Source organism: Novosphingobium naphthalenivorans NBRC 102051 (genome assembly GCF_001590985.1).
In the GTDB taxonomy this organism is placed as follows: Bacteria; Pseudomonadota; Alphaproteobacteria; order Sphingomonadales; family Sphingomonadaceae; genus Novosphingobium; species Novosphingobium naphthalenivorans.
The window spans coordinates 1-46,558 of record NZ_BCTX01000038.1; the positions used below are offsets into that span (position 1 = coordinate 1).

The 46,558-nt window shown below is 63.7% G+C and carries 40 protein-coding genes, 1 tRNA gene and 1 pseudogene; 30 read left to right on the forward strand and 12 right to left on the reverse strand.

The features are described 5' to 3' along the window. Nucleotides 1-203: 203 nt before the first annotated feature. The 6 genes from NN5_RS13580 to NN5_RS13605 all read left to right on the forward strand — a co-directional run bounded on the left by NN5_RS13580 (nt 204) and on the right by NN5_RS13605 (nt 5,431). Entirely contained in the window at nt 204-1,340 is a 1,137-nt protein-coding gene (locus NN5_RS13580; protein ID WP_067734643.1) for an alpha/beta fold hydrolase, read from the forward strand. 113 nt (nt 1,341-1,453) lie between these two features. Next, nucleotides 1,454-2,299: an AAA family ATPase gene (locus tag NN5_RS13585; RefSeq protein ID WP_067734644.1), complete on the forward strand. Its 846-nt coding sequence runs from the start codon at nt 1,454-1,456 to the stop codon at nt 2,297-2,299. A 1-nt stretch (nt 2,300) separates the two neighbouring features. Beyond that, nucleotides 2,301-2,732, forward strand: a complete 432-nt coding sequence (locus NN5_RS13590) for a GFA family protein (RefSeq protein ID WP_067734645.1) — start codon at nt 2,301-2,303, stop codon at nt 2,730-2,732. A gap of 1 nt (nt 2,733) precedes the next feature. Next, nucleotides 2,734-3,162 (forward strand): GFA family protein, encoded by a 429-nt coding sequence (locus NN5_RS13595; protein WP_067734646.1) that lies wholly within the window; start codon nt 2,734-2,736, stop codon nt 3,160-3,162. A 59-nt stretch (nt 3,163-3,221) separates the two neighbouring features. Then, nucleotides 3,222-4,250 (forward strand): hypothetical protein, encoded by a 1,029-nt coding sequence (locus tag NN5_RS13600; protein ID WP_067734647.1) that lies wholly within the window; start codon nt 3,222-3,224, stop codon nt 4,248-4,250. Further along, nucleotides 4,250-5,431 (forward strand): vWA domain-containing protein, encoded by a 1,182-nt coding sequence (locus NN5_RS13605; RefSeq protein ID WP_067734648.1) that lies wholly within the window; start codon nt 4,250-4,252, stop codon nt 5,429-5,431. The genes NN5_RS13600 and NN5_RS13605 overlap by 1 nt, the downstream gene beginning before the upstream one ends. Before the next feature lie 7 nt (nt 5,432-5,438). On the opposite strand, the gene NN5_RS13610 is transcribed toward NN5_RS13605, so the two are convergent. Together NN5_RS13610 and NN5_RS13615 are read right to left on the reverse strand one after the other, a co-directional pair. After that, nucleotides 5,439-6,644 carry an exo-beta-N-acetylmuramidase NamZ family protein gene (locus NN5_RS13610; protein ID WP_067734649.1) on the reverse strand — a complete coding sequence of 402 codons (1,206 nt, stop codon included), beginning with the start codon at nt 6,642-6,644 and terminating at the stop codon, nt 5,439-5,441. Further along, a complete protein-coding gene (locus NN5_RS13615; protein WP_067734650.1) occupies nt 6,641-7,177 on the reverse strand; it encodes a DOMON-like domain-containing protein in 537 nt (178 codons plus the stop codon). Before NN5_RS13615 ends, NN5_RS13610 begins: the two co-directional genes overlap by 4 nt. A 168-nt stretch (nt 7,178-7,345) precedes the next feature. Here NN5_RS13615 and tyrS point away from each other — a divergent pair, with 168 nt between their 5' ends. The 6 genes from tyrS to NN5_RS13645 all read left to right on the forward strand — a co-directional run bounded on the left by tyrS (nt 7,346) and on the right by NN5_RS13645 (nt 14,212). Then, nucleotides 7,346-8,575: a tyrosine--tRNA ligase gene (gene tyrS, locus NN5_RS13620; protein WP_067734651.1), complete on the forward strand. Its 1,230-nt coding sequence runs from the start codon at nt 7,346-7,348 to the stop codon at nt 8,573-8,575. A gap of 106 nt (nt 8,576-8,681) precedes the next feature. Continuing rightward, entirely contained in the window at nt 8,682-9,020 is a 339-nt protein-coding gene (locus NN5_RS13625; RefSeq protein ID WP_067734652.1) for a PilZ domain-containing protein, read from the forward strand. A gap of 132 nt (nt 9,021-9,152) precedes the next feature. Further along, nucleotides 9,153-11,276, forward strand: a complete 2,124-nt coding sequence (locus NN5_RS13630) for a TonB-dependent receptor (RefSeq protein ID WP_067734653.1) — start codon at nt 9,153-9,155, stop codon at nt 11,274-11,276. A 55-nt stretch (nt 11,277-11,331) separates the two neighbouring features. After that, a complete protein-coding gene (locus NN5_RS13635) occupies nt 11,332-12,594 on the forward strand; it encodes an MFS transporter (RefSeq protein WP_245656482.1) in 1,263 nt (420 codons plus the stop codon). Next, a complete protein-coding gene (cysK, locus tag NN5_RS13640) occupies nt 12,591-13,508 on the forward strand; it encodes a cysteine synthase A (protein ID WP_067734655.1) in 918 nt (305 codons plus the stop codon). The genes NN5_RS13635 and cysK overlap by 4 nt, the downstream gene beginning before the upstream one ends. Further along, nucleotides 13,505-14,212: a dienelactone hydrolase family protein gene (locus NN5_RS13645; RefSeq protein WP_067734656.1), complete on the forward strand. Its 708-nt coding sequence runs from the start codon at nt 13,505-13,507 to the stop codon at nt 14,210-14,212. The genes cysK and NN5_RS13645 overlap by 4 nt, the downstream gene beginning before the upstream one ends. A gap of 3 nt (nt 14,213-14,215) precedes the next feature. Here NN5_RS13645 and hisI read toward each other — a convergent pair whose 3' ends face one another. Continuing rightward, the gene (gene hisI / locus NN5_RS13650; RefSeq protein ID WP_067734657.1) at nt 14,216-14,593 is read right to left on the reverse strand and encodes a phosphoribosyl-AMP cyclohydrolase; all 378 of its coding nucleotides are present in this window, start codon (nt 14,591-14,593) and stop codon (nt 14,216-14,218) included. 341 nt (nt 14,594-14,934) lie between these two features. Next, nucleotides 14,935-15,675 carry a ComF family protein gene (locus NN5_RS13655; protein WP_067734658.1) on the reverse strand — a complete coding sequence of 247 codons (741 nt, stop codon included), beginning with the start codon at nt 15,673-15,675 and terminating at the stop codon, nt 14,935-14,937. Between the two features lie 85 nt (nt 15,676-15,760). Here NN5_RS13655 and NN5_RS13660 point away from each other — a divergent pair, with 85 nt between their 5' ends. After that, a complete protein-coding gene (locus NN5_RS13660; protein ID WP_067734680.1) occupies nt 15,761-16,534 on the forward strand; it encodes a class I SAM-dependent methyltransferase in 774 nt (257 codons plus the stop codon). 25 nt (nt 16,535-16,559) lie between these two features. Here the strand turns inward: NN5_RS13660 and ppdK are convergent, their stop codons facing one another. The 3 genes from ppdK to NN5_RS13675 all read right to left on the reverse strand — a co-directional run bounded on the left by ppdK (nt 16,560) and on the right by NN5_RS13675 (nt 22,757). Beyond that, nucleotides 16,560-19,223: a pyruvate, phosphate dikinase gene (gene ppdK, locus NN5_RS13665; protein WP_067734659.1), complete on the reverse strand. Its 2,664-nt coding sequence runs from the start codon at nt 19,221-19,223 to the stop codon at nt 16,560-16,562. Between the two features lie 70 nt (nt 19,224-19,293). Continuing rightward, complete coding sequence (locus NN5_RS13670) at nt 19,294-21,843, reverse strand: glycine--tRNA ligase subunit beta (RefSeq protein ID WP_067734660.1); 2,550 nt, start codon at nt 21,841-21,843, stop codon at nt 19,294-19,296. After that, the gene (locus NN5_RS13675; protein WP_067734661.1) at nt 21,840-22,757 is read right to left on the reverse strand and encodes a glycine--tRNA ligase subunit alpha; all 918 of its coding nucleotides are present in this window, start codon (nt 22,755-22,757) and stop codon (nt 21,840-21,842) included. The genes NN5_RS13670 and NN5_RS13675 overlap by 4 nt, the downstream gene beginning before the upstream one ends. 133 nt (nt 22,758-22,890) lie before the next feature. On the opposite strand from NN5_RS13675, the gene NN5_RS13680 reads away from it, so the two are divergent. The 5 genes from NN5_RS13680 to NN5_RS13700 all read left to right on the forward strand — a co-directional run bounded on the left by NN5_RS13680 (nt 22,891) and on the right by NN5_RS13700 (nt 26,666). Continuing rightward, nucleotides 22,891-23,808: a TraB/GumN family protein gene (locus tag NN5_RS13680; RefSeq protein ID WP_157081139.1), complete on the forward strand. Its 918-nt coding sequence runs from the start codon at nt 22,891-22,893 to the stop codon at nt 23,806-23,808. Between the two features lie 6 nt (nt 23,809-23,814). Beyond that, nucleotides 23,815-24,666 carry a TraB/GumN family protein gene (locus NN5_RS13685; protein WP_067734663.1) on the forward strand — a complete coding sequence of 284 codons (852 nt, stop codon included), beginning with the start codon at nt 23,815-23,817 and terminating at the stop codon, nt 24,664-24,666. 152 nt (nt 24,667-24,818) lie between these two features. Continuing rightward, on the forward strand, nt 24,819-25,436 hold the full coding sequence (locus NN5_RS13690; RefSeq protein WP_067734664.1) for a 50S ribosomal protein L25/general stress protein Ctc: 618 nt from the start codon (nt 24,819-24,821) through the stop codon (nt 25,434-25,436). A gap of 90 nt (nt 25,437-25,526) precedes the next feature. Beyond that, on the forward strand, nt 25,527-26,096 hold the full coding sequence (pth, locus tag NN5_RS13695; protein ID WP_067734665.1) for an aminoacyl-tRNA hydrolase: 570 nt from the start codon (nt 25,527-25,529) through the stop codon (nt 26,094-26,096). Between the two features lie 210 nt (nt 26,097-26,306). Next, entirely contained in the window at nt 26,307-26,666 is a 360-nt protein-coding gene (locus NN5_RS13700) for a PEP-CTERM sorting domain-containing protein (RefSeq protein ID WP_067734666.1), read from the forward strand. A gap of 108 nt (nt 26,667-26,774) precedes the next feature. Here the strand turns inward: NN5_RS13700 and NN5_RS13705 are convergent, their stop codons facing one another. Next, the gene (locus NN5_RS13705; protein ID WP_067734667.1) at nt 26,775-28,298 is read right to left on the reverse strand and encodes a tetratricopeptide repeat protein; all 1,524 of its coding nucleotides are present in this window, start codon (nt 28,296-28,298) and stop codon (nt 26,775-26,777) included. Nucleotides 28,299-28,420: 122 nt separating this feature from the next. On the opposite strand from NN5_RS13705, the gene ychF reads away from it, so the two are divergent. From ychF to NN5_RS13720, 3 genes are all read left to right on the forward strand, one after another. Continuing rightward, nucleotides 28,421-29,521 (forward strand): redox-regulated ATPase YchF, encoded by a 1,101-nt coding sequence (gene ychF / locus NN5_RS13710; protein WP_067734668.1) that lies wholly within the window; start codon nt 28,421-28,423, stop codon nt 29,519-29,521. Between the two features lie 134 nt (nt 29,522-29,655). Continuing rightward, entirely contained in the window at nt 29,656-30,414 is a 759-nt protein-coding gene (locus NN5_RS13715; protein WP_067734669.1) for a glutaredoxin family protein, read from the forward strand. 49 nt (nt 30,415-30,463) lie between these two features. After that, nucleotides 30,464-31,675 (forward strand): alkaline phosphatase family protein, encoded by a 1,212-nt coding sequence (locus NN5_RS13720; RefSeq protein ID WP_067734670.1) that lies wholly within the window; start codon nt 30,464-30,466, stop codon nt 31,673-31,675. A 43-nt stretch (nt 31,676-31,718) separates the two neighbouring features. Here the strand turns inward: NN5_RS13720 and mutL are convergent, their stop codons facing one another. Next, the gene (gene mutL, locus NN5_RS13725; protein ID WP_067734671.1) at nt 31,719-33,542 is read right to left on the reverse strand and encodes a DNA mismatch repair endonuclease MutL; all 1,824 of its coding nucleotides are present in this window, start codon (nt 33,540-33,542) and stop codon (nt 31,719-31,721) included. Between the two features lie 185 nt (nt 33,543-33,727). Here mutL and NN5_RS13730 point away from each other — a divergent pair, with 185 nt between their 5' ends. The 7 genes from NN5_RS13730 (at nt 33,728) to NN5_RS26620 (ending at nt 40,187) form a co-directional block, all read left to right on the forward strand. Then, a complete protein-coding gene (locus NN5_RS13730; RefSeq protein WP_067734672.1) occupies nt 33,728-34,774 on the forward strand; it encodes a rod shape-determining protein in 1,047 nt (348 codons plus the stop codon). Nucleotides 34,775-34,854: 80 nt separating this feature from the next. After that, nucleotides 34,855-35,739 (forward strand): rod shape-determining protein MreC, encoded by an 885-nt coding sequence (locus NN5_RS13735; protein WP_067734673.1) that lies wholly within the window; start codon nt 34,855-34,857, stop codon nt 35,737-35,739. A gap of 2 nt (nt 35,740-35,741) precedes the next feature. Then, on the forward strand, nt 35,742-36,290 hold the full coding sequence (locus NN5_RS13740; RefSeq protein ID WP_067734674.1) for a rod shape-determining protein MreD: 549 nt from the start codon (nt 35,742-35,744) through the stop codon (nt 36,288-36,290). After that, entirely contained in the window at nt 36,287-38,407 is a 2,121-nt protein-coding gene (gene mrdA, locus NN5_RS13745; protein ID WP_067734675.1) for a penicillin-binding protein 2, read from the forward strand. Before NN5_RS13740 ends, mrdA begins: the two co-directional genes overlap by 4 nt. After that, nucleotides 38,404-39,516 (forward strand): rod shape-determining protein RodA, encoded by a 1,113-nt coding sequence (gene rodA, locus NN5_RS13750; RefSeq protein WP_067734676.1) that lies wholly within the window; start codon nt 38,404-38,406, stop codon nt 39,514-39,516. The genes mrdA and rodA overlap by 4 nt, the downstream gene beginning before the upstream one ends. A gap of 103 nt (nt 39,517-39,619) precedes the next feature. Next, nucleotides 39,620-39,695 (forward strand) — tRNA-Lys (locus NN5_RS13755). 264 nt (nt 39,696-39,959) lie between these two features. Further along, nucleotides 39,960-40,187 (forward strand): hypothetical protein, encoded by a 228-nt coding sequence (locus NN5_RS26620; RefSeq protein WP_120107266.1) that lies wholly within the window; start codon nt 39,960-39,962, stop codon nt 40,185-40,187. 8 nt (nt 40,188-40,195) lie between these two features. Here the strand turns inward: NN5_RS26620 and NN5_RS13760 are convergent, their stop codons facing one another. From NN5_RS13760 to NN5_RS13770, 3 genes are all read right to left on the reverse strand, one after another. Then, entirely contained in the window at nt 40,196-41,068 is an 873-nt protein-coding gene (locus tag NN5_RS13760) for an undecaprenyl-diphosphate phosphatase (RefSeq protein WP_067734677.1), read from the reverse strand. Nucleotides 41,069-41,123: 55 nt separating this feature from the next. Then, complete coding sequence (locus NN5_RS13765; RefSeq protein WP_067734678.1) at nt 41,124-43,190, reverse strand: heavy metal translocating P-type ATPase; 2,067 nt, start codon at nt 43,188-43,190, stop codon at nt 41,124-41,126. A gap of 132 nt (nt 43,191-43,322) precedes the next feature. Next, a complete protein-coding gene (locus NN5_RS13770) occupies nt 43,323-45,299 on the reverse strand; it encodes an FTR1 family protein (protein ID WP_084384931.1) in 1,977 nt (658 codons plus the stop codon). Between the two features lie 76 nt (nt 45,300-45,375). Between NN5_RS13770 and NN5_RS13775 the strand changes: the two genes are divergently transcribed. Together NN5_RS13775 and NN5_RS26935 are read left to right on the forward strand one after the other, a co-directional pair. Beyond that, nucleotides 45,376-45,801, forward strand: a complete 426-nt coding sequence (locus NN5_RS13775; protein WP_067734681.1) for a MerR family transcriptional regulator — start codon at nt 45,376-45,378, stop codon at nt 45,799-45,801. A gap of 26 nt (nt 45,802-45,827) precedes the next feature. Further along, nucleotides 45,828-45,947: pseudogene (locus NN5_RS26935) on the forward strand (IS110 family transposase); the annotation flags it as partial. Between the last annotated feature and the right edge of the window lie 611 nt (nt 45,948-46,558).

Here is a 46,558-nt window from a genome sequence, read left to right on the forward strand (position 1 = left end):
TCGACATTCGGCCCATGACGGTCTCCGAACGGCAGTTTTCCAAGCTTCCGGTGCGCACGTACAAGGAAGTGCTCGGCTCCGCCTGACCTAAATCCCCACAGGCCCTATACCACCTTGGCAGAATTTCATTTCGGAGCTGTCACAGTCCCGTGATACCGGGCCCGTGACACCGGGGCGGCGGGCAAGCGCGAGGCAATATGGGTATGAACAGGTTTGCATGGGTCCTGCTGCCCCTCTCCTGCCTTCTGGCATCGTGCGGCGGGCTGAAACTGCCCAATCCGAACCTCTACACGCAAGCCTGCCCAGCCATGCATGACGGCGGCCCGGCCATGGATGGCGAAGCCTTGTTCTTCGTGTCGACCGCCTTGCGCGATTGCCGCAAGGGCGGGCTCGATTACGCCGGCTTCCGCGAGCGCGACACGACTTATGGGCAGGCGGTCCATCAGGCCGCGGTGGTCCGGGGATCGCGCGAATTCGCATCGGAGCAGTACAAGCACAAGGCCTGGCTGGACTTGCTTTCACAGCGCGTGAACGCGCCGGCGAACGGCGGCCGCCTGCTCGTTTTCATCCACGGCTACAACAATGATTTCGACGAGGCGCTGGAGGCGGCCTGGAAGGTTTCGCGGCTCTATTACGCCGGCGTTCCCGCCGTGGTGCTGCGCTGGCCGTCGCGCGCCAAAGTGGCAGGCTACATCAATGACGAGGACAGCGTCACCTGGGCCCAGGCCGACATGAACCGCGCCCTGGTGGAGCTTGCCAGTCTCAGCCCGGATGTCACGATCGTCGCGCACAGCATGGGCAGCCGCGCCGCGATTGCCGCGGTAGAGCATCTCGATCAGGCCTTTCCCAGCCTGGCCGGGCATGTCCGGCGCATTGCCCTTGCCTCGCCGGATTTCGACCGGGACACGGCGATGCGCGAAGGCGGCGCGCTGGACAAGCTGCTCGCATTCGACCGGAAAGTCCTGGTCTATGCGTCGCGCAAGGACAACCCGCTGAAACTCTCGCGCGTGGCCCATGGCTATGCCCGTCTGGGCAGCAGCAATTGTGCCTACGATGTCAGTTACGAACACCAGCAACTGGGCGACACCGGCTGGTGCCACCTCACCCGGCCGGCCGCGAATCTCGCCATGGTGGAAACCTCGCTGGTTGCGTCCGATGGCCTGCGCCATTCCGATTATGTCGATTCCTGCGCGGTCCGGCTCGATCTCGCGATGTTCCTGCGCGGTGACGATTCCGGGAAGTTCCGCCGCAAGCTCACGCGCGGCGACGGAACGGTGGGATACCAGATCGACCCCGCACTCGTTGCCGCGTCTGGCCTGTGCCCTGACAGCGCCGAATAGGGACTCTCCCCCTCTCCCGGACAATGTTCCTCAAGGCCGCGCCAGCAATATTGCCTTGCTGCGGCGCACAACATAGGGCTTGATGGAACAGATAGTACGGACAGGATCAGTCGATGCAGCGTTTCGAAGGCACCAGCAATTACGTCGCCACCGAGGATCTCAAGGTCGCGGTCAACGCCGCCGTTCTGCTGCGCCGCCCGCTGCTGATCAAGGGAGAGCCCGGCACCGGCAAGACCGTGCTGGCCGAGGAAATCGCCCAGGCCATCGACGCGCCGCTGATTACCTGGAACGTGAAATCCACCACCAAGGCGCATCAGGGGCTCTATGAATACGATGCAGTGGCCCGCCTGCGCGACGGCCAGCTTGGCGACGAGCGCGTGCACGACATCTCCAACTACATCCGCAAGGGCAAGCTGTGGGAGGCCTTTACCGCGCCCAGGCTGCCGGTGCTGCTGATCGACGAGATCGACAAGGCCGACATCGAGTTTCCCAACGACCTTCTGGCCGAACTCGACCGCATGGCCTTCGACGTTTACGAGACGGGCGAGCATATTGCCGCTGTCGAGCGCCCGATCGTGGTCATCACCTCGAACAACGAGAAAGACCTGCCCGACGCTTTCCTGCGCCGCTGCTTCTTCCACTACATCAAGTTCCCCGATCGCGAGACGATGGAAGCGATCATCGACGTGCACTTCCCCGGCATCCAGAAGACACTGGTAACGAAGGCCATGGAAGTGTTCTACGAACTGCGCGAAGTGCCCGGCCTCAAGAAGAAGCCCTCCACCAGCGAACTGCTCGACTGGCTCAAGCTGCTGATGAACGAGGACATGCCGCTCGACGTGCTGCAGAACCGGGACCCGTCCAAGGCGATCCCGCCGCTGCACGGTGCCCTCCTCAAGAACGAGCAGGACGTGATGATGTTCGAACGCCTCGCCTTCATGGCGCGCCGGGGGAGCTGACGTGCCGCACACCGGACAATGCCTGTGCGGTCAGGTGCGTCTCACTGTCGATGGCGAGCCGCTGGGCGCACGGTCTTGCTGGTGCCGAGACTGTCAGCGCATCGCCAGCGGCTCGGCGACCGTCAACGTGCTCTTTCCCGAAGAGGCCGTACACTACGAAGGTGAGATCAGCACGATCCGCATGACCGCGGACAGCGGCAATACCGTCGAACGCGGCTTCTGCCCCCAATGTGGTGCGCAACTGTACAGCAAGACGATCGAACCTGCCGGAATGCCGATGCGCGTGCGGGCTGGCACGCTCGACGATCCGGAACTGATGGCGCCCAGTGCCACCATTTTCGTGGACAGCGCGCCCGCTTGGGCGGTGATGGACACCACCTTGCCCCGGTATTCCCGCGGTCTGGACAGCCCGTTGCTTGAGGAGAGTGCCTGACATGACAGCCCCCTATTCCGGCAGCTGCAATTGCGGTGCCGTCACCGTCACGATTTCGGCTGAACCCGTGTGGGTCCGGCAGTGCTGGTGCGGCCAGTGCCAGAAGGCCGCTGCCGGTTCGGCCACGAACAACGCGCTGTTCGCCACCGATGCGATGACGGTCAACGGCGATGTCGCGTGGAAAGGCTATACCGCAGCCAGTGGCAACACCGTGGAGCAAGGCTTCTGCCCGTCCTGCGGCACGCCGATCTTCGGCCGCAACTCCTCGCGGCCGAGTTCGTGGGTGGTTCGCCTGGGCTTTCTCGACGGCGATCATGACCTGAAGCCGACCACAGCGATCTGGCTTGAAGAGGCCCCGGAATGGGCCATGATCGACCCGGCGCTGGAACAGTTCACGCGCCAGCCTCCACCGCCGCCACAGGCTCCCTGATGCAAGGTTCGCGCAGCATACGCCTCTTGCTGGCCGCAGCGGTATCCGTTTCCGGAGGGATGATTGCGATTCCGGATGCGCGGGCCAATGGCACCCCGATCATTGCCGATGTTCGGGCACCTTGGGAGCACGACCAAACGGGATATGTGTTTCCGCCCGTCGTTACCGGATTCGAGCGAACCTCAATTCAGGATTTCGGCAAAGGTGAGTTCGACCTGTCGGCAGCCTATTCCGATCCAGCCACCCACACCGAAACGACGCTGTACCTGTTCCATGCGGGACTTGCAGATCCGTCTGTCTGGCATGATCGGATTCTTGTCGCAATGTCCAGCGGGGCACTGGGCACGCTCGGCGACACAACCACGACCGTATTCACACCGCCGACCCGGCAGGCAGGGGCCGGAATCCGCAGCGTGGCGCCATTGGAAGGCAAGTCCAGCAAAGCAACGGGTGTTGCGATCTATCCGTTCGCTGACTGGCTGATAGCAGTAAGGATGACTTCGCGGACGCTGGAACCTTCCGCTCTCGACGCGCGTCTCGCCGCGTTTGTTCAAGACCTGTCAGCGCCGGCGGTGCCAACCAAGAGTGCGCCACCAGCTTATCTGATTGCACCATGCGAAGATGCACTGCCTGAGAAGCAAGCGAAAATTTTTCGCCCCACGATGATGGATGCAATGATTGGCGCTGCGGCAGATCTGCCGAACAAAGACCTGCCGTATGACGAAGCAGCGTTAGCGCCGATGGGTGTAGTCTGGTGCAGAGACAGCGCTTCTACGAATGACTATGGCGTCTATCGTGCCGATGGAACGAAAAAGAGATACATCGTTGCGGTTGGTGATGCCGGGATGACTGCATTTGTCGGGGCGGACAAACTCGGCGCCCAGCTTAGTGGAGCAGCCAACATGTACCAGATGCTGGTACGCACGGTTGACCACACTTACGTTTATCCGCGCTTCTCTCGGCTTCCGGCCGTAAATCAAGTGATCGGTCAAATTTCCAGGGGATCGCCAATTTCTTCGGCCACGCGTGGGAAGACGGACAAAACCATTACCCTTCCGAGCCCATCCGAAGGCAAGGAAGCCCACTGATGCTGCTGAACTTCGTCGACGAACTGCGCGCCGCGGGCATTCCGGCTTCGCTCAAGGAGCACCTCGTGCTGCTCGAAGCGCTCGACAAGGACGTGATCGAGCAGACGCCCGAGGCGTTCTACTACCTCTCGCGTGCGACTTTCGTGAAGGACGAAGGGCTGCTCGACCGTTTCGATCAGGTGTTCCAGAAGGTCTTCAAGGGCGTGCTCACCGATTACGGCCAGCAGCCGGTCGATATCCCCGAAGACTGGCTGAAGAAGCTGGCCGAGCGCTATTTCTCCGAAGAGGAGATGGAAAAGGTCAAGTCGCTGGGTGACTGGGACGAGATCATGGAGACGCTGAAGAAGCGCCTCGAAGAGCAGGAAAAGCGCCATCAGGGCGGCAACAAGTGGATCGGCACGGGCGGCACCTCGCCTTTCGGCCACTCGGGCTACAATCCGGAAGGCATCCGCATCGGCGGCGAAGGCCGGCACGGGCGCGCGATCAAGGTCTGGGAAAAGCGCGAGTTCGCCAATCTCGACAATTCCAAGGAACTGGGCACCCGCAATATCAAGGTCGCCCTGCGCCGCCTGCGCCGCTTTGCCCGCGAAGGTGCGGCCGAGGAACTGGACCTCGACGAAACGATCCGCGGCACCGCCAAGCAGGGCTGGCTCGATGTGGTGATGCGGCCCGAACGGCACAATGCCGTGAAGGTCCTGCTGTTCCTTGATGTGGGCGGTTCGATGGACCCGTTCGTCAAGCTGGTGGAAGACCTGTTCAGCGCGGCCACCGCGGAATTCAAGAACATGGAGTTCTTCTACTTCCACAATTGCCTTTACGAAGGGGTGTGGAAGGACAATCACCGCCGCTGGTCGCAGCGCACGCCGACCTGGGACATCCTTCACAAGTACGGCCACGACTACAAGGTGATCTTCGTCGGCGATGCGGCAATGAGCCCCTATGAGATCAGCCATCCCGGCGGCTCGGTCGAGCACATGAACGACGAGGCCGGCGCGGTCTGGCTGCAGCGCGTGACGCAGACCTATCCGGGCACTGTCTGGCTCAATCCTTCACCGGAACGGTATTGGCAGTATTCCGGTTCGACCAAGATGATCCGCGACCTGATGGGCGGCGCGATGTTCCCCCTCTCGCTCGACGGGCTCGATGCAGCAATGAAGGAACTGACGCGCAAGAAGAGTTGAACGGGCCTTAGCTGCGGTAGATCAGCAGGTCCGCCACACTCTCCCGCCACGCCGCCTCGTCACGTGCGGCCAGGGCATCCAGATCGCCGGGCAGCGCGGCCCGGTCGTCGACCCATTCGCGCAAGGCCGGGCCGCCGTTGATGACGTCGATGGCCAGACGCTCGAACTCGTATTCGTATGGGAAATCGCGCCAGATCGGGTAGTCGGGCCAGAGGTTGCGGATCGCCTTGAACGCCAGGGCCTGCAGCCGCCAGGGGCGGAACGCCGCGTGATCGTAGAACGGCCCTTCGGCATGGATCATCAGGGCGCTGCACAAGGTCTTCTGGTGCTTGTGAAAGGTCGGCTCGAACCAGCATTCGCGCAAGGCGCATCCGGCCAGCCAATCGGGCGCAAGCCGCGCCATTTCGGCCAGAACGGCCCTGGCATCCACATCCGGCGCACCGAACAGCACTTCGAGCGGGCGCGTGGTGCCGCGCCCTTCCGAAAGCGTGGTGCCTTCCAGCATGACCGTGCCGGCATAAGCGCGGGCCATGTTGAGGTTGGCGGCATTGGGGCTCGGGTTGATCCAGATACGGTTTTCCGGCCAGCCGAAACCCGGCGCGCTGCCAGGCTGCCAGCCTTCCATGGCGACCACCCGGTAATCGACGTCGAGATGGAAATGGCGCACGAACCAGTGCCCCATCTCTCCCAGCGTCAGCCCATGGCGCATCGGCATCGGCCCGGCGCCGACGAAGCTTTCCTGCCCGGGCAGCAGCGTGGTGCCTTCCACCGGACGTCCGGCGGGATTGGGCCGGTCCAGAACCCAGACGCTCTTGCCCTGCGCTGAGGCTGCTTCGAGCAGGTAGAGCAGCGTCGTCACGAAAGTGTAGATGCGGCAGCCGAGATCCTGCAGGTCGAACAGGAAGACGTCCGCCGTCTCCATCATCGCCGCGCTGGGGCGGCGCACTTCGCCATAGAGGCTGAAAATCGGGATGCCGTAGGCGGGATCGGTGTCGTCCGCCGTCTCAACCATGTTGTCCTGCTTGTCGCCCTTGAGCCCGTGCTGCGGCCCGAACGCGCTGGTCACGTTGATCCCGGCCGCGATCAGTGCGTCGAGCGAATGGACCAGCCCCTCCGTAACCGAGGCGGGGTGCGCGACGAGTGCCACGCGCTTGCCTTCAAGCGGCTTGCGCAGTGCGGGGTCCGCCAGCAGGCGGTCGATACCGAATTTCATGCGGCGCTGGGTGCCGCAACCTCTTCGAGGAAGCAAGACGGGTCGTGAAAATCGGGCGCCTCGGACGCATGGGACAATGCCCAATAGCTATTGATGCCCCCTTCCTCTGCGATCACCGCCGTGGCTCCATAGCGCCATGGTGGCGCGGGCAGACCCGCTGCCGGGATGGCCGCATCGAAGATCGCCATGTCTGTGCCGAGGCGCATCGTGCATTCCGGCTCGTGCGGCATCGGCCGCTCCGCCATGCCCTCGCGCTTTGCGGAGAAGTCATAGACGTTCCAGCGCTCGGACGGCGAAAGGTTGATCTCGGTATAGGCCGGACTGCCGGGCTGTTGCAGGAAGAGCTCGAAACAGGTCGTTTGCCACAGTCCGTCGGCACGGCCCTTCCCTGCGAAGGGCGGCACCACGAGCTTTCCGCAGCCCAGGATCTTCCAGCGTGCCCGCAGCCAGTTGGCGTCGAAGCCGATGATCCGGAATTCCACGCTGCGGACAAGAGCGGGCGGATGGGCGGGATGACGGATCAGTTCGGCCATGACCAGATGCTATATGGCCGGTCATCGTACGGGCAATGCGGATTCGTCAGGATGCCATGCGTGGAGCGGCCAATCGTTGACCGGCGTTGCCCGGCAGACACAGGTCTGGCTTTGTTTCGCGCCCGCAGCGTGCTAGGCGCGCCGCTCCCGAACAAGCCGAAAAGACCCATGACCTACACTTCTTCCCTGCTCCGCCTGCTCGACGAACGCGGCTACATCCACCAGATGACCGACGCAGAGGGCCTCGATGCCCTTGCTGCCAAGCAGATCGTGCCGGGATATGTCGGCTTCGACGCGACCGCGCCTTCGCTGCATGTCGGCAATCTCGTGTCGATCATGCTCCTGCGCCGCCTGCAGCAGGCCGGGCACAAGCCGGTGGTCCTGATGGGCGGCGGCACGACGCGGATCGGCGACCCGACGGGCAAGGACGAAGTTCGCAAGATGCTGACGGACGAGGCGATCGAATCCAACATCGCCTCGATCCGCACCGCCTTCGAACGCTTCCTGACGTTCGGCGATGGCCCGACCGACGCGGTGATGGTCAACAACCACGACTGGCTGGGCAAGCTCGGCTACATCGAGATGCTGCAACTGGTCGGCACCCACTTCACCGTCAACCGGATGCTGAGCTTCGATTCGGTCAAGCTGCGGCTCGAACGCGAGCAGCCGATGACGTTCCTCGAATTCAACTACATGATCCTGCAGGGCTACGACTTCCGCCACTTGTGCAGTACGCAGGGCGTGCGCTTGCAGATGGGCGGTTCGGACCAGTGGGGTAACATCGTCAACGGTGTCGAACTGACCCGGCGCATGGACGCCACCGAGGTTTTCGGTCTGACCACGCCGCTGATCACCAAGGCCGACGGCACCAAGATGGGCAAGTCGGTCTCGGGCGCGGTCTGGCTCAATGAAGAGTCCCTGCCGTCCTACGACTACTGGCAGTTCTGGCGCAATTGCGACGACCGCGACGTCGGCAAGTTCCTGCGCCTGTTCACAGACCTTCCGCTGGACGAGATCACCCGGCTCGAAGCTCTCGAAGGCAGCGAGATCAACGATGCCAAGGTCGTGCTGGCCAACGAGGCGACCCGGCTGTGCCGCGGCGCCGAAGCGGCTGCCGCAGCCGAAGCCACCGCACGCGATACTTTCGCTGGCGGCGGGCTTGGCGAGGATCTGCCGACCATCGAAGTGGGCAGCGAAGGCATTCGCCTGGGGGCGGCCTGCACGGCGCTCGGCTTCACGGGCTCCAATGGCGAAGCGAAACGCAAGATCGCGGAAGGCGCGGTGAAGCTGGACGATCAGACAATGGACGATCCGGGCCTGCTGATCACGACAGGGGCGGGTGAGACCCGCAAGCTGAGCCTCGGAAAGAAGAAGCACGGCATCATTAAAGGCATTTAACCGGCAAAAATGCACCGCTCGTCCGGCACGAAACTGCCGGGTTTACCGAATGTTCGTGAATTGCGTTCATTGTCGCATCCTAAGGTCACGAACAAGGGCAACGACAATGAGTGCAGGAGCGCAGCTTTCTGTAACCGACAAGCGTCGGGCAGCGCGCCATCCGGTGGATTATTCCGTGATAGCCGAGCATCGCCAGCTGGGCGATCTGAACCTGCACATCGTCAACGTCTCGGCCCAGGGTTTCATGGTCCAGGGCGATCTCGGCCTCGAACGCGGTGAGCGGGTGGTCATGCGCCTGCCCGTCGTCGGCCGCATCGAAGCCCATCTGATCTGGGCGCATGAAGGCCGCGCCGGCTTTCAGTTCGAACGCATCATCCGCGTCGACGATTTCCTCAAGCTGGTCGATACCCTGCAGCCCAATCCCCGCCTGCGCCCTCGCCGCTGATCCAGTCCGATCGTCCGCCAGCTAATGGCTGACAACCGTCCATGCCCTTGATATGTTGCGATGCCGCATCAATTTTGCCGCATCTGCAAATTCCATCTTGATATAGTATAACATCACAATTACGCGAACGGGATGATCACACGCCCCCCCCGAATCGCCCTGCTGGCTTGTGCCAGTTCCCTCGCAACCCTGACTCTCCTCGCCATGCCCGGCGCGGCGCTGGCGCAGTCCGGTGCGCCGGACGACGCTGACTCTGGGAAGACGTCCTCCCATGCGCAGGAAAGCGGGCCGGAAATCATCGTCACCGGCCGCGTCATTTCCGGCAATGCCGATCCCATCGCCGCCCCGGTCGTCCTTCAGGGGGACAGTCTGACCCGCAACCTGAAGCCGCAGATCGGCGAAATGCTGGCCAGCCTGCCCGGCGTTTCGAGCAGCGGCTTTGCGCCGGGCGTTTCCCGTCCGATCCTGCGCGGCTTCGATGGCCCGCGTGTGCAGGTCCTGCTGGACGGCATCGGGGCGCTGGATGCTTCGTCAGTTTCCGCCGACCATGCCGTTTCGCTGGACACGCTCAATGTCGAACGCGTCGAAGTGCTCCACGGGCCGCGTGTCCTGCTCTATGCCAGCGATCCGGCCGGCGGTGCCGTCAATGCCATCGACAAGCGCATTCCCCGGCGCGTGCCGGACCAGACGATCACGGTGGATGTGCTGGCCTCTTACGGAACCGCGGCGAACCTCTTCAATGGCGGCGTCGCCAGCGACGTGAAACTGGCCGACAGGCTCGTTGCCCATGTTGACGCCTCCTATTTCCACAGCGACAATCTCAAAGTCGGCGGCCATGTGCTGTCGCCGGAATTGCGGGCCCAAACGCTTGCGCAAGCCGACGATCTCCTGGCGGCCGGCGATACGGCGGGAGCGGCCTCGCTGACCGAACAGGCCAACCGTACCGGCTCCATTCCCAATAGCTGGACCAAGGGCTGGTCCGTGGGCGGCGGCCTGGCGTTCATCGACGAGGGCGGGGACATCGGCATTTCGGTGCAGCGGCTTTCCACCGACTACGGCATCCCGCCCCGCCCTTCGGTCGATCCCGGTTCGACCAGCATTTCGCTGCGCCAGACGCGCGTCGATCTGCGCGCAGGCCTCAATCTCGACGGCTTTTTCAAGCGGGTCGAGTTCCGCGGTGCCTTCGGCGACTACGAACACGCCGAGATGGATGGCGGCACGGTGGGGACGCAGTTCCACAACAAGGCCGTCAAGGTTCGCCTCCAGGCCGATCAGGCGCGCCACGGCATCTGGACCGGTTCGAGCGGAGTCCAGTATTCGACCGCCCGCCTCGACATCAGTGGCGACGAACTGCTGCTGCCCGACAACCAGACCGATCAGTTCGCGGTATTCACCCTGCAGCAGATCGAAGTCGGACAGTTCGATCTCGAAGGCGCGCTGCGCTACGAAAACACGCGCATTCGCACGATTCCTGCTGCCGAACGCCGCAATTTCTCTCAGTATTCGGCGGTTGCCGGGCTGGCCTGGCACCCGATCGATCATCTGACCTTCTCGGTGAACTATTCGCATGGCGAGCGCGCGCCTTCCGCGGAAGAACTCTTCGTCGACGGCATGCATGATGCCACTCAGTCCTATGAACGCGGCGATCCCTCTTTCACGGTCGAACGCAGCAACGGCATCGAAGCCGGCATCCGCTACAACGATGCCGATTTCGCCGGGTCCGTGACCGCCTATGGCACCAACTTCGCAAACTTCATCACCGGTGTGCCCACCGGCGAAGTGATCGAGGACTTCCCGGTCTATCAGTACATCCAGGCCCCTGCCCGCTTCCGCGGTGTGGAAGCCGAAGGTGCGCTGACATTCATGCGCTGGGATAATGGCGGCTCGCTGAAGGCCGATACCGGTATCGACTATACCCATGCCCGCCTGGTCAACATCGGGCCGGTGCCCCGGATTCCGCCGCTGCGCCTGCGCGGCGGGCTGGAATTCGATTCGTCCAGCATCGACCTGCGCGGGGAAGTCGAATGGAACGCCAGCCAGAACCGCGTGGCGGACAACGAAATCCCGACCAGCGCCTTCACGCTGGTGAACCTGAGCGCCACCTGGCGTCCGATGGGGGAACAGAGCCCTGTCACCCTGATCCTGTCGGCGGACAACCTGCTCGACGTGACGGGCAGGCTCGCCGCCTCGGAAACGCGGGATTTCGTACCGATTGCCGGACGTGACGTGAGATTGACGGCAAAGCTTTCCTTCTGACGGCCCAATCGGGTATCTCTTGGCAAGGGCGGGAGGTGCTGCCATGCAGCACCGCGTGAGCACTCCCACCTCCCCCCTGCAAATTGCCAACTACCGCAAATTCTGGCTGGCCCGGTTCGCTGCCGTGCTGGCATCGACGGGGATGGTGGTCATCATTGGCTACCAGCTCTACGACGTTGCCCGCAGCGAATACGGCATGTCGATCACGCAGGCCTCGTTCCAGCTCGGCCTGCTCGGGTTCGTTCAGTTCCTGCCGGTCTTCCTGCTGACTCCCGTCGCCGGGGTGGTGGCCGATCGTATCGACCGCCGCAAAGTCGCCGCCGTGGGCGCTCTGTTCGACGTTCTGGTCGCCCTCGGGCTCGGCATTACGACCGAGCTGGAAATCCGCAGCCTGCCCGTCCTGTTCGGCTTCGCGATGATGCACGGTGTCGTGCGCGTCTTCATCGGCCCTGCCATGAGCGCGATCGCGCCCAATACAGTGCCCCCCGGCCTGATCCCGCGTGCCATCGGCTTCAATTCGATCGCGATGCAGGCCGGCGTGATCATTGGCCCCGCGGCCTACGGCTTCCTGTTCGCAGCCGGCCGCCCGTTGCCGTACTGGACGACAGCGGTGTTTCAGGTGATTGCCGCGCTTTCGATCGTATCGATCACCAACCTGCCGGCGGTCGCGCACGATGCGCGAAAGGCCCATCCGGTCCGTCAGATCATCGATGGTTTCAAGTTCGTCTGGCACCAACGGTTCCTGCTCGGGTGTATCACGCTCGATCTCTTTGCCGTCCTGCTGGGCGGCGCGACTGCCCTCATGCCGGTCTTTGCCCGCGATATTCTGCATGTCGGGCCCGAGGGGCTCGGCTGGATGCGGGCGGCAACTGCCGCCGGGGCGGCAATCGTGGCTTTTTGGCTCTCGTTCCGGCCGCTGGAGAAAAACGTCGGCGTGAAGATGCTGCTGGCGGTCGTCGCCTACGGGGCCATGACCGTAGCCTTCGGTGTTTCGAAGATCTTCGCGCTCTCGCTGCTGTTCCTGGCCCTGCTGGGCGCGGCGGACATGATCTCGGTCTTCATCCGCAATTCGCTGGTGCAGTTGCGCACGCCGGACGAAGTGCGCGGCCGCGTTTCGGCGATTTCGGGGCTCGCGATTTCGGCATCCAACGAACTCGGCGAGATGCAATCGGGTATCGCCGCAGCTTTACTGGGCGCAACCGGAGCGGTTGTTTTCGGCGGCACCGGTGCCATAGTTATTACACTTATCTGGGCGTGGATCTTTCCGGAAATCCGCCATGCCCGCACATTCTCAGCACGTTGGGAGCAAGAGCCATGAAGGCAGACAGCATTCTCGCCACTATCGGCAATACGCCGCACATCCGTTTGTCGCGTCTGTTTCCGGATCACGAAGTGTGGGTGAAAGCCGAGCGCGCCAATCCCGGCGGCTCGATCAAGGACCGCATCGGTCTCGCCATGATCGAGGCGGCCGAAGCCGATGGCAGCCTGAAACCCGGCGGTACGATCATCGAACCGACCTCGGGCAACACCGGCATCGGCCTCGCCATGGCGGCGGCGGTCAAGGGTTACAAGCTGATCCTCGTCATGCCCGAATCGATGTCGATCGAACGCCGCCGGCTGATGCTCGCCTACGGCGCCGAGTTCGACCTGACGCCGCGTGAAAAGGGCATGAAAGGCGCGATCGAGCGGGCGAAGGAACTGATCGAGGCCACACCCGGCTCGTGGATGCCCCAGCAGTTCGACAATCCCGCGAACATCGCGATCCATGTGAAGACCACCGCGCAGGAAATCCTCGCCGATTTCGCCGATACCCCGATCGACGCGCTGATCTCCGGCGTGGGCACGGGCGGGCACCTGACCGGCTGCGCGGAAACGCTCAAGCAGACCTGGCCTGACATGAAGGCTTTCGCCGTGGAGCCGACGCTTTCCCCGGTGATCTCCGGCGGGCAACCCGGCCCGCACCCGATCCAGGGCATCGGCGCCGGGTTCATCCCGGCGAACCTGCACACGCAGGCCATTGATGGCGCCATTCAGGTCGATCCGGCCGATGCCAAGGAAATGGCGCGCCTGTGCGCGACCAAGGAAGGTATGCTGGTCGGGATCAGCTCGGGCGCGACGCTGGCGGCTATCGCTCAGAAGCTGCAGGAACTGCCCGCAGGCAGCCGCGTGCTCGGTTTCAACTACGATACCGGTGAGCGCTACCTCTCAGTGCCGGATTTCCTGCCGGAATGACCATGCTCGAAGCCATCGCCTACAGCCATGCCGGTCAGGATCTGACTGGCTGGCTGGCCCGTCCGGAAGGAACGCCGCGCGCCGCCGTGGTGGTCTTTCCCACCATCGTCAATTTCAACGCGCCGATGGAACGCCGCGCGCGGATGCTGGCGGACCTCGGGTATCTGGCGATGGTCGCCGATTTCTACGGCGAAACCGCCGAAAGCTTTGAGGCCTTCCGCCCACTGGCGGACAAGCTGCGGGCAGATACGGCGCATTATCGCGGGCGGCTTGCCGCCGCGATCGAGACTCTAAAGGCGCTGCCGGACGCGGCCGGATTGCCCCTGCTGGCAACCGGATACTGCATGGGCGGCCAAGCCGCGCTTGAGGCTGCCCGCGACGGGCAGGAGCTGCTCGCAACCGTCAGCTTCCACGGTATCCTGGCGACCGGCAAGGCCGCCGAACCCGGCGCCGTCAAGGCGCGGCTGCTGGTCTGCCACGGCGATGCCGATCCGCTCGTCCCGCGCCAGCAGGTCATCGCCTTCTGGGAGGAAATGGATCGTGCCGGGGCTGACTGGCACTTCCATGCCTATAGCCAGGTGCGCCATGGCTTTACAGATCCGGGCAGCGATGCCCGTGGAGTGGACGCCATCCGGTACAACGCCAGCGCGGACCGTCAGTCCTGGGCGGCGATGGTCAGCCTGTTCGACGAAGTGCTCGGCTGACCGTTACGGTTCGATGCGGGACAGCGTTTCGCCTTCGAGCCGGCGGTAAAAGCAGCTGCGCGCGCCGGTGTGGCAGGCAGGCCCTTCCGGTGTGACGACGAGCTCCAGCGCATCCTGATCGCAATCCACACGGATTTCCTGCACGCGCAGGAAATGGCCGGAGGTTTCCCCTTTCAGCCAGAGCTTGCCGCGCGAACGCGAGTGGAAATGCGCAAGACCGGTTTCGCGTGTCTTCTCCAGCGCTTCCGCGTCCATATAGGCGACCATCAGGATGTCCCTCGTCGCTGCATCGACGGCAATCGCGATGAGCAGCCCCTGGGCATCGAAGCGCGGCAGGAAGGCGGTGCCGAGTTCGCGGTCGGCGGCGGAGACATCGGTCATTCCAGAGATTTCCTCGATCAGGCTTTCAGAATTTTAATGTTGCACGATAACCACAGCTGATGGGTAAAATCCACGCTTTCACGCGAATCCCCTTTTCAATCGCGCCGATTCATCGGAATTTGCCGTTGCAGCTGGGGGGCTGCTTCTGACCCATAGGTCGCTGTTAAACAAGCGCCACGGTTCAGGGAATAACGATCGGCTTGTGGTAGGGCCACACCGGTCGTTGCGATGAGGGATCGGCCAGACGGCATTCAGGGGTGCCGTCGAACTGCTTCGCAGGGCCTTACAGTTTCGTCACGAGGACGCCCGGAGCCACTGGTTCCGGGCGTTTTCTTTTGCCTTCACGCCAGATCCAGCGCTTCATCCAGAACCCGGGCGAAGCAGGCCACCACAACTTTTTGCGCGCCTGCCCGCTTGAGCGCCGATACACAGGCATCGCTGGTCGCGCCGCTCGTGAGCACATCGTCGACAAGGACCACCTGTGCGCCTTTCAGCCGGGCGGCCCACCGGCGATTCACACCGATCGCACCTGATAGCGCCCGCTTCCGGGCCTTCTTCCCCAGACCACCGAGCGAAGGCGTCGCCTTGCGCCGCACCAGAGCATCTACCGCAAGCCCCGCGCCGGTGCGCCGAGCAATCGCCCGCGCCAGTTCGGCAGCCTGATTGTAGCCCCGTTTCCACAAGCGCCAGCGATGAAGCGGCACCGGCACGACGATATAGCCGGCGTCCACCGACGTCAGCCTGGCCGCCATCAGTCCCGCCATCATCGGCGCCAGCGAAATGCGGTTGCCGTGCTTGAGCGAGAGCACCAGCTTGCGCGAGGCATCGTTGTAGAGCGTGGCCGCCGCAATTCCGTCGTGACGGGGTGGGGATTCCAGACAAGGCGCGCAAATCGCGCCTTCGGGCACACCGTCGCCGAACGGCCGTCCGCACGTCACGCAGGCCGGTTCGCCCGGGATCGCCAGTTCTCCCCAACATGCGGCACACAGGCCTGTCTGACCGCCAATGCCCTCTCCGCACAAAGGGCAACGGGGTGGAAAGACCAGATCCACGACCGGGGCCAGGGCTTGAACGATGCGCATGAACCGATGCTATCGGTGCCTGGCCGTGCGACAAGCCATCGCAACAACCATTGCAAGGATTTCATCGACACGGCAGGGGATGGCCATGGCCAGCAAAGCACCCCCCCGCATCTTTTCCCCTGCCCGCCGCATCGCCGCCCGCCGGCGTATGCTCGCGCTGCAGGCCCAGCCCGACGCCCCGCGCTATCTGATCGACGACATGGTCGAGGATGTGCTCGAACGCCTTGCCTTCCTGCGCTTCGATCCGGAAACCGCCCTGATCGTCGGAGACTACAGCGGCGAGCTGGCGGGCGCGCTTTCGGCGCGCGGCGTCCGCGTTACCGAGGCCGAACCGGCGAAGGGATTCGCGGAGGAACAGCCCTATCCTTTCGAAGGCTTCGATCTCATCGCCAGCCTTGGCACGCTCGACACCGTGAACGACGTACCCGGCGCGCTGCTGCACATGCGCAGGGCACTGGCGCCCGGCGGGATGGTGATCGCCAGCTTCGTATCCTCGGGGAGCCTCCCGGTCCTGCGCGATGTCATGCTCTCGGCCGATGGCGACCGCCCTTCGCCGCGCCTGCACCCCGCGATCGACGTGCGCGCCGGGGCGCAGCTTCTCCAGCGCGCCCTGTTCGCCGACCCGGTGACGGACCACCGCCCGCTCGACGTGGCCTTCCGCAGCTTCGATCGCCTTGTCGGAGACTTGCGTGCGCTAGGCCTTAGCAATGTCCTGGCCGACCCCGGTCCGCCGCTCGGCAAGGCCGGTCGGGCCCGCGCGCGCGAAGCGTTTGCGGCCGCCGGTGAGGGCGGCCGCACAGTGGAACGGTTCGAAATCCTGACCCTGTCGGGCTGGAAGCCTTCGACAGGCTCAGGCTGAGCGGAAGGCCCAGCCCAAGGATTTGTCAGGCCAGCGCGGCCTGCGCCGCGGCCAGCCTTGCGATTGGCACGCGGAAAGGCGAGGCGCTGACGTAATCGAGCCCGACCTTCTCGCAGAACGCGATCGAAGCCGGATCACCGCCATGCTCGCCGCAGATGCCGAGCTTGATGTCGGGGCGGGTAACGCGGCCCCGCTCGACCGCGAGGTCGACGAGCTGGCCGACGCCCTCGACATCAAGGCTGACGAAGGGATCACGCGCGAAGATGCCCTGCTGCACATAGACGGGCAGGAACTTGCCCGCATCGTCGCGCGAAAGGCCCAGCGTCGTCTGCGTCAGGTCGTTGGTGCCGAACGAGAAGAACTCGCCCACTTCGGCGATCTCGCCCGCCATCAGCGCAGCGCGCGGCAGCTCGATCATGGTGCCGACCATGTATTCGAGCGTCGAGCCCTTCTCCTCGAAGACCTGCGTGGCCGCGCGGGCCACCAGCGCCTTGAGAATTTCGAGCTCCTTCTTCGTCGCCACCAGCGGGATCATGATCTCGGGCACGATCGCTTCGCCATGCGCCTTGGCCACGTCGCAAGCGGCCTCGAAGATGGCGCGGGCCTGCATCTCGTAGATCTCGGGGAACGTGATGCCGAGACGGCAACCGCGATGGCCCAGCATCGGGTTGAACTCATGCAGTTCGTTGGCGCGGCGCTTGAGCGTATCGACGCCGATGCCGATTTCGTCGGAAAGCTCCGCGAATTCCTCGTCCGCGTGCGGCAGGAATTCGTGCAGCGGCGGGTCGAGCAGGCGGATCGTCACCGGCAGCCCGCGCATGATCTCGAAGATCGCGGCGAAGTCGGCGCGCTGTTCGGGCAGCAGCTTTTCGAGCGCGGCGCGGCGGCCGGCCTCGTCTTCGGCCAGGATCATCTGGCGCACGGCGCTGATGCGGCCCGCGTCGAAGAACATGTGCTCGGTGCGGCACAGGCCGATGCCTTCGGCGCCGAACTGGCGGGCCATCTTGCAGTCGGCGGGGGTTTCCGCGTTGGTGCGCACTTTCATGCGGCGGTGCTTGTCGGCCCAGACCATCAGCGTGGCGAAGTCACCGGCGAGTTCGGGTTCGATGGTCGGCACTTCACCGGCCATGATGTCGCCAGAGGCGCCGTCGAGCGTGAGGATCTCGCCTTCCTTCAGCTCGCGCTTGCCGATCTTCATCGTGCGGGTCTTCATGTCGATCGACAGGCCCGATGCGCCCGAGACGCAGGGACGGCCCATGCCGCGCGCCACCACGGCCGCGTGGCTGGTCATGCCGCCGCGCGCGGTGAGGATGCCCTTGGCCGCGTGCATACCGTGGATGTCTTCCGGAGAGGTTTCCACGCGCACGAGGATCACCGCCTCGCCCATTTCGGCGCGCTTTTCAGCGGTATCGGCATCGAACACGATCGCCCCCGAAGCCGCGCCCGGCGAGGCCGGCAGGCCCTTGCCGAGAATGTCGCGCGGCGCCTTGGGATCGAGCGTCGGGTGCAGAAGCTGGTCGAGCGCCATCGGATCGACGCGCTTGATCGCAGTCGCCTCGTCGATCAGGCCTTCATCGACCATGTCGACGGCCATCTTCAGCGCGGCCTTGGCGGTGCGCTTGCCCGAGCGGGTCTGCAGCATCCACAGCTTACCCTGCTGCACCGTGAACTCGATGTCCTGCATGTCGGTGTAGTGCTTTTCGAGCAGCTCGAAGACGGCGGCTAGTTCGCCGTAGGCGGCGGGCATCGCCTCTTCCATCGACAGCGGCTTGGCCCCGGCCCGTTCGCGCGCGGCCTTGGTCAGGTACTGCGGGGTGCGGATGCCGGCAACGACGTCCTCGCCCTGCGCATTGACCAGCCATTCGCCGTAATAGGCCTTCTCGCCGGTCGCCGGGTCGCGGGTGAAAGCAACGCCGGTGGCGGACGTATCGCCCATGTTGCCGAAGACCATGGCCTGCACGTTGACGGCCGTGCCCCAGTCGCCCGGAATGTCGTTCAGGCGGCGATAGACCTTGGCGCGGTCCGAATCCCAGGAATCGAACACCGCGCGGATCGCGCCCCAGAGCTGCTCGGTCACGTCCTGCGGGAACGCATGGCCCAGTTCGGCCTCGACGATACCCTTGTATTCCTTGACGATCTTGCGCCAGTCATCGGCGGTCATCTCAACGTCGTTGAGGTAGCCGCTGTCTTCCTTGGCGATTTCCAGCGCTTCCTCGAACAGATGGTGTTCGACGCCGAGCACGACGTCCGAATACATCTGGATGAAGCGGCGGTAGCTGTCCCAGGCAAAGCGGTCATCGCCCGAGGCCGAGGCGAGCCCTTCGACGGTCGCATCGTTGAGGCCGAGGTTGAGCACGGTATCCATCATGCCCGGCATCGACACGCGCGCGCCCGAACGGACCGAGACCAGCAGCGGATCGGCGGCATCGCCGAAGCTCTTGCCCACGGTCTTCTCGATGTGGGTCAGCGCCTGCGCCACGTCGGCGCGCAGCGCATCGGAGAAGTCGCCGCCTTCGGCCAGATAGGCCACGCACTGTTCGGTGGTGATAGTAAAGCCCGGAGGCACCGGAAGCCCGATCCCCGCCATTTCGGCAAGGTTCGCGCCCTTGCCGCCGGTGATGACCTTGTCCTTCGCCCGCGGATCGTCATGCTTGACCCCGCCGCCGAACGTATAGACCTGCGTGCTCATCTATCCCCTGACTTTCTTGCCTAAGTTGACATGGTTGACACGGTTGACACTGTCCAGAGAGGAAACAGGCCTACCCTTCGATGCGTGAGAAATCCGCAACATTGTGCACTGCAGCACGGAACCGATCAAGCAATGCGAGACGTGACGTTCTCTTGCCGGGATCGGAATCGTTCACCGTGACCTCTTCAAAAAACGCGTCGATCGGCTGCCGGAGCGAAGCCAGCGCGGCCATGGCACCGGCGAAATCTTCCTTCGCCACGGCACCGGCCGCCTGCGGTGCGGCGCTGTCGAGGGCATCGATAAGCGCCTTTTCCGCCGGTTCGGGCGTGTAGGAAAGCGTTTTCTGCGCCGCGATCTCGGCAGCGTAGATACCGCGCATGTCGGGATCGTCGACGTTTTCGAGCGGGTCTTCGTCCCCAGTGCGCTCGATCGCCGTGCCGTTGCTGGCGGGAGCGCCCTGCCAGTCTTCCTTCTTGAGGATATTCGCCGCGCGCTTGTAGCCCGCGAGCAGGTTCGCGCCGTCCTCAGTCGCGACGAAAGCCTGCAGCGCATGGACGCGGGCAAGCAGGCGGACGAGGTCGTCCTCGCCGCCAAGCGCGAAGACCGCGTCGATCAGGTCGTGGCGGACGCCGGCTTCCTTTTGCTGGACCTTGAGGCGGTCGGCAAAGAAGTCGAGAACAAAGCCAACATAGGATTGAAACGCGCCCAGCGCCAAGCGTTCAAAGCCTTCACTATCAGCAATTTCATCCCTGATATTGTTCAGCTCTCGAATACGAGAAAAGTCTGGCGCGTCTGTCTTGTAGGCATCTAGCGCCATATCTCGGAAAGTCCGATCCATCTCCGCAATTCGTGATGCGATTAGCGGTGAACCGGCCTCCATAACGGCAGGAAGGAGCCTTGCGCGGATTCCTAAAGTTGTAACTGTGGTTAAGATCGCGATTGCAGCGCGTCGCAGGGCAAACGGATCCCGTGAACCACTTGGCCTTTCTTGGATAAAGAAGAAACCAACCAGCGTATCCAGCTTATCCGCCAGCGACACCGCCACCGTCACCGGCGCAGTCGGCACCTCGTCGCCTTGCCCGACCGGCTTGTAGTGATCGCGGATGGCATCGGCCACGGCATCGGGCAGGCCCTCGGCGCGGGCGTAGTAGCCGCCCATGAGGCCTTGCAGTTCGGGGAACTCGCCGACCATCTCGGTTACGAGATCGGCCTTGCACAAGCGCGCCGCGAGTTCGGCCTGATCGGCCAGTTCTTCCTTCGTCGCCCCCGCGAAGGCGGGGGCCCCGCTTGTTGCGGCGGTACTAGAAGAAGAAGCGGGATCCCCGCTTTCGCGGGGATGACGGGGAGTGGTGGCTTCCCGAGTAGGATTCGAACCTACGATTCCTTCTTCCACCAGCCAGCGCGCCAGCTTGGCCACGCGCTCGACCTTGTCGGCGACCGTGCCCAGCTTTTCGTGGAAGGTGATGCGGCCCAGCTTTTCGGCGTGGACCGAAAGCGGCGTCTTCTTGTCCTGCTCCCAGAAGAAGCGTGCGTCGGAGAGGCGCGCGGCGAGCACCTTGCGGTTGCCCGCGACAATCGCCTCGCCGCCATCGGTCGCGTCGATATTGGCAGTGCAGACGAAGGCATTGGCCAGCTTGGGTTCCTCCCCGAGCTTGCTCGGGGAGGTGGCAGCCGCGCCAGCGGCTGACGGAGGGGCCGTGTCGCCTTCCCCCTCCACCACCGCTTCGCGGCGGTCCCCCTCCCCGAGCGAGCTCGGGGAGGAATGGCACACGAAATACTTCTGGTTCACGCGCGCGGTGAGCTGGATCACTTCGGGCGGCACTTCGAGGAAAGCCTCGTCGAAGCGGCCGAGCAGCGGCACCGGCCATTCGGTCAGGCCCGCGTTCTCGATCACCAGACCTTCGTCCTCGACCAGCGTGAGCCCGGCGGCAGCCGCAGCTTCGCGCGCCTTTTCGCGCACGATGTCCTGACGCTCCTCGTGGTTCACCAGAACGTGGCAGGCGCGCAGCTTGTCGGCATAATCGTGGGCCGATCCGATGGTGATTTCATCGGGATGGTGGAAGCGGTGGCCCTTGGTGACATAGCCCGAGGCAATGCTGCCCACTTCGCATTCGACCAGATCCTCGCCCAAAATGGCGACGATGCCTGAAAGCGGGCGCACCCAGCGCAGCGATTCCGTGCTGATCGAGGCCTTGCCCCAGCGCTGCGACTTCGGCCAGGGGAACGCGCGCACGATGGCGGGGATCGCCTCGGCCAGAACGTCTTTCACCGCCCGGCCCGGCTTTTCGACGACCGCGAAGTACGTCTCCTTGCCCTTGAGGTCGCGGACTTCGAGCTGGTCCCTGGTCAGCCCCGTCTTGCGCAGGAAGCCTTCGAGCGCTTGCTCGGGCGCGCTGGTGGCAGGTCCCTTGGTTTCCTCGCTGACGGCTTCGGTGGTTTCCGGCAAGCCGCTGGCGATCAGCGCGAGACGGCGCGGGGTCGACCACACGGTGATGGCGCCCGGCACAACGCCCGCGGCTTCCATTTCCTTGCGGAACAGCTTTTCCAGATCGGCACGCGCGCCCGCCTGCATACGGGCGGGAATTTCCTCGGAGCGCAGTTCGAGAAGGAAGTCGGTCATACGGTCCACCCCGGGAACTTGGCTTCCCACTGTTCCTTGTTCTTTTCGATCCAGGCCTGGCACGATCCCTTGGCGAGATCGCGCACCCGGCCGATATAGCTGGCGCGTTCCTGCACCGAGATCACACCGCGCGCCTGCAGCAGGTTGAAGAGGTGCGAAGCCTCGATCGCCTGATCGTAGGCCGCGAGCGGAATTTCCGCCTCGATGCAGCGCATACACTCGGCCTCGGCCGCCTTGAAGCCGGCGAAGAGCGAGTCCGTGTCGGCAATCTCGAAATTGTACTTCGACTGCTGCTGCTCGTTGGCGAGGAACACGTCGCCGTAGCTCACGCCTTCGTTGTTGAAGCGCAGGTCATAGACCCAGTCGACGCCCTGGATGTACATCGCGAGGCGTTCGAGGCCATACGTCAGCTCGCCCGCCACCGGCTTGCAGTCGAACCCGCCGATCTGCTGGAAATAGGTGAACTGCGTCACTTCCATGCCGTCGCACCAGACTTCCCAGCCCAGCCCCCAGGCGCCGAGCGTCGGGCTTTCCCAGTCGTCCTCGACGAAGCGGATGTCGTGCGCCAGCGGATCGATGCCGATCGCGGCGAGGCTCTGGAGATAGAGTTCCTGCAGGTTTTCCGGGTTCGGCTTCAGGATCACCTGATACTGGTAATAGTGCTGCAGCCGGTTCGGGTTCTCGCCATAGCGGCCGTCGGTCGGGCGGCGCGAGGGCTGGACATAGGCGGCTTTCCAGGGCTCCGGCCCCAGCGCACGCAAGGTGGTGGACGGGTGAAACGTGCCCGCGCCCATGCGCATGTCGTAAGGCTGGAGGATCAGACATCCTTGCGCGCTCCAGAAATTATGGAGCGTCAGGATCATGTCCTGGAAACTGAGCGGCTGACTGTCGGCCTTTGGGGCTGCGGTTGGCATGGAATTTCCGTAGAGGTCTTGGTTGCGCGGCCTTTGGCGGATCGGGCCGTTCAAATCAACCGCGCAGCGTGGGTTTGACGATGTCTGCTTGCATTAAGCTTGCGTTTGGCCTTTGTCCCGCATGGCTATGTCCATGACCACGATGAAGACTCTGCTGCGCGGTGCCGCCTGTGCACTTGCCCTGTTCTCCACTCTCCCCGCGATCGCGGACGATGCCGTGCCCGCGGCCCCGGCCGTGGAATCGGCGGCGCCCGCCAGCCCGGCGCTTTGGAAAGTGGCCGACGACGACACCACCATCTGGCTGTTCGGCACGATCCACATCCTGCCCCAGAATGTCGCCTGGTATGCCGGGCCGATCGCCAAGGCCTTCGATGCATCGAGCGAACTCGTTACCGAAATCCCCATCGACAAGGCGCAGGATTCGCAGGCGGCCATCATGCAGAAAAGCCTGCGCGAAGACGGCAAGGCCCTGCGCGATACGCTCGATGACAAGGAGCGCACGGCATACGATGCAGGGATGACTTCGATCGGCCTGCCGCCACAGGCCTTCGACAAGAACGACGCCTGGTTCGCTGCCCTGATGCTCACGCTGATCCCGCTCAAGGTGTCGGGCTACAATCTGGAAAGCGGTGTCGACACCCAGATCGGCGCCATGGCCAAGGCGCGCCAGATGGAGAATACGGCGCTGGAAACCCCGGAATACCAGATCTCGCTGTTCGACGACCTGCCGCAGGCCACCCAGCGCCGATATCTCGATGAAGTTCTGGAGGCCCTGCCCACTGTCAAAACCGATATCGACGCCATGGTCACGGCATGGAAGGCCGGGAAGGCCGATGACCTGGCCCGCCTGCTCAATGCACAGGAAGACGATCCGGACTTGCGCAAGGTTCTGCTGACCAACCGCAATGCCCATTGGGCAAAGTGGATCGAGCAGCGCCTGAAACAGCCGGGAACCGTGTTCATCGCCGTCGGCGCCGGGCATCTGGCGGGACAGGGCAGCGTGCAGGACCAACTGGCGCAGGACGGCATTGCGTCCGAACGGGTGCAGTAACCGGCCATGCGCCCCTGGGTCCTTGTCCTCTCGGCCTTCGCACTGCTGGGCTGCGCGCCGCAGCCGCAGAAGGCCGATCCGGCGCTGTGGCGCATCGAAAGCCCCGATGGGCACGAAGGCTGGCTGTTCGGCACGATCCACAGCGCGCAGCGTCCGCTGGAATGGGAAACGGCAACCGTTCACGAAGCGTTGAACGATGCCGGCACGATCATGGTCGAAGTCGCCAACATTGCCGACGAAGCGGCGATCGGGGCCACTTTCGCGAAGCTGGCGAAAAGCGAAGGGCAACCGCCGCTTTCACAGCGCATCGCTCCTGCGGAGCGCCCTGCCCTTGCCGCCCTGCTCAAGCGCAACGGCTTTCACGACGGCGATTTCGCCGCGACCGACACCTGGGCCGCCGCGCTCATGATCGTGCGGCAGGACAAGGACGGAAGCGATCCGCGCTATGGCGTGGACCGCGCCGTCATTGCGCAGGCTGATGGCCGGCCGGTTGTCGAACTGGAAGGCGCGGCCAGGCAGCTCGGGATCTTCGATGCCCTGCCCGAAAAGGACCAGCGCGACCTGCTCAGTGTCGTGGTCCGGGAAGCGGACAAGCCGGACATGGACCTGCCCGCCGCCTGGCGCGAGGGCGACATGACCGCCATCGAAAAGGAAACGCGCACAGGCCTGCTGGCAGACCCCGAATTGCGCGCTGCCCTCTTCGTCGGGCGGAACCGGCGCTGGGCGGCCAGCATTGTCCAGGCGGTGCGCGCGGGCAGCAAGCCGTTCGTGGCCGTCGGCGCCGCGCATATGGCCGGACCGGACGGCCTGCCCGCCATGCTGGCAAGCCAGGGCTTCACCGTCACCCGGATCGAATAGCGCCGCACCGCTCCGGACGCTTGCCTTTCCGGCCGTTTGCGCGTAAGGGCGCGCCCTCTCCGTCATGGTCATCCCTGGAGGCGTGACGGGCGGTGCCGGCCGAATTCGCGGTCTGGCGCCGAAATCTATCCAGTTTTCGAAAGGCAAGTCCCATGAGCGATCAGCTTACCCTGCCGGCCGAGACGCGTGAACGGGCAGGCAAGGGAGCCTCCCGTGCCCTGCGTCGCGAAGGCCGCGTTCCCGCCGTCGTCTACGGTGCCAATGAAGAGCCCCTCGCCATCCACGTCGAGGAAAAGGAGCTGACCCGTCAGCTCATGACCGGTCACTTCTTCAACTCCATCGTTGAAGTCGAAGTGAACGGCCAGAAGGTTCGCACCCTGCCGAAGGACGTTGCCTTCCACCCCGTCTCCGACCGTCCGCTCCACGCCGACTTCCTGCGTCTGGCCAAGGGCTCGACCGTGCACGTCAACGTGCCGGTGTCGTTCGCCAACGAAGAGCTTTCGCCGGGCCTGAAGCGCGGCGGCGTGCTCAACATCGTGCGTCACGAGCTGGAACTGGTCTGCCCCGCGGACAAGATCCCCGACGATATCGTGATCGATGTCACCGGCTTCGACGTGGGCGAATCGATCCACTTCAGCCACGTGAAGCTTCCGGCGGGCGTCGAATCGGCGATCACCGACCGTGACTTCACCATCGCGACGATCGCGGCGCCCTCGGCTCTCAAGAGCTCGGAAGGCGACACGACCAAGACCGAAGGCGAAGAAGCCTAATAAGCCATTCAGGCTTGAAACGGCCCTTTCCGCCCCGGCATACCGGCGCGCGGAAAGGGCCTTTCTTTTTTCTACAGATACGGATTTGCCATGCAGCTTTGGGTCGGCCTCGGAAACCCTGGTCCGCAATACGCGATGCACCGCCACAACGTGGGCTTCATGGCGGCGGACACGATCGCCGAAGTACATGGCTTCGGTCCGGTCCAGAAGAAATTCCAGGGCTGGCTGCAGGAAGGCCGCATCGGCAGCGAGAAGGTGCTCCTGCTCAAGCCCGCGACGTTCATGAACGAAAGCGGGCGTTCGGTGAGCGAAGCGATGCGCTTCTACAAGCTCGACCTTGCGGACCTCACGGTCTTTCACGACGAGCTCGACCTGCCTCCCTTCAAGGTGAAGGTAAAACAGGGCGGCGGCCACGCCGGTCACAACGGACTGCGCTCGATCGGCCAGCACCTCGGCGCGGAGTTTCGCCGGGTGCGGCTCGGCATCGGCCATCCCGGACACAAGGACAAGGTGACGGGCTACGTGCTGGGCAACTTCGCCAAGGCCGAAATGGATCCGCTCGCAGACATGCTGGGCGCCATAGCAGCCGAAGCGGACAGACTGGCGGCGGGCGACGATGCGCGTTTCATGAATGACGTCGCCTTGCGCCAGCAGGACTGAAATTGAATTAGTCCATCAGCGGCATATACCACTTATTCATCATATCGAGTTACCTATCGTTAGGTATAACCAAGAGATGAAACTGTCGAGTTAGCTTACAGGTGGTAACGGCTCCGACCTGCATTAATCATTGAGACCCCCGGAAAACCGCAATTGGCACACCCTTTGCTGAAGATGGCAGCAACCAATTCTGAAAGAGGGGTAATAGACATGATCCGCAAAACGCTTTTCGCGATCGCGCTGGCCGGCGGCTCCACGCTCGCGATCAGCTCGCCGGCTTTCGCCTGGGGAAGCTGGGGCGGCCACACGCACTATTGCAACTGTGGCGACTCGACTGGCTCGTCGCTGTGCGGCACCACCAGCTCGGGTGGCACCACGACCACCTCGGGTGGCACGACCACGACTTCCGGGGGCACGACCACCACGTCGGGCGGCACCACGACGACTTCGGGTGGCACCACCACCACGTCCTCGGGCGGCACGGCCGTTCCCGAACCGGGTATGCTCGGCATTATGGGCATGGGCCTGCTCGGCCTGGGTTATGCCCGCCGCCGCAAGGCACGCCGCTGATCCAGCGCTTCCCGGTCAGCCCCACGCGCCCATCGCGGGACTGACCTCAAGGGAATTTTCCGGACCCGCCGCTCCCGTCGGGTCCGGGCATCGAAGCCGCTGCCGGTTTCAGCCGGCGGCGGCTTTCGCGCGTTCGAGGTCCTGGGCAATAACGGTATTGCGCGGATCGGCCGCCGCCGCCGCCTCAAGCAGGCGGCGCGCCCCGGGAAGGTCGGTGCCGCCATTGAGGCGGACGAGCCCGGCCAGATAGAGATAGTCCGGGTTGTTCGGAGATACCGCCAGCGCCCGATCTGCATAGCCCGTCGCGTCCCGCGCATCGCCAAGATTGCTGGCCGCCAGAGCCAGTCTCTTGAGCACTTCAGGGTCCTCGCCTTGTGCAAGGAGCTTTCCGTAAACTGTGCGAACCGTCGCCCAGTCGTGATGCATCACCGCCATATCGCCCCTGGAAACGAGCGCCATGGCCGCTTTCAACCTTGCCGGTTCGAGCCGCGCCGCGAGGCTTTCGGCCTCGGGAGCGCCCGTGGCGCGCGCGGCCTTTTCCGCGCTTTCCAGCAATTCGGGGCGCGCCAGCGTGCTGGCGGCAAGCTGTTTCAATGTTGCCCAGGCACTTTCCGCATCCCCGGACGCCAATTGCGCCTCGCCCAGCATCATGCGCGAATAGGGGTTGCCGGGCAGGACCAGCACGGCACGGCTGAACAGCATCCGGGCCTGCTCCGCATGACCGAGCCGCAACAAGGCCTCCGCATAGCGCATCTGCAGGCCGGAGCCCGGCTCCAGCTGCGATTCCCGCCCCTGCAGGCCCAGGCGGATCTTCTCCCACTCGCCCTTTTCCGCGAGCAATTGATACTTCAGCGCATCGGCATCGGGATTGTCAGGCGCAAGCTTGCCGGCTTTTTCGACGAGATCCTGCGCATCGTCGATCCGGCCCTTGGCATCGTACTGGTTCGCCAGCGCAATCATGGGAGCAACCCGGTCAGGATAGGCTTCCAGAACCTTGCGATAGGCGTCGATGGCATGATCGGTCTGTCCGCGGGCAGCGGCAAGGTCTCCCGTCAGAACCAGGGTCTCGTAAGAGCGCGGCGCCATCTTCACCATGCGCTGCAAAACAGCGGCGGCGCCCTGCGTATCGTTCGAGGTCAGTTTGAAACGCGCATAGGCTTCGGCAAGGGCGATATCGTCGCCCGCCGCCATGCCGTTTTCAAAGGCTTCGGCGGCCTTCGCCGGATTGCCCAGCGCCAGTTGGGCTTCGGCCCGGATACGCCAGCCTTCGATCGTCGTGTCATTGCCCACGAGCGCAAGAGCGTCTTGCGGCCGGGCGCGCAGCAGAGCGATCTGCGCCTTGATCCGCGCGAGGTCGGGAATCTCGGCGCCGGTCTGCTGAAGCCGCGTTACGGCCCCCTCCGCCCCGTCGGGATCACCTAGCTGCAGCTGCGTCTGCACCATCAGCGCCAGCAGCTTCGGATTCTCGGGCTGCTTGAGCAACGCGGCTGCCAGTTGCTTGCGGGCCGCGGCATAATCCTGTGCGCCGAAGCTGCCCTGCGCCTTGCCAAGGAGCGTCTCGGGACTGTCGCCACAGCCTGCTACCAGACCCAGCGCGGCAAGCGGCATGGCCAGTCGAATGATCCTGTTCATGGCCGCGCACGCTAGGGGCAAGGACTGAAATTTCCGTCAATCCGCCTGCCCTTTTCTCGCCGAACTGGCCAAGAGCGATTACGGCCGCTATGGGCGGCCAAATTTCATTTCCGGAGTTACACATGGGTTTCCGTTGCGGGATCGTGGGCCTGCCCAATGTTGGCAAGTCGACCTTGTTCAATGCACTGACCGAGACACAGGCGGCGCAGGCTGCGAACTATCCGTTCTGCACGATCGAGCCCAACGTCGGCCAGGTCGGCGTGCCCGACCCGCGCCTCGACAAACTGGCCGAAACCGCGGGCAGCCAGAAGATCATCCCGACCCAGCTTTCCTTCGTGGACATCGCCGGCCTCGTGCGCGGCGCATCCAAGGGCGAAGGGCTCGGCAACCAGTTCCTCGGCAACATCCGTGAAGTCGATGCGATCATTCACGTGCTGCGCTGCTTCGAAAACGACGACATCCAGCATGTCGACAACAAGGTCGATCCGATTGCCGATGCCGAGACGGTGGAAACCGAACTGCTGCTGTCCGATCTCGAAAGTCTCGAAAAGCGCGTGCCGGCCGCCCAGAAAAAGGCGACCGGCGGGGACAAGGAAGCCAAGATCATGGCTTCGATTCTCGGGCAGGCGCTCGAACTGCTGCGCGAAGGCAAGCCCGCCCGCCTGACGCAGCCCAAGGACGACGAGGAAGCGCGGGTGTTCCAGCAGGCCCAACTGCTGACCGCCAAGCCGGTGCTCTACGTCTGCAACGTCGAGGAAGAATCGGCCGCCGAGGGCAACGAATTTTCCCAGCGCGTGTTCGAAAAGGCCGCGGCCGAGAACGCCACGGCTGTAATCGTCTCGGCGGCGATCGAGTCCGAACTGGTCGGCATGGATGCGGACGAGCGCATGGTCTTCCTGGAGGAAATGGGCCTGCACGAAACCGGCCTTGCCCGCGTGATCCGCGCCGGATACGAACTGCTCGACCTGCTCACCTTCTTCACCGTCGGCCCCAAGGAAGCCCGCGCCTGGACCGTCCACAAGGGCGCCAAGGCCCCCGAGGCCGCTGGCGAAATCCACTCCGACATGCAGCGCGGCTTCATCCGCGCCGAAACCATCGCCTTCGAGGACTTCATTTCGCTCGGCGGCGAAAACGGCGCCAAGGAAGCGGGCAAGCTGCGGCAGGAAGGCAAGGAATACATCGTCCGCGATGGCGACGTGATGCACTTCAAGTTCAACGTCTGAGAACCTGTTTGGAAATGCGCGAATGCGCATTTCACGAACTCTGAGATCTTTTCGCCGCTTCTTCGGGCACTAAATCGGCAGTTCGGCGTTGAACATGCAATGAGGGACCAAGACGTTACCTGATTGCCTGCCCAATGACCGATCCCAACAAGAATGCCGCGCTCTATCGCATGGTGATGGAGCGGCATGTGTGCCCCTATGGCCTGAAATCGAAGGACCTGCTCAAGCGCAGGGGCTACGCGATCGAGGACCACTGGCTCACCACGCCCGAGGAAGCGGAGGCCTTCAAGGCCAGGTTCGGGGTCGAAACGACGCCGCAGACCTTCATCACAGGGCAGCGCATCGGTGGCTACAGCGATCTGCGGCATTTCTTCGGCTTGGACAGCGATGCCGGCAGGACGAGCTACGCCCCGGTCCTCAGCGTGTTCCTGACCGCCGCGCTGGCGGCGCTGGGCGCAAGCTGGGCGGCACTGGGTACGCCGCTGACCATCACGGCCGCCCAATGGTTCGTGTCGATCACCATGATGCTGCTGGCGATGCTCAAGCTGCAGGACATCGAACAGTTCTCGATCACGTTTTTGGGGTATGATCTGCTGGCGCGGCGCTGGGTGCCCTATGCCTATGCCTATCCGTTCCTCGAATGGACCGCAGGCGCGCTGATGACGGCGCATGTGCTGGCGTGGCTGTCCGTTCCCATCGCGCTGTTCATCGGCACCGTGGGCGCCGTATCCGTCTCTTACGCGGTCTATGTCCAGAAACGGGACCTCAAATGCGCCTGTGCCAGCGGCGCGAGCCAGGTTCCGCTGGGCCTTGTCTCGCTCCTCGAGAACCTGTTCATGATCGGCATGGGCCTGTGGATGCTGGCCATGGGAATTTTGGCCGGGCGCATCTGATTTTTTCCCGCGACTTCAAATAGTCACGCTTTCAGGCCAATAGGATGCGATGGGTCGTTTTCATCTGCTGCTTGCCGCGCTGCTTGCGCTTCTTCCTGCCGTTCCCGCCATGGCGGAATCTCCCCGCGCGCCGGTGGTCATCCTCGTGTCCATCGACGGATTTCGCGCCGACTATCTCGACCGGGGCGTAACGCCCAACCTCTCTGCACTGGCGGCCAGCGGGATCAGCGCGGCCATGCGCCCCTCGTTTCCCAGCAAGACCTTCCCCAACCATTGGGCGCTGGTGACGGGCAAGGTGCCGGACCATAACGGCATCGTCTCCAACCATTTCGAGGATCCCCGCCGGCCGGGCGAACGCTTCGGTCCGGGCAACTCCGATCCCTTCTGGTGGAACGAGGCCGAGCCGATCTGGGTGACGGCGGAAAAGGCCGGCATCCGCACCGCCGCAATGTTCTGGCCGGGTTCGGATGTCGCCTGGGGCGAGACCCGAGGCACGCGTCCCGAAGACTGGCAGCACTATGACCAGGCGGTCACACCCTTGCAGCGGGTCGAGACCGTGCTGGACTGGCTGCGGCGCCCTGAGGCCATCCGCCCGCGTTTGCTGACGCTCTATTTCGATGCCATCGACACGGCCGGGCACGAATACGGCCCCGACGATCCGCGCACGAATGAAGCGCTGACCAAGGCGGACCGCTATATCGGGATGCTCGTCCAGGGGCTGCGCGATCTCGGCCAACCGGCCGATCTTGTCGTGGTGGCAGACCACGGCATGGCCGCGGTATCCAGCGAGCGTGTGATCGCGCTGGATACGATTGCCGATCCCGCGCTTTACCGGGTTGTGGATACCGGACCATTCGCGGCCATCGAACCGGCGCCCGGCCATGAGCGCCAGCTCGCCGATGCCTTGCTAAAGCCGCACGACCACATGCAGTGTTGGGCGCGCAAGGATATCCCGGCCCGGCTCCGCTACGGCAGCAATCCGCGTGTCGCATCCTATTTCTGCCTCGCGCAGGTGGGCTGGCAGATTGCGCCCTCAGCGCCCACGGAGCCCTCGTCGGGCGGTGCCCATGGCTATGACAACGCGGCGCCGGAAATGGCGGCGCTGTTCGTGGCCAGCGGCCCGGACATCACTGCTTCCGGCCGCATCGCTCCGTTCGACAACGTGGACGTCGCCCCCCTGCTGCGCGACCTGCTCGGCCTGCCGCCCGCTCCCGACGCGGATGGCGACGATGCCCCGTTCCGGACTGCCCTGCGCCACTGAGTGCCGGAACGGCGGAAGGCGTCAACCTTCCCCGTCTGCTGCATCACTTTCGCCCGAACAGTTTCTCTATATCCTGATGGGCAAGTTTAACCCACGTCGGGCGGCCATGGTTGCATTGGCCCGAGCGCGGGGTGCGTTCCATTTCGCGCAGAAGCGCGTTCATCTCGGCGACCGAAAGCGAGCGCCCGGCCCGGACCGACCCGTGGCAGGCCATCGTCGCCAGCACCAGATCGAGCTTTTCGCCCAGCAGCAGGGCATCGCCGTTGCGGGCCAGATCATCGGCAATGTCGCGGACCAGCGCATGAACATCGCTTTTGCCCAGCACTGAAGGCACGGCGCGCACCAGCATGGCGCCGGGGCCGAAGCGTTCGAGAGCCAGGCCGAAGCGGGCCAGATCCTCCAACTTGTCTTCCAGCGCGTCGCAGGCGGTCTCTTCCAGTTCGACGACTTCGGGCAGCAGCAGCGCTTGCGAACGGGCCATGGCATCTTCTGCCCCGGCCGCCTTGAGCCGTTCGAGCACGAGCCGTTCGTGCGCCGCGTGCTGGTCGACGATGACGAGCCCGTCGTCCGCCTCAGCGACGATATAAGTGCCCGAGACCTGTCCGCGCGCCACGCCCAGCGGGTAATGCAACGCCTCTTCCGGCTCCTCCGCGACGGGTTCCGCGCGGGCGGCGGGTTCGGCCATGACTTCGGCCTCGTAGGACCGCCAGACGGCGCCTGCATCCGATACGCGCGGCGCCGGTATCCGCGTCTGCGGTGCGGCATATTCGCGCGCGAAGAGCGAGCCCAGTGCGGGCGCGGGCGTTGATGCGGCGGGCGCGACCGGTTCGACCTGCCAGTTGCCCATGGCACTGGCAGACGGCGGCTGGGCGCTGCGCTGCCCCGCGCCTTCCAGCGCATGGCGCAGCGCGCCGACGAGGAAACCGCGCACGAAAGCGGGATCGCGAAAGCGCACTTCGGTCTTGGCCGGATGGACGTTGACGTCCACGTCCTCGGGCGGAATGTCGAGGAACAGCGCCAGCACCGCGTGCCGGTCTCGCGCGAGCATGTCCGCATAGGCCCCGCGCACCGCGCCCACCAGCAGGCGGTCCTTCACCGGGCGGCCGTTCACGAACAGGTACTGGTGATCGGCCACGCCGCGGTTGAACGTCGGCAGGCCTGCAACCCCGGTCAGCCGGGCACTGCCCCGCTCGGCCTCGATCACCACGCCATCGTCGGCCAGTTCGCGGGCCACGAGCCGGGCGACGCGGGCCGCCAGTTCCTCACGCGGCTGGACGGCCATGACCCGGCGCCCGTCATGCTCCAGCACGAAGCCGACATCGGGCCGTGCCATCGCCAGGCGGCGCACGACATCCTGACAGGCGGCATATTCCGACCGCGGTGAGCGCAGGAACTTGCGCCGGGCAGGCACTTTGCCGAACAGGTCCTCGACCCGGATGCGCGTCCCCGGCGGCAGCGCGGCAGGCCCATCGGCCGCGACTTCGCCATGATCGACCACGCGTTTCCAGCCTTCCCCCGCATCATGGGGGCGGCTCTCGATCGTCAGGCGCGCGACCGATCCGATCGAAGGCAAGGCTTCGCCGCGAAACCCCAGCGTGACGACCTGCTCGATATGTTCGTCGGGCAGCTTCGAGGTCGCATGGCGTTCCAGCGCCAGCGCGATTTCGTCAGGCCTCATGCCGCAGCCGTCGTCGGTCACTTCGATCATGTCGAGGCCACCCGAAGCGAGGCGTACTGTTACCTGAGTCGCGCCCGCGTCGATCGCGTTTTCGACGATTTCCTTGAGCGCGGAGGCCGGGCGCTCGACCACCTCGCCCGCGGCAATGCGGTTGACGAGGTGTTCTGGCAGGCGGCGAATGGTAGGCATCGAAAAACCCTAGCGATGAAACGGCTTCAATTCGAGACGGACGCCTGCGGAAACCCACCGGAAATCGACACAAAATTTTGGCGTTTCGCGAATCGATGGGCTAAGGGGTCCCCTTCCATGCCAACCTGCCTGTCGACGCGCCCGAAGATTCTCGGACAAACGACTGGAAAAATGACGGATTTTAAATGGCCGGCCCCTTCTCGCGATTCTTCAAACTCGGCTCCCAGAACATGGCGATCGACCTTGGGACCGCCAATACTCTCGTTTATGTTCAGGACCGCGGAATTGTGCTGAACGAGCCCTCGGTGGTCGCCATCGAAACTCTGAACGGCATCAAGAAGGTCAAGGCCGTCGGTGACGATGCCAAGATGATGATGGGCAAGACGCCCGACAACATCGAGGCGATCCGCCCGCTGCGCGACGGCGTTATTGCCGACATCGAAATCGCGGAAGAAATGATCAAGCACTTCATCCGCAAGGTGCACGGCAAGAAGAACCTGTTCCGCTATCCGGAAATCGTGATCTGCGTGCCTTCGGGCTCGACCTCGGTCGAACGCCGCGCGATCCGCGACGCGGCTTCGAACGCGGGCGCCAGCCAGGTTTACCTGATCCTCGAACCGATGGCCGCCGCGATCGGCGCCGACATGCCCGTCACCGAGCCGGTCGGCTCGATGGTGGTCGACATCGGCGGCGGCACCACCGAAGTCGCGGTGCTCTCGCTGCGCGGCCTTGCCTACACCACCTCGGTGCGCGTCGGCGGTGACAAGATGGATGAGGCGATCGTGTCCTACGTGCGCCGTCACCACAACCTGCTGATCGGCGACGCCACGGCGGAGCGGATCAAGAAGGACTACGGCATTGCCGTCATTCCCGCGGATGGGATCGGCGAGATCATCCACATCAAGGGCCGCGACCTCGTGAACGGCGTGCCCAAGGAAATCACCATCAATCAGGCGAACGTCGCCGAAGCGCTGGCCGAGCCGATCGGCGCGATCATCGAAGGCGTGCGCATCGCGTTGGAAAACACCGCGCCCGAACTGGCGGCTGACATCGTCGACCAGGGCATCGTGCTCACCGGCGGCGGCGCGCTTATTCAGGGCCTCGACGATTATCTGCGCGAGGAAACCGGCCTGCCCGTCAGCGTTGCCGAAGATCCGCTGTCCTGCGTCGCGCTGGGCACCGGCCGCGCGATGGAAGATCCGGTCTATCGCGGCGTTCTGATGTCCGCCTGACAGGTCGCTAAGGGGCGGCGCCAGCCCCGACAGGGACCGCCGCCAGGAATACAGGCCAGAAATACAGGAGTGCATGGCGCATGGCACCGCCTGCAAATCGGCGCTCCGGATTTTCCCGCAGAGCGCAGTACACGACGTTCTTCAGCTATACTGCAGGCGGCCTGGCCGTCGTGGTGGGTCTGGTCCTGCTTGGCGTGTCCATCGCCAGGCCTGGCACTTTCGCAGGTCTGCGCGGAGCCGCGGCCGATGCTACGGAGCCTGCCGGGGAAGTCACGGCGGCGGGGCGTTCCTATGGCAAGCACGCGCTGGCCAGCATCACCGGCTTCTTCACCTCGGGCCGCGAACATGCCCGGCTTGAGCGGGAACTGGCCGAAGCGAAAGTCCGGCTCGTCGAAGCACAAGCGATCGAGGCGGAAAACCGGCGGCTCAAGAGCCTGCTTCACCTCAAGGGCATGGGCAGCGACCCGGTCGCGTTTGCCCGCCTGACCAGTTCGACGAGCGCCAGTGCGCGGCGTTTCGCAATCCTGAACGCCGGGCGGGACGAAGGCCTGGCCAAGGGTATGCCGGTGCGTTCGCCGGCCGGGCTCATCGGCCGGGTTCTGGAAGTGGGCGGTTCGAGTTCGCGGGTGCTTCTGGTCACCGATACCGAAAGTCTGGTGCCGGTGCGCCGCGCCACCGATGGCGTGCCCGCGTTCGCGCAGGGCAACGGCGATGGCACGATCCGCATCCGCCTCATCAATCTGGGGATCAATCCGCTCAAGAAGGGCGATGTGATGGTCTCGTCGGGATCCGGCGGCCTCTACCGGCCCGGGACCCCCATGGCGATCGTGACCAGCATCCTGCGCGATGGCGCCATGGCGCGCGTGCTCGCCAATCCTTCCGACACCGATTTCGTGATGGTCGAACATACTTGGGCGCCGAAGGAGCCCCCGCCGCCTGCCAATGCCGAAACCGGAGGGCACTGACGGTGCCCATCGGACAACGCAGCGGCGGAGCCGGGCGGCGGAACATCAACCGTGCGCCCTCGCCGCTATTGGCGCTCACCCTGCCCTGGCTGACCATCCTGCTCGGCTCGATGCTGCCGGGCTGGCTGCTGATCGCTTCGGCCCCGGTCCTGCCGCCGGTGGGATTCCTGCTGTTCCTGTCATGGCGGCAATTGCGCCCGGGGCTGTTGCCGATCTGGTCGGGCCTGCCGCTCGGCCTGTTTGACGACCTGTTCTCGGGCCAGCCTTTCGGTTCGGCGGTGCTGTTGTGGTCGCTCGCGGCCATCGCGCTGGAACTGATCGAGACACGTGTGCCCTGGCGCAGCTTTCTCACCGAATGGCTGGTGGCGATCGGCCTGATCGTTGCCTATATTGGGTTGTGCCTGGCGCTGGCCAATCTGGCGGGTGCAGGCGCTCATGTAGGAATTATCCTGCCGCAGATCGTGATTTCCGTTCTTTCCTATCCCTTGGTCGGACGCCTCGTCGCCGTTGTGGACCGGTTCCGGCTAACGCCCTTCATGGTCGTGCAATGAAGATTTCGTTCCGGCGCCTGATCCCTCAAACCCATTCGACGTCCGGCACCCTGCGCAACAGCTTCGACCGGCGCAGTCTGGTGGTGGGTTCGGTGCAGGGCGGGATCGGCATGTTGCTTGCCGCGCGCATGGCCTATCTCGCCGTCTTCGAGAACGAGAAGTACAAGCTCGAAGCCGAAAGCAACCGCGTCAATCTCTCGCTCATCCCGCCGCGCCGGGGATGGATTCTCGACCGGCACGGCACCCCGCTGGCCTCCAACCGTGCCGATTTCCGGGTCGATGCAATCCCTGCGCGGATGACCAATGTCGAGCAGGAACTCACCACGGTGGCGCAACTGCTCCAGCTCGATCCGGTGCAGCGTCAGGATCTGGGCGACAAGATCGACAAGGCGCGCGGATTTGCGGCTGTCGAGGTCGCCTCGGGGCTCGAATGGGAACGCTTTGCCTCGGTGAGCGTACGCTTGCCCGACTTGCCGGGGATCGTCACCCAGCGCGGCTTCTCGCGCGACTATCCGAACGGTCCCTCGGTCGCCCATCTCATCGGCTATGTCGGCCCCGCCACGGCCGAGGAATACCAGAAAGACCACGATCCCCTGCTCATCACGCCCGGGTACAAGGTCGGCAAGGACGGCCTTGAAAAGGTCTTCGAAAAGGAATTGCGCGGCAAGCCCGGTGCGCGGCGGGTGGAAGTCACGGCTTCCGGCCGCATCGTGCGCGAACTGGAAACACGCGAGGACACGCCCGGCCAATCGATCAAGCTGACGATCGACGGCGGATTGCAGGACTACGCCTCACGCCGGATCGGCCTTGAATCGGCCGCCGTCGTCGTGATCGACTGCCTGACCGGCGGCATCCTGGCGCTCTGTTCGATGCCCGCGTTCGATCCGAACAGCTTTGCCGACGGGATCGGCCGCCTGGAATGGAAGATGCTCAACGAGGATGACCACATCCCGTTGTTGAACAAGGCCCTGCGCGGCCTCTACCCGCCCGGATCGACCATGAAGCCGATGGCCGCCCTGGCGTTCCAGCTTCATGGGGTGTCCCCCGACGAACGGGTGAACTGCCCGGGCGGCTACCGGCTCGGCAGGCGCTTTTTCCGGTGTGACGCGGTGCACGGCTCGGTCGACATGCGCAGCGCCATCGAGCACAGCTGCAATACCTACTTCTGGAGCATGGTGCATCGCGTCGGCTACGATGCCATCGCACCCGTTGCACGGCTGCTCGGACTGGGGCAGGAATTCGATATTCCGGTTGCCCAGCAACGTTATGGCACCATTCCCGATGCCGCGTGGAAAATGCGCCGTTTTCATCAGGAATGGTCTGCGGCCGATTCGCTCAATGCGTCGATCGGCCAGGGCTATGTCTCGGTTTCGCCGTTCCAGATGGCCGTGATGACCTCTCGCATCGCCAGCGGACACAACCTCCAGCCCTCGCTGATTTACGGGCAGCCCAAGCCGTTTGGCCCCGCACTGCCTTTCACGCCGGAGCAGCTGGCCGTCGTGCACGACGGGATGTTCAACGTGGTCAATGGTCACGGCACCGGACGCGGCAGCCGGATCGACATCAATGGCGTCCTCATGGCGGGCAAGACCGGGACCGCGCAGGTGCGCAGAATGATCTCGCGCGGGCATGTGGCCGACTGGAAGTCCCGCGATCACTCGCACTTCATCTGCTACGCTCCGACCGATGCGCCGCGCTATGCCATGTCGGTAGTGGTGGAACACGGTGGATTTGGCGCCAGCGCGGCGGCCCCCATTGCCAAGGACGTGATGACCTACCTGTTCGATCCCGGTAAGGCCTGGGACACGCTGCTGGCCATGGAGAAAGCCTGGGGCGGCACGGCGCAGGAGCGGCTCGACGCCCGCTACCGGCAATTTGTGGCGCAATACGGCGTGGGAGCACCGAAAGTCTCCGCCGAAGAGGAAATCGAGAAGGCGCGCGAAGCAGAGGACGCGCAGCCGCCGGCAAACGCGCCGCAACCAGCGCCCGAGCCGGCCAGTCCTGAGAATGCAGCCGACGAACAACCGGCGCGCGCGCCGGCCCGAGAGGATGCAGGTGCAGGCCCCGCCCCCTCGAACGGTCAGGCCGCACCGAACATTTCCGGTGCTACCCCATGAGCATATCCATCGTTCCCGAAGTCGTCGCCCGTCAGCCCTGGCGGATGCTGATTCCGCTGTTCGGCCTGGTCTCGCTGGGCGCGGCGGTGCTCTATTCCGCAGCGGGCGGACACCTGCAGCCCTACGCGCTCAGCCATGTGATCCGCTTCGGCGTCTTCCTGGTCATGGCGATCGTCATCTCGCGCGTCAGCCGCGACTTCTTTCGGATGGCGGCCTATCCCATCTATGGCGGCATTGTCGCGCTGCTGGTTCTGGTCGAACTGATCGGCGCCGTCGGCGGCGGCAGTCAGCGCTGGCTCAATCTGGGCTTCATGACGCTGCAGCCGTCCGAGCTGATGAAGCCGGCGATCGTGCTGGTACTGGCGAAGTTCTACGAGACCTTGCCGCCCCCCATGACCGGGAGCTGGCGCGGGCTCGTGCCGGCCGGGGTGCTGATCGGCATTCCCGCCGCACTGGTCATTCTCCAGCCTGACCTCGGCACGGCCCTCGCGATCTGTTTCGGCGGTGCGGTGACGATGTTCCTGGCGGGACTTCCCTTGTGGTGGTTCCTGAGCGCCGGTGCGGCGGCGATCATCGCTATCCCGGTCGCCTTCTTCACCCTGCTGCATGACTACCAGCGCAACCGCGTCCTGACCTTCCTCGACCCCGAGAGCGACCCCCTCGGCACCGGCTATCACATCACACAGTCGAAGATCGCGATCGGATCGGGCGGCGTGTTCGGCAAGGGTTTCGGCAACGGCACGCAAAGCCACCTGCAATACCTGCCCGAAGCCCACACCGACTTCGTCTTTGCCACCATGGCCGAGGAATGGGGATTCCTGGGCGGGCTGTTCGTGCTGTTCGTGTTCGGCGTGCTGCTGACCTGGGGCATGAACGTCGCACGCCGTTCACCCGACCGTTTTTCCAGCCTGCTGGCCGCGGGCATGGCGGCCACGGTCTTCTTCTACGTGGCGATCAATCTGATGATGGTCATGGGGCTCGCACCGGTGGTGGGCATCCCCCTGCCGTTCATGAGCCACGGCGGCACCTCCATGCTCACGAACATGATCTGCGTGGGCACCATGATGGCCGTAAACCGCTGGAATCAGAGGTCGAACACTTTCTCGTGATTTTCTGGAAAGTTTCCCCTTCCAAAGGCTGAAACATACGTTATAGGAGCCGCTCCGCCGCCGAATCGGCGGGGCCGAAAGGCCCTCTCGGGACAGGCAGCGTGGACGCATAGCTCAGTTGGTAGAGCAGCTGACTCTTAATCAGCGGGTCCTAGGTTCGAGCCCTAGTGCGTCCACCACTTTCTCTCCTAATATCAGTATGTTGATAGGACGTCTGGTTTGAGCGGGAAGGCGTTAAGGTTCGCTAGGTAGCTCCCTAGGTAGCAGCCCACAAACCGACCCAATCGTCTTGATCATGAGATTTTCAGCTGGCGTACGTGCGGTCAGCCCCAAAAAGGCCGCTCCAGCAGTCAATCGCGGTGCGTTCCACGTTTGAAGGATTCGTGTTTTGCGCGCGCAGTCATTTCCGTCGTCCCGGCCTGTTAGTCCGTTTGGGGTCGTGAATGTCCGCGTTGGCAGTAGTCACGCTGCTTTCCTATCGGCCGCTTGACTCGGAAGGGCACGTGGCGGTGCTGCAGCAGCAAGTCATTTTTGGCCTGCCTGCTGCCAACCCGCCCATTGGACCGCTTGAAGGCGGCACGCTTGATGGGGCCATAGGCGACCACGAGAAGCCCCGATTGAGGCGACCTCAACTGTTCATAGCGGAGCCACGTCCCTATCTGAACCTTTGACGGATATGTCACGCCAGCCAAGCCTGCGACGACGCGACGAGTAGAAGGACACCGAGCACTCCTCGGTAAATGACAAATGGCCAGGCGGAGAAGCGTTCAAGGAAGCGCATCAGTGCCCAGATTGCGACGAAGGCCGAAACCGACGCGACAATCAGGCCGAGTGCCAAAACGGACCACGCGTGCATGTCGAGATTCGCACGGTGCAACTCCCACAATTCCTTAGATCCGGCGAGTGCGATGGCCGGAATTCCCAACAAAAATGAAAACCGGGCCGCTTCTTCGCGCTCAAACCCTAGTCCGAGCGCCGCAGTGAGAGTTGATCCCGAACGCGAAACGCCGGGGATCAAGGCCCCTACCTGCGCAATGCCGACCAGTAGCGCATCTGCCAGCGATGCATTTTCAACGCTGCGGCGGTGGCGCGCGAAGACTTCCGTGAGAGCCATCAGAGCAGCCATGGCAATGCACGCCCAGCCGATCACGGACAGGCCACGAAGTGGTGAATGGCACGCATTGAGGGTGCCCGACAGAGTAACGCCCGCCAGGGTGATCGGAACCGTGGCCAAGGCAATCCACATTGCAAGGCGAAGCTCCGGATCGGCGAATTGCCGCTGACGGATGGCGAACAAGGAACCGACCGCAAGACGACGAACGTCCTGCCAGAAATAGCTGATGACCGCAGCAAGTGCCGCCAACTGCATCGCCGCCGAAAAGGCCGAGCCGGGGTCTCGCCACCCCAAGAGGGCGGGCACAATGCGCATATGCGCTGTCGAGGAGATCGGCAGAAGTTCGGTGATCCCTTGAACCACGCCCAATAGGGCGACCTTGGCATAACCCAACGTCACAAAACCGGTGTCGACGCCCGTTGCACACGGCATAGTCATTTCACTGCTGTCCCCTGGCTCAGAGGCACAGCCTTGAGCGGTGCTGCCGCCTGCATTATTGTCTGACCAGTCTCAGGCCATTGGCGACCACGAGAAGGCTGGCTCCCATGTCAGCAAACACGGCCATCCACATGGTGCCGTAGCCCACGAGCGTAAGGACGAGAAAAACGGCCTTAATCCCGAGCGCCAACGTAATGTTCTCGATCAGTATGGTTCGGGTCTTGCGTGACAACCGCACGAAGCGCGCGATCTTGTTGAGATCATCGTCCATCAGGGCGACATCGGCAGTTTCGATGGCCGTGTCCGAACCGGCAGCCCCCATCGCAAAGCCGATATCGGCCCGCGCGAGCGCGGGCGCGTCGTTGATGCCGTCCCCGACCATGCCGACATGCCGGCCATCACGGATATAGCCTTCGACCGCCCGCAGCTTGTCCTCGGGAAGTTGATCGCCAAGTGCTTCGTCGATCCCGACCTGCCGGGCGATGGCGGCGGCCGTACGCACATTGTCGCCCGTGAGCATCACGGTATCGAGGCCAAGCGCGCGCAACGCCTCGATGGCGACGCGACTGCTGTCCTTGACGGTGTCCGCAACGGCCAGAAGAATTAGCGGTTGCTTGCCGTCGGTGAGGCCGATGACGGTTTTACCTTGTTCCTCCAGGTGCGCGAGCTGCGCTTCGATTGCGGGCGAGCAGACGCCGTTTTCGTGGATCAGCCGGTGATTGCCGAGCATATAGTCTACGCCGCCGATTGTGCCCTTTACGCCGCGGCCCGGGAGCGCCGTGAACCCAGTGACCTCGAGTAGCTCGATGCCCGACTTTCGACCTGCCTCGGCAATTGCAAACGAGGCCGGATGGTCGGAACGTGCGGCAAGACTGGTAGCAATGCGCAGGCTGTCGACGCCGTCGGCTTGTTCAAGCTGCACCGTGTCGGTCAGCGCCGGTTTGCCGTGAGTGATCGTCCCGGTCTTGTCGAGGGCGAGCACAGCAAGCTTGTGGCCCTCCTCAAGATAGACCCCGCCTTTGATCAGTATCCCGTGGCGTGCCGCCGCCGCCAAGCCGCTGACAATGGTCACCGGCGTCGAAATGACAAGTGCGCAGGGACAGGCTATCACCAACAGGACCAGCGCTTTGTAAATCCAGTCCTGCCAACCGGCGCCAAGCAATAGCGGCGGGACAAGGCCAATCACCACTGCGACCAGAAAGACGACAGGCGTATAGATCCGCGCGAACTGGTCAACGAAGCGCTGGGTAGGTGCTCTGGCGCCCTGCGCGGACTCCACTGCCTGGATGATCCGGGCAAGGGTTGAGTGACCGGCATCTGCGGTGACTTCATATTCGAAGGACCCGGCTTCGTTCAGCGTGCCGGCAAACACTGGATCACCCGGCCCTTTTTCGACGGGTAAGCTCTCACCGGTAATTGCCGCCTGATTAACCGTCGAATGCCCGATTACGACGGTGCCATCGAGAGCGACGCTTTGACCCGGCTTGATCCTTACGACCTCGCCGATCGCAACTGACGCTGCTGGCAGATCGATCCACGATCCGTCGGGCTGCCGGACGGTGGCATAGTCCGGGGCAAGTTGAATGAGGCTGCGAATGGCATTACGGGCGCGATCAAGCGACTTTGCCTCGATCAGTTCGGCAATCGCGAACAAGACCATGACCATGGCGGCTTCGGGCCACTGCCTGAGCAAGAGCGCGCCCGTCACGGCAATGCTCATCAAGGCAATCATGTTGAGATTGCCATGGCGCAGCGCGATCCAGCCCTTGCGGTAGGTATCGATCCCACAGCTCAGGATGGCCAGCAGAGCCAGCAAGGCAACGGCCCATTCGGGCATTCCAGCCCAATGAATGATCTCAGCTAACAATGCGGCAATTCCGCCGGCGGCATAGGGCCACCACGGCCAAATCGACTCTGGTTCGCTCGGCGCCTGCTTGGCGGTCACCTCGGACACTTCGGCTTCCATGCCCAGGTCGCGAATTGCTTCCTGAACTGCCGGTAGTGCGCCGGCCCGGTGCACTACCGTCAGACTTCGTTGCATCAGATTGAAATCGAGCGACTGGACCTCACCCATGCCGCCAAGCTTCTTGCGGATCAGCGCTTCCTCGGTCGGGCAATCCATTTGAGCGATCCGAAGGCGAGTCACGCTGCTACCGTCAGGCACGATAGATATCGCCGGAGACGAGCCCGAAGATGTCGATGCGGGGGGCGAAGATGCACCGCAGCAATCGTCAGCCATATCTTTGTATCTCCGTCATGCAGTGACCGACTTTCTGGCGAGCCGCTCATTGTACCAGCCACCCACAACGACAATTGCTAACGTCAGGATTTGTGCGCCGACGGACTCCCATGTCGGGAACAAGCCGAGCACTGGAATGCGCGGGACTTGCGAGAGCGGCGCAATGTCTATCATCCCGGCCTCCTGCAGGGCGGCTACGCCCTTCCCCGCCAGCACGACAGCGAGAACGGCGATGAGCGCAGAGCTGTATTTGAAGAACTCGCTGACCGGCAGTTTGGCGCTGAACCGCAGCATAGCCCACGCGATAAGGCCCAGTACAACCACGGCAGAACCAGCACCCGCCAGAATGACGGCGCCGCTACCTTGTGCGGTGAGCGCCGCGTAGAACAGGATTGTCTCGAACACTTCGCGATAGGCGACGATGAAGGCCAGGCCGAACAGGAACCATGCCGAGCTGCGCGACAATGCCTTGCCCAACGTCTCGTTGATATAGCGTTGCCATTCGCCTGCCTGCGACTTGCCATGCATCCAGATGCCCACGGACAGCAAAACAGCCGCCGCGAACAGTGAGCCGAACCCTTCGGTCAGTTCGCGACTTGCGCCGCTAACGCCGATAAAGAAAGTTGCAATCGCCCAGGTGATGCCTCCGGCGATCAGTGCCACCACCCATCCGCTGTGGACATGGCGGACCATTTCGCCACGGTCAGCCTTCCGTAGGAAGGCAATCATGGCGACTACGATCAGGAGCGCCTCCACGCCTTCGCGCAACAGGATCGTGAATGCCCCGATAAATGTGGATGCCGTGCTGGCCGCGCCGGGTGAGAGCACCTCTTCGGCATCGCTGAACAGCGTATCGAGAACCGCGACCCGATCCTTGACGGCAGCAAGCGGCTCGCCGCGACCGATGGCCGCACGAAGATTGCCCATCTCGGCCTCGATCCGCCCCATCAAGGTCGCATCGCGTGCCGCAAGGGCAGGCTCAACCGGCTCGAACCCATCGAGATAAGCGGAAAGCGCCAGCTTTTTTGCCGTTTCCCGGTCTCCGGCCGCATAGGCTGCGACGCTCGCCTGCAATTTCTCATGGGCGACTGTCAGTGATCCAGCCTTCTCCTCGATCACTGCTTCAGGATGCGTGCGCAAATAAGCAATGACTGCGTCAGCCGCGTCCGGACCTATTTCCCGCCCAAGCGCAGCAGGGGTCAATCCAGCGAGCGTGGCCAAATTGGATATGCGGCTCCGCAAGGCGGCGTCGGTTTTCCAAGTCTGCTCGCCCTTGTCGCTGTCCGTGAATGCGAACTGGCTTGCATAGAACGCCAGGTCCCACCGGTCTTGCGATGGCAGCTCGGAGAAACTGCGCATCGCCGTCCCATCCAGCCCCTGACCGATGACCTGATAGAGGGCAAACGGACTACGTTCGCGGGCGCGATCCGCATCCCGAAAAGCTACCGGCGCCGGATCGAGTTTGGCGGCATCGGGGCCATGCCCATCGCCCCGCACACCATGGCAGCCCGCACAATTTTGAGTATAGAGCGCCGCACCGCGAGCGAGATCAGGGGCTTTCGCTGGTGCGAGCGGAACCGGATAGACGGCCAAGAGGTGCGTTCCCAGCGCACGCGCGGCCCGCGCGACGTCATCCGGCTCCGCTTTGGCCCCAACCAGGCCCCGAAATGCCTTCGCCTCAGCTATCAGGCTCGTCCGATCGACGGAGGCGGCCAGGCCAGTGATCTTGGTCTCGATCGTGCTCGAGAACTCGGTCATCTCCGCATATTCCTGGCGGTTCTTGATCTGGCCATTGGCCACGGCGCCCCGGTAATCCACCGCCACATAGTCAAGCAGCCGCCAGGCCGTTTGCACGTCTTCATTGCTTGAACCTGCAAAAGCTGGCGAGACCAATCCCAACGACAACGCGACGATCGTCATCATGGCCCACAAAGCGCGATATGCGGCAAGAGTACTGTTTCGCACGAAAATTCCTGATTCGAGTTTGTTCATGGACACCCGATACAATCTACAGTTACTGTAGAAGCAAGCAGTTTTTTGCGAATGAATCGCAATATGGAGGGCAATGATGAGTGAGCCCACGCGTCTGGCGATAGGCGATCTGGCACGACAGACCGGAACCAAGGTCAACACCATCCGGTTTTACGAGAATATTGGCCTACTCCCATGTCCGATGCGAACCGCATCGGGACGGAGGATATATTGCGCCGCGGATGTCCGCCGACTTTCCTTCATCCGCCACGGACGCGGCCTGGGATTTTCGGTCGACGAGATACGCTCGCTGCTTGCCCTTGCTGATGAACCCGAACGCGACTGCGCCGAGGCGGCCGCAATCGCGCAGCGGCACCTGCAGGATATCGAAGCGCGAATTACCCGACTGGAAACGCTTCGCACCGCGCTCGCCAATGTTGCTTCGTCCTGTGACGGCGGGCGCATCGCCGATTGCCAGGTGATCGAGGCGATTGCCGGTGTCGATTTGCCGGTCGAGGCTTGAGGCGCTCGGTAGCTCACGTCTGCGGTCGAAAGCCGCGCATGCTCGTCGCTGTCGCGCTCGCCAACAAAATGGCGCGCACGATCTGGGCCATGGCAACAAAGCAAGAGGATTACAGGGATCCGGCTCGGGCGATTGCTGCTTGTTGACGCAACCGCAGTTCAAAGCCTGAAGCCGGAACAGCGGGAGGTGTGAGAAGACGACGACCTGCATGGGCAAAATGATCGAACAGATCTGGATTAGGAAAACCAGTTGGACACCCCGAGCCAACAAGCTCGCCTTCGAGATTTGGACCTGATCCGCGCACGACCATACCGGCCAGCGGCAATATGCTGCACCTCAAAGGCCTTACAGAAGCGCGCTCTCGATCACACTCTCTGCCAGCCAGAATCCTCTTGTACTGCGGGCGGCAACCACAGAAGGTGTCCAGCTTTGTGAGGAGAAGCGAAATGCCAAAAGCAGGAATTATTGGCCGCATCGGGCTTGTGATTGCCACCGGCTCGGCGCTTGTAGGAAGTGTCGCCATCGCGGGGAGGAGGGATATATTATTCGAACCTACTGAATTGATATAATGTAGTTTTGTCGAAAGAGAGGTAGAAAATACCCCCATCACTACCCCCGGCCTGGCAATTGAGGCAGGCTGATCTGAACGCGCGATGAGTTGACCCAGACGGCTACCGCAGAAGAAATTTCACGCGGCAGACGTTCGGGCTTCATTCATAAATCCCCGTTTCAACCTCAACGCGCGGTCGCGTTCTCC

Excerpts from the sequence above, each read along its gene's own strand:
- NN5_RS26620 (WP_120107266.1), top strand. The coding sequence starts at position 39,960 with ATGTCCGCGTTGGCAGTAGTCACGCTGCTTTCCTATCGGCCGCTTGAC.
- rodA (WP_067734676.1), top strand. The coding sequence starts at position 38,404 with ATGAGCATATCCATCGTTCCCGAAGTCGTCGCCCGTCAGCCCTGGCGG.
- tyrS (WP_067734651.1), top strand. The coding sequence starts at position 7,346 with ATGACCTACACTTCTTCCCTGCTCCGCCTGCTCGACGAACGCGGCTAC.
- NN5_RS13770 (WP_084384931.1), bottom strand. The coding sequence starts at position 45,299 with ATGAACAAACTCGAATCAGGAATTTTCGTGCGAAACAGTACTCTTGCC.
- NN5_RS13720 (WP_067734670.1), top strand. The coding sequence starts at position 30,464 with ATGGGTCGTTTTCATCTGCTGCTTGCCGCGCTGCTTGCGCTTCTTCCT.
- NN5_RS13730 (WP_067734672.1), top strand. The coding sequence starts at position 33,728 with ATGGCCGGCCCCTTCTCGCGATTCTTCAAACTCGGCTCCCAGAACATG.
- NN5_RS13775 (WP_067734681.1), top strand. The coding sequence starts at position 45,376 with ATGAGTGAGCCCACGCGTCTGGCGATAGGCGATCTGGCACGACAGACC.
- NN5_RS13735 (WP_067734673.1), top strand. The coding sequence starts at position 34,855 with ATGGCACCGCCTGCAAATCGGCGCTCCGGATTTTCCCGCAGAGCGCAG.
- NN5_RS13595 (WP_067734646.1), top strand. The coding sequence starts at position 2,734 with ATGACAGCCCCCTATTCCGGCAGCTGCAATTGCGGTGCCGTCACCGTC.
- NN5_RS13605 (WP_067734648.1), top strand. The coding sequence starts at position 4,250 with ATGCTGCTGAACTTCGTCGACGAACTGCGCGCCGCGGGCATTCCGGCT.
- NN5_RS13760 (WP_067734677.1), bottom strand. The coding sequence starts at position 41,068 with ATGACTATGCCGTGTGCAACGGGCGTCGACACCGGTTTTGTGACGTTG.
- NN5_RS13610 (WP_067734649.1), bottom strand. The coding sequence starts at position 6,644 with ATGAAATTCGGTATCGACCGCCTGCTGGCGGACCCCGCACTGCGCAAG.
- NN5_RS13705 (WP_067734667.1), bottom strand. The coding sequence starts at position 28,298 with ATGAACAGGATCATTCGACTGGCCATGCCGCTTGCCGCGCTGGGTCTG.
- NN5_RS13765 (WP_067734678.1), bottom strand. The coding sequence starts at position 43,190 with ATGGATTGCCCGACCGAGGAAGCGCTGATCCGCAAGAAGCTTGGCGGC.
- NN5_RS13615 (WP_067734650.1), bottom strand. The coding sequence starts at position 7,177 with ATGGCCGAACTGATCCGTCATCCCGCCCATCCGCCCGCTCTTGTCCGC.
- NN5_RS13690 (WP_067734664.1), top strand. The coding sequence starts at position 24,819 with ATGAGCGATCAGCTTACCCTGCCGGCCGAGACGCGTGAACGGGCAGGC.
- pth (WP_067734665.1), top strand. The coding sequence starts at position 25,527 with ATGCAGCTTTGGGTCGGCCTCGGAAACCCTGGTCCGCAATACGCGATG.
- ppdK (WP_067734659.1), bottom strand. The coding sequence starts at position 19,223 with ATGAGCACGCAGGTCTATACGTTCGGCGGCGGGGTCAAGCATGACGAT.
- mutL (WP_067734671.1), bottom strand. The coding sequence starts at position 33,542 with ATGCCTACCATTCGCCGCCTGCCAGAACACCTCGTCAACCGCATTGCC.
- NN5_RS13655 (WP_067734658.1), bottom strand. The coding sequence starts at position 15,675 with ATGCGCATCGTTCAAGCCCTGGCCCCGGTCGTGGATCTGGTCTTTCCA.
- NN5_RS13715 (WP_067734669.1), top strand. The coding sequence starts at position 29,656 with ATGACCGATCCCAACAAGAATGCCGCGCTCTATCGCATGGTGATGGAG.
- NN5_RS13630 (WP_067734653.1), top strand. The coding sequence starts at position 9,153 with ATGATCACACGCCCCCCCCGAATCGCCCTGCTGGCTTGTGCCAGTTCC.
- hisI (WP_067734657.1), bottom strand. The coding sequence starts at position 14,593 with ATGACCGATGTCTCCGCCGCCGACCGCGAACTCGGCACCGCCTTCCTG.
- NN5_RS13580 (WP_067734643.1), top strand. The coding sequence starts at position 204 with ATGAACAGGTTTGCATGGGTCCTGCTGCCCCTCTCCTGCCTTCTGGCA.
- NN5_RS13675 (WP_067734661.1), bottom strand. The coding sequence starts at position 22,757 with ATGCCAACCGCAGCCCCAAAGGCCGACAGTCAGCCGCTCAGTTTCCAG.
- NN5_RS13700 (WP_067734666.1), top strand. The coding sequence starts at position 26,307 with ATGATCCGCAAAACGCTTTTCGCGATCGCGCTGGCCGGCGGCTCCACG.
- NN5_RS13600 (WP_067734647.1), top strand. The coding sequence starts at position 3,222 with ATGATTGCGATTCCGGATGCGCGGGCCAATGGCACCCCGATCATTGCC.
- NN5_RS13685 (WP_067734663.1), top strand. The coding sequence starts at position 23,815 with ATGCGCCCCTGGGTCCTTGTCCTCTCGGCCTTCGCACTGCTGGGCTGC.
- NN5_RS13660 (WP_067734680.1), top strand. The coding sequence starts at position 15,761 with ATGGCCAGCAAAGCACCCCCCCGCATCTTTTCCCCTGCCCGCCGCATC.
- NN5_RS13680 (WP_157081139.1), top strand. The coding sequence starts at position 22,891 with ATGACCACGATGAAGACTCTGCTGCGCGGTGCCGCCTGTGCACTTGCC.
- cysK (WP_067734655.1), top strand. The coding sequence starts at position 12,591 with ATGAAGGCAGACAGCATTCTCGCCACTATCGGCAATACGCCGCACATC.
- NN5_RS13670 (WP_067734660.1), bottom strand. The coding sequence starts at position 21,843 with ATGACCGACTTCCTTCTCGAACTGCGCTCCGAGGAAATTCCCGCCCGT.
- NN5_RS13585 (WP_067734644.1), top strand. The coding sequence starts at position 1,454 with ATGCAGCGTTTCGAAGGCACCAGCAATTACGTCGCCACCGAGGATCTC.
- ychF (WP_067734668.1), top strand. The coding sequence starts at position 28,421 with ATGGGTTTCCGTTGCGGGATCGTGGGCCTGCCCAATGTTGGCAAGTCG.
- NN5_RS13625 (WP_067734652.1), top strand. The coding sequence starts at position 8,682 with ATGAGTGCAGGAGCGCAGCTTTCTGTAACCGACAAGCGTCGGGCAGCG.
- NN5_RS13645 (WP_067734656.1), top strand. The coding sequence starts at position 13,505 with ATGACCATGCTCGAAGCCATCGCCTACAGCCATGCCGGTCAGGATCTG.
- mrdA (WP_067734675.1), top strand. The coding sequence starts at position 36,287 with ATGAAGATTTCGTTCCGGCGCCTGATCCCTCAAACCCATTCGACGTCC.